Annotated in this window: 57 protein-coding genes and 1 tRNA gene (1 of these 58 running past the window's edge); 22 read left to right on the top strand and 36 right to left on the bottom strand. The window is 67.2% G+C overall.

Going from position 1 to position 56957, the window contains the following annotated elements:
* Nucleotides 1–81 precede the first annotated feature (81 nt).
* Nucleotides 82–630, bottom strand: a complete 549-nt coding sequence (locus ACSVDM_RS25075) for a carboxymuconolactone decarboxylase family protein (RefSeq protein WP_439268341.1) — start codon at nt 628–630, stop codon at nt 82–84.
* A 1578-nt stretch (nt 631–2208) separates the two neighbouring features.
* Between ACSVDM_RS25075 and ACSVDM_RS25080 the strand changes: the two genes are divergently transcribed.
* Entirely contained in the window at nt 2209–3372 is a 1164-nt protein-coding gene (locus ACSVDM_RS25080) for a hypothetical protein (protein WP_439268342.1), read from the top strand.
* Between the two features lie 2306 nt (nt 3373–5678).
* Nucleotides 5679–6617 carry a pentapeptide repeat-containing protein gene (locus tag ACSVDM_RS25085; RefSeq protein ID WP_439268343.1) on the top strand — a complete coding sequence of 313 codons (939 nt, stop codon included), beginning with the start codon at nt 5679–5681 and terminating at the stop codon, nt 6615–6617.
* Between the two features lie 248 nt (nt 6618–6865).
* Here ACSVDM_RS25085 and ACSVDM_RS25090 read toward each other — a convergent pair whose 3' ends face one another.
* From ACSVDM_RS25090 to ACSVDM_RS25105, 4 genes are all read right to left on the bottom strand, one after another.
* A complete protein-coding gene (locus ACSVDM_RS25090) occupies nt 6866–7513 on the bottom strand; it encodes a hypothetical protein (protein WP_439268344.1) in 648 nt (215 codons plus the stop codon).
* 378 nt (nt 7514–7891) lie between these two features.
* A tRNA-Leu gene (locus ACSVDM_RS25095) sits at nt 7892–7968 on the bottom strand.
* A gap of 117 nt (nt 7969–8085) precedes the next feature.
* A complete protein-coding gene (locus ACSVDM_RS25100) occupies nt 8086–9543 on the bottom strand; it encodes an amino acid permease (protein ID WP_357148589.1) in 1458 nt (485 codons plus the stop codon).
* Between the two features lie 89 nt (nt 9544–9632).
* Nucleotides 9633–11120 (bottom strand): peptide MFS transporter, encoded by a 1488-nt coding sequence (locus ACSVDM_RS25105; protein WP_245655281.1) that lies wholly within the window; start codon nt 11118–11120, stop codon nt 9633–9635.
* Nucleotides 11121–11244: 124 nt separating this feature from the next.
* Between ACSVDM_RS25105 and ACSVDM_RS25110 the strand changes: the two genes are divergently transcribed.
* Complete coding sequence (locus tag ACSVDM_RS25110) at nt 11245–11685, top strand: SRPBCC family protein (RefSeq protein WP_067638018.1); 441 nt, start codon at nt 11245–11247, stop codon at nt 11683–11685.
* A gap of 18 nt (nt 11686–11703) precedes the next feature.
* Here the strand turns inward: ACSVDM_RS25110 and ACSVDM_RS25115 are convergent, their stop codons facing one another.
* The 9 genes from ACSVDM_RS25115 to ACSVDM_RS25155 form a co-directional block, all read right to left on the bottom strand.
* A complete protein-coding gene (locus ACSVDM_RS25115; protein WP_067485590.1) occupies nt 11704–11913 on the bottom strand; it encodes a hypothetical protein in 210 nt (69 codons plus the stop codon).
* Between the two features lie 29 nt (nt 11914–11942).
* The gene (locus ACSVDM_RS25120) at nt 11943–12098 is read right to left on the bottom strand and encodes a DUF6131 family protein (protein ID WP_166655728.1); all 156 of its coding nucleotides are present in this window, start codon (nt 12096–12098) and stop codon (nt 11943–11945) included.
* Between the two features lie 175 nt (nt 12099–12273).
* The gene (locus ACSVDM_RS25125; RefSeq protein WP_439268345.1) at nt 12274–12546 is read right to left on the bottom strand and encodes a hypothetical protein; all 273 of its coding nucleotides are present in this window, start codon (nt 12544–12546) and stop codon (nt 12274–12276) included.
* 61 nt (nt 12547–12607) lie between these two features.
* A complete protein-coding gene (locus ACSVDM_RS25130; RefSeq protein WP_067637869.1) occupies nt 12608–13333 on the bottom strand; it encodes a GntR family transcriptional regulator in 726 nt (241 codons plus the stop codon).
* Nucleotides 13334–13403: 70 nt separating this feature from the next.
* Nucleotides 13404–14687, bottom strand: coding sequence for a serine hydrolase domain-containing protein (locus tag ACSVDM_RS25135; RefSeq protein ID WP_439268346.1), 1284 nt, complete (start codon nt 14685–14687; stop codon nt 13404–13406).
* A 108-nt stretch (nt 14688–14795) separates the two neighbouring features.
* Nucleotides 14796–15311, bottom strand: coding sequence for a hypothetical protein (locus ACSVDM_RS25140; RefSeq protein ID WP_439268347.1), 516 nt, complete (start codon nt 15309–15311; stop codon nt 14796–14798).
* Nucleotides 15312–15430: 119 nt separating this feature from the next.
* Nucleotides 15431–16027 (bottom strand): DUF305 domain-containing protein, encoded by a 597-nt coding sequence (locus ACSVDM_RS25145; protein ID WP_439268348.1) that lies wholly within the window; start codon nt 16025–16027, stop codon nt 15431–15433.
* Between the two features lie 61 nt (nt 16028–16088).
* Nucleotides 16089–16511 (bottom strand): DUF6153 family protein, encoded by a 423-nt coding sequence (locus ACSVDM_RS25150; RefSeq protein ID WP_439268349.1) that lies wholly within the window; start codon nt 16509–16511, stop codon nt 16089–16091.
* Nucleotides 16512–16573: 62 nt separating this feature from the next.
* Nucleotides 16574–17152, bottom strand: a complete 579-nt coding sequence (locus ACSVDM_RS25155) for an AMIN-like domain-containing (lipo)protein (RefSeq protein WP_439268350.1) — start codon at nt 17150–17152, stop codon at nt 16574–16576.
* 231 nt (nt 17153–17383) lie between these two features.
* Between ACSVDM_RS25155 and ACSVDM_RS25160 the strand changes: the two genes are divergently transcribed.
* Together ACSVDM_RS25160 and ACSVDM_RS25165 are read left to right on the top strand one after the other, a co-directional pair.
* Nucleotides 17384–18532, top strand: a complete 1149-nt coding sequence (locus ACSVDM_RS25160; protein WP_439268351.1) for a class I SAM-dependent methyltransferase — start codon at nt 17384–17386, stop codon at nt 18530–18532.
* A 148-nt stretch (nt 18533–18680) separates the two neighbouring features.
* Nucleotides 18681–19535: a Bax inhibitor-1/YccA family protein gene (locus tag ACSVDM_RS25165; protein WP_067485966.1), complete on the top strand. Its 855-nt coding sequence runs from the start codon at nt 18681–18683 to the stop codon at nt 19533–19535.
* 70 nt (nt 19536–19605) lie between these two features.
* Here the strand turns inward: ACSVDM_RS25165 and ACSVDM_RS25170 are convergent, their stop codons facing one another.
* A complete protein-coding gene (locus tag ACSVDM_RS25170; protein ID WP_067485604.1) occupies nt 19606–20826 on the bottom strand; it encodes an acetyl-CoA C-acetyltransferase in 1221 nt (406 codons plus the stop codon).
* 49 nt (nt 20827–20875) lie between these two features.
* Nucleotides 20876–21757: an SGNH/GDSL hydrolase family protein gene (locus ACSVDM_RS25175; protein WP_357397510.1), complete on the bottom strand. Its 882-nt coding sequence runs from the start codon at nt 21755–21757 to the stop codon at nt 20876–20878.
* Between the two features lie 34 nt (nt 21758–21791).
* Between ACSVDM_RS25175 and ACSVDM_RS25180 the strand changes: the two genes are divergently transcribed.
* Nucleotides 21792–23195: an MFS transporter gene (locus tag ACSVDM_RS25180; RefSeq protein WP_439268352.1), complete on the top strand. Its 1404-nt coding sequence runs from the start codon at nt 21792–21794 to the stop codon at nt 23193–23195.
* A 73-nt stretch (nt 23196–23268) separates the two neighbouring features.
* Nucleotides 23269–24651: a cystathionine beta-synthase gene (locus ACSVDM_RS25185; RefSeq protein WP_067485967.1), complete on the top strand. Its 1383-nt coding sequence runs from the start codon at nt 23269–23271 to the stop codon at nt 24649–24651.
* Between the two features lie 181 nt (nt 24652–24832).
* On the opposite strand, the gene erm is transcribed toward ACSVDM_RS25185, so the two are convergent.
* The 3 genes from erm to ACSVDM_RS25200 form a co-directional block, all read right to left on the bottom strand.
* Nucleotides 24833–25555, bottom strand: coding sequence for a 23S ribosomal RNA methyltransferase Erm (gene erm, locus ACSVDM_RS25190; protein WP_439268394.1), 723 nt, complete (start codon nt 25553–25555; stop codon nt 24833–24835).
* 285 nt (nt 25556–25840) lie between these two features.
* A complete protein-coding gene (locus ACSVDM_RS25195) occupies nt 25841–27010 on the bottom strand; it encodes an FAD-dependent oxidoreductase (RefSeq protein WP_439268353.1) in 1170 nt (389 codons plus the stop codon).
* Complete coding sequence (locus ACSVDM_RS25200; protein ID WP_439268354.1) at nt 27007–27648, bottom strand: TetR/AcrR family transcriptional regulator; 642 nt, start codon at nt 27646–27648, stop codon at nt 27007–27009. The genes ACSVDM_RS25195 and ACSVDM_RS25200 overlap by 4 nt, the downstream gene beginning before the upstream one ends.
* A 200-nt stretch (nt 27649–27848) precedes the next feature.
* Here ACSVDM_RS25200 and ACSVDM_RS25205 point away from each other — a divergent pair, with 200 nt between their 5' ends.
* Nucleotides 27849–28718 (top strand): mechanosensitive ion channel family protein, encoded by an 870-nt coding sequence (locus tag ACSVDM_RS25205; RefSeq protein ID WP_439268355.1) that lies wholly within the window; start codon nt 27849–27851, stop codon nt 28716–28718.
* A gap of 58 nt (nt 28719–28776) precedes the next feature.
* Here the strand turns inward: ACSVDM_RS25205 and ACSVDM_RS25210 are convergent, their stop codons facing one another.
* A complete protein-coding gene (locus tag ACSVDM_RS25210; protein WP_067485976.1) occupies nt 28777–29124 on the bottom strand; it encodes a DUF6401 family natural product biosynthesis protein in 348 nt (115 codons plus the stop codon).
* Nucleotides 29125–29285: 161 nt separating this feature from the next.
* Between ACSVDM_RS25210 and ACSVDM_RS25215 the strand changes: the two genes are divergently transcribed.
* Entirely contained in the window at nt 29286–29594 is a 309-nt protein-coding gene (locus ACSVDM_RS25215; protein WP_067637840.1) for a hypothetical protein, read from the top strand.
* Nucleotides 29595–29616: 22 nt separating this feature from the next.
* Here the strand turns inward: ACSVDM_RS25215 and ACSVDM_RS25220 are convergent, their stop codons facing one another.
* The gene (locus ACSVDM_RS25220) at nt 29617–30798 is read right to left on the bottom strand and encodes an acyl-CoA dehydrogenase family protein (protein WP_439268356.1); all 1182 of its coding nucleotides are present in this window, start codon (nt 30796–30798) and stop codon (nt 29617–29619) included.
* Between the two features lie 99 nt (nt 30799–30897).
* Here ACSVDM_RS25220 and ACSVDM_RS25225 point away from each other — a divergent pair, with 99 nt between their 5' ends.
* Nucleotides 30898–32040 carry a cystathionine gamma-synthase gene (locus ACSVDM_RS25225; RefSeq protein ID WP_067637836.1) on the top strand — a complete coding sequence of 381 codons (1143 nt, stop codon included), beginning with the start codon at nt 30898–30900 and terminating at the stop codon, nt 32038–32040.
* A 95-nt stretch (nt 32041–32135) separates the two neighbouring features.
* Here the strand turns inward: ACSVDM_RS25225 and greA are convergent, their stop codons facing one another.
* A complete protein-coding gene (gene greA, locus ACSVDM_RS25230; protein ID WP_067485978.1) occupies nt 32136–32627 on the bottom strand; it encodes a transcription elongation factor GreA in 492 nt (163 codons plus the stop codon).
* Nucleotides 32628–32867: 240 nt separating this feature from the next.
* Nucleotides 32868–33242, bottom strand: a complete 375-nt coding sequence (locus ACSVDM_RS25235) for a DUF4307 domain-containing protein (protein WP_439268357.1) — start codon at nt 33240–33242, stop codon at nt 32868–32870.
* Between the two features lie 204 nt (nt 33243–33446).
* Here ACSVDM_RS25235 and mca point away from each other — a divergent pair, with 204 nt between their 5' ends.
* Nucleotides 33447–34313 carry a mycothiol conjugate amidase Mca gene (gene mca / locus ACSVDM_RS25240; RefSeq protein WP_133733926.1) on the top strand — a complete coding sequence of 289 codons (867 nt, stop codon included), beginning with the start codon at nt 33447–33449 and terminating at the stop codon, nt 34311–34313.
* Nucleotides 34310–34579 carry a hypothetical protein gene (locus ACSVDM_RS25245; RefSeq protein ID WP_067485627.1) on the top strand — a complete coding sequence of 90 codons (270 nt, stop codon included), beginning with the start codon at nt 34310–34312 and terminating at the stop codon, nt 34577–34579. Before mca ends, ACSVDM_RS25245 begins: the two co-directional genes overlap by 4 nt.
* On the opposite strand, the gene ACSVDM_RS25250 is transcribed toward ACSVDM_RS25245, so the two are convergent.
* The 8 genes from ACSVDM_RS25250 to ACSVDM_RS25285 form a co-directional block, all read right to left on the bottom strand.
* The gene (locus ACSVDM_RS25250; RefSeq protein WP_067485629.1) at nt 34576–34767 is read right to left on the bottom strand and encodes a hypothetical protein; all 192 of its coding nucleotides are present in this window, start codon (nt 34765–34767) and stop codon (nt 34576–34578) included. The genes ACSVDM_RS25245 and ACSVDM_RS25250 overlap by 4 nt on opposite strands.
* Nucleotides 34768–34836: 69 nt before the next feature.
* Nucleotides 34837–35235, bottom strand: a complete 399-nt coding sequence (locus ACSVDM_RS25255) for an NUDIX hydrolase (protein WP_067485630.1) — start codon at nt 35233–35235, stop codon at nt 34837–34839.
* Between the two features lie 44 nt (nt 35236–35279).
* Nucleotides 35280–36131 carry an ethanolamine ammonia-lyase subunit EutC gene (gene eutC / locus ACSVDM_RS25260; RefSeq protein WP_439268358.1) on the bottom strand — a complete coding sequence of 284 codons (852 nt, stop codon included), beginning with the start codon at nt 36129–36131 and terminating at the stop codon, nt 35280–35282.
* Nucleotides 36128–37540, bottom strand: coding sequence for an ethanolamine ammonia-lyase subunit EutB (locus tag ACSVDM_RS25265; RefSeq protein WP_439268359.1), 1413 nt, complete (start codon nt 37538–37540; stop codon nt 36128–36130). Before ACSVDM_RS25265 ends, eutC begins: the two co-directional genes overlap by 4 nt.
* A 93-nt stretch (nt 37541–37633) precedes the next feature.
* The gene (gene eat, locus ACSVDM_RS25270; protein WP_439268360.1) at nt 37634–39061 is read right to left on the bottom strand and encodes an ethanolamine permease; all 1428 of its coding nucleotides are present in this window, start codon (nt 39059–39061) and stop codon (nt 37634–37636) included.
* 163 nt (nt 39062–39224) lie between these two features.
* The gene (locus ACSVDM_RS25275) at nt 39225–39620 is read right to left on the bottom strand and encodes a DUF779 domain-containing protein (RefSeq protein ID WP_067637832.1); all 396 of its coding nucleotides are present in this window, start codon (nt 39618–39620) and stop codon (nt 39225–39227) included.
* A 13-nt stretch (nt 39621–39633) separates the two neighbouring features.
* Nucleotides 39634–41151 carry an aldehyde dehydrogenase gene (adh, locus tag ACSVDM_RS25280; protein ID WP_067485636.1) on the bottom strand — a complete coding sequence of 506 codons (1518 nt, stop codon included), beginning with the start codon at nt 41149–41151 and terminating at the stop codon, nt 39634–39636.
* A 143-nt stretch (nt 41152–41294) separates the two neighbouring features.
* Nucleotides 41295–42506 (bottom strand): transcriptional regulator, encoded by a 1212-nt coding sequence (locus tag ACSVDM_RS25285; protein ID WP_439268361.1) that lies wholly within the window; start codon nt 42504–42506, stop codon nt 41295–41297.
* A 185-nt stretch (nt 42507–42691) separates the two neighbouring features.
* On the opposite strand from ACSVDM_RS25285, the gene ACSVDM_RS25290 reads away from it, so the two are divergent.
* The 4 genes from ACSVDM_RS25290 (at nt 42692) to ACSVDM_RS25305 (ending at nt 46354) form a co-directional block, all read left to right on the top strand.
* Nucleotides 42692–42964, top strand: a complete 273-nt coding sequence (locus tag ACSVDM_RS25290; RefSeq protein WP_181696607.1) for a type II toxin-antitoxin system Phd/YefM family antitoxin — start codon at nt 42692–42694, stop codon at nt 42962–42964.
* Entirely contained in the window at nt 42961–43365 is a 405-nt protein-coding gene (locus ACSVDM_RS25295; RefSeq protein ID WP_439268362.1) for a type II toxin-antitoxin system VapC family toxin, read from the top strand. The genes ACSVDM_RS25290 and ACSVDM_RS25295 overlap by 4 nt, the downstream gene beginning before the upstream one ends.
* 253 nt (nt 43366–43618) lie before the next feature.
* Nucleotides 43619–44260 carry a CPBP family intramembrane glutamic endopeptidase gene (locus ACSVDM_RS25300; protein WP_439268363.1) on the top strand — a complete coding sequence of 214 codons (642 nt, stop codon included), beginning with the start codon at nt 43619–43621 and terminating at the stop codon, nt 44258–44260.
* A 42-nt stretch (nt 44261–44302) separates the two neighbouring features.
* Nucleotides 44303–46354 carry a thioredoxin domain-containing protein gene (locus ACSVDM_RS25305; protein WP_439268364.1) on the top strand — a complete coding sequence of 684 codons (2052 nt, stop codon included), beginning with the start codon at nt 44303–44305 and terminating at the stop codon, nt 46352–46354.
* A 90-nt stretch (nt 46355–46444) separates the two neighbouring features.
* Here the strand turns inward: ACSVDM_RS25305 and ACSVDM_RS25310 are convergent, their stop codons facing one another.
* The 3 genes from ACSVDM_RS25310 to ACSVDM_RS25320 form a co-directional block, all read right to left on the bottom strand.
* On the bottom strand, nt 46445–47926 hold the full coding sequence (locus tag ACSVDM_RS25310) for an adenylate/guanylate cyclase domain-containing protein (protein WP_439268365.1): 1482 nt from the start codon (nt 47924–47926) through the stop codon (nt 46445–46447).
* Nucleotides 47927–48044: 118 nt separating this feature from the next.
* Nucleotides 48045–48719 carry a PAQR family membrane homeostasis protein TrhA gene (trhA, locus tag ACSVDM_RS25315; RefSeq protein WP_439268366.1) on the bottom strand — a complete coding sequence of 225 codons (675 nt, stop codon included), beginning with the start codon at nt 48717–48719 and terminating at the stop codon, nt 48045–48047.
* Between the two features lie 157 nt (nt 48720–48876).
* Nucleotides 48877–49266, bottom strand: a complete 390-nt coding sequence (locus tag ACSVDM_RS25320; RefSeq protein WP_439268367.1) for a Dabb family protein — start codon at nt 49264–49266, stop codon at nt 48877–48879.
* 112 nt (nt 49267–49378) lie between these two features.
* On the opposite strand from ACSVDM_RS25320, the gene ACSVDM_RS25325 reads away from it, so the two are divergent.
* The 4 genes from ACSVDM_RS25325 to ACSVDM_RS25340 all read left to right on the top strand — a co-directional run bounded on the left by ACSVDM_RS25325 (nt 49379) and on the right by ACSVDM_RS25340 (nt 52696).
* Nucleotides 49379–50020 carry a TetR/AcrR family transcriptional regulator gene (locus ACSVDM_RS25325; protein ID WP_439268368.1) on the top strand — a complete coding sequence of 214 codons (642 nt, stop codon included), beginning with the start codon at nt 49379–49381 and terminating at the stop codon, nt 50018–50020.
* A 136-nt stretch (nt 50021–50156) separates the two neighbouring features.
* The gene (locus ACSVDM_RS25330; protein WP_067485647.1) at nt 50157–50936 is read left to right on the top strand and encodes an isoprenyl transferase; all 780 of its coding nucleotides are present in this window, start codon (nt 50157–50159) and stop codon (nt 50934–50936) included.
* 29 nt (nt 50937–50965) lie between these two features.
* On the top strand, nt 50966–51532 hold the full coding sequence (locus tag ACSVDM_RS25335; RefSeq protein WP_067637819.1) for a hypothetical protein: 567 nt from the start codon (nt 50966–50968) through the stop codon (nt 51530–51532).
* A 78-nt stretch (nt 51533–51610) separates the two neighbouring features.
* Nucleotides 51611–52696: a hypothetical protein gene (locus ACSVDM_RS25340; RefSeq protein WP_439268369.1), complete on the top strand. Its 1086-nt coding sequence runs from the start codon at nt 51611–51613 to the stop codon at nt 52694–52696.
* On the opposite strand, the gene coaA is transcribed toward ACSVDM_RS25340, so the two are convergent.
* Nucleotides 52693–53625 carry a type I pantothenate kinase gene (gene coaA / locus ACSVDM_RS25345; RefSeq protein WP_067485654.1) on the bottom strand — a complete coding sequence of 311 codons (933 nt, stop codon included), beginning with the start codon at nt 53623–53625 and terminating at the stop codon, nt 52693–52695. The two genes, ACSVDM_RS25340 and coaA, sit on opposite strands and share 4 nt — an antisense overlap.
* Nucleotides 53626–53824: 199 nt before the next feature.
* Between coaA and ACSVDM_RS25350 the strand changes: the two genes are divergently transcribed.
* Together ACSVDM_RS25350 and glyA are read left to right on the top strand one after the other, a co-directional pair.
* Entirely contained in the window at nt 53825–55054 is a 1230-nt protein-coding gene (locus ACSVDM_RS25350; protein ID WP_439268370.1) for a DUF885 domain-containing protein, read from the top strand.
* A gap of 366 nt (nt 55055–55420) precedes the next feature.
* Nucleotides 55421–56716, top strand: a complete 1296-nt coding sequence (gene glyA, locus ACSVDM_RS25355; RefSeq protein ID WP_067485658.1) for a serine hydroxymethyltransferase — start codon at nt 55421–55423, stop codon at nt 56714–56716.
* A 187-nt stretch (nt 56717–56903) separates the two neighbouring features.
* Here glyA and ACSVDM_RS25360 read toward each other — a convergent pair whose 3' ends face one another.
* Nucleotides 56904–56957, bottom strand: the 3' end of a protein-coding gene (locus tag ACSVDM_RS25360; protein ID WP_439268371.1) for an RDD family protein. 789 nt of this gene lie beyond the right edge of the window; 54 of the gene's 843 nt are visible here — the last part of the coding sequence; its start codon lies off the right edge, out of view — the gene reads right to left on this strand; its stop codon occupies nt 56904–56906.

The following is a 56957-nucleotide window of genomic DNA, read 5'->3' on the forward strand; positions in this document are numbered from 1 at the left end:
GGTTGTCGGCGGAGACACGAGCGCGGGCTCGGTGCCGTGCCACAGTGGTGGTAACCAAGATCGTCAGGAGTGCCCGTGCGATCACGAAGAGTGCGGACGCTCCGGCATCGCGCATGCCAGGCCGTCTGCCATCCCGGTGGGCTGCACCCCGAGCCCTTGGTTGAGGCGGGCTCGCTGGTTCTCCCAGGCGATGGTCGCGGCGAGTTCGGTCAGTTGCGCTTTCGTGAGATGGGTGAGCAGGCCGGCCCGTAATTCGTCGATGTCCACCGCGGGCGTCACCGTCATCGCCTCGGCGAACGCGATCACCAATTTCTCCAACTCGCTGTAGGCGTCACTCGTGCGATAGCGAGGCAGATCGGTGATCTGCCGCTCGCTCAACCCACTCGTATGCGCCAGCGCCGATCCGATATCGAGACAGAACTGACAGGCCACCAGCCCCGCCGTCTTCAGCTCGGCGAGCTCTTTGAGCCGAGGATCGAGCTTGTTGCTGAACAACAACGCCGTCTCGTACCCCGCGGTCGCCACCCCGATCTGCGGCCGCCGCCCCAGCCACCCCACCAGATCCCCCCGATGCCGGCGAGCCCGCCGAACCACCGTGGCATATCCCCGAATCCGCCCGATCACCCGCATCGTCAACACCCCTTCGTGCCCGCGATTCGCCTACGCACGAAGCTACGCCGCGGACCCACCGAAACCCAGCGTGATCCCCAGCACGCCCGCCCTCACCTAGCGCGGTACCGACGGATTGCTTCCTGGACTGCGCCAGCCGACGCAAGCCGGCTCTGAACCAGCACCGAAGTGCCCCCACTGGGACTCGAACCCAGACTCGACGGGTGTTGGTTCGGGGTAAAACGGTGTGCATTGTCGATCCCGGTGGATCACGCATACCGATCTACCTGCGGCAATGTCCAGAGGTGATGCACGTCCGGTCGCGGACAATCATGGCCAATCACTCTGAATCTTTGGTGTACCTTTGGTGTGGGTCAAATCGGTTGCCGCCGTGGTGGTCTGGCTATTCGCGGCACGTGCCGCGTGCGCTTGGGGGCATCTCCAGTCGGGACTAGAGCAATCTGCCTGCGACAACCTACGGTCCATCTGTGGGCCTTCTCGAATCCCGCTGGGGCAGCGGCAGTTACTGCGAAGTTCATGAGCGTGGCCAACGCACCGACACACTCCTGGCAACGGCACGGATGCACGCAATGCTCAGGGGCGAGTGATGAAAATTCTCGCGCGGTGGGCGTGTTGGTTGTTGACGCTCCTGGTGTGCCTATCGGAGACTTGGCGTCGGCGCACAGGCGCCACGCCGACTCCATCCCGGACATGGGGCCGCTCAAGGCGAAAACGGCTGTTGCCTTCCTGTCACCTTCCAGCGTCGAGTGCGATTTGTCGCCCGATCCTGAGCGCGAGTCCGGGTACGTGCTGAGGGAGCCGTTGTGACAGGTAATTTGAGGCGTCTCGCGAAAATTCGTATTGAGCGGTACACCGGCGAGAAGTACTGTCAGGCTCTGACCGACATACGGTCGCTCGGCTCTCGGCGCGCCGTACCCGCCATACCCGCTGCTTCGCTTGAGCAGGCGAGACTGGAAGCTGCGCTTCTCTGGGCTGTCGGCTACGGGTCTACGCCACAAGTTCCTGACACAGGTGCGAGCCAGCCCTTCGGAATCGCCGCCGCATCCCCGAAAGGGAGGGGCCTGCAACTCCAGATGGGGACAGAGCTCGGATCGTTCCTGCTTCGAGTAGTCCCACGGATAGAAGACAACTCGGCCCTGCACGGCATCCCGGGACTGAGAGTCGAGTTCACCGGGGCTGGAGCGCTGCTTACCCAGGTCGACTCCCGAGCTGCCGTACTCTTGCGTGGTATCGACGCCGCGACTTGGCATTGCGCACTCGACTCCCAGATCGACGGAGATCCGCAGCCAGTGCACCGAAGTATCTTGTGTCGCAACAAGGACCTGCACTCGGCCGAAGCAGGCGAACTCGCAGAGATTCGGCGTTCGCGGACCGAATCCTCTGATCTTTCCGACGCGATGATGAGCGGACTACTGCGACGTCCCCAGATATTCAAAGGGAATCCGCTCATGAGATTTGTCGACCTCTGGCGAGACGTCCGCGAGCACGATTCGCTCATCCAGGTCGAATGGGCTGGACACCTGACCCACGGTCAAGTGATCGAAAAGCTGCGACAGAAGGTTCGGTTTGCCTTTCGAGATGATCGATCACGAATGCTACTGCGACCATTGCTCAGCAGGCATTTACAGCTATACCCTGCGCGACACCATCTCTGGCAGTGTTCGTCTCAATCTGCGACGTAGCACGCTCTACGATGACGAACTCAAGCCTTCGCCGCACCCAAGTAGCCGAGCGGATGTTCAGGACTGCTCGCTGACCAGGTTCACCGAGCTCGGTACCTACCGCCGCTACACGGGTGAGTCCATGCAATACGCGAAGCAGACGATGAATATCAATCAAGAGCCACCGATCCCCGCCGCGGAAGGGGCTCAAGCCCGCCTGGAATCATGGCTGTTCACAGCCATGTCGTTTGGCTCGCTGTGGGCGGCGCATCCTTTCGCGATATCGCGGGCAAGGCCTACCGCCGAGGGAACGTTGATGGTCTTCCTCGACAGAAAAGTCATCGGATTCAGCGAGCCGTGGGATGCAGCCCAGACGGTGCTGCAGTGCTTGGCGCCGGTGGCCGATTCCGAGGGTGGATTCGTCACAGGGATTCCAGGGTTGCGCGTGTGTCACCGCACGAGATCAGATCTCGAGGTGACGCTGTCCGGGACGTCCTCCAGTGTGGTGCTTCGCGCTGCTTCGGGTGTTTCCTGGCGAGATGCCATCGAGGCCGTCGAGGAAGACTTCGATGGTGCGAATCAGCGACTGACATGGCATGACGATGGCCTGACAGACGCCGAGACATCTTGTATCGACCGCAGGATCAGAACTCAGGGCCATATCGAATGGCTCTGTTCAGGTCTGCTGCGACGGATCGGGCTCCTACATTTCGGCACGAGTGCCTATATGTTCTCTGGGTGGACGTCGGGTCCGATGGTGAAAATGGAACTCACATCGTCGTCGATGACCAGCTCTTACCACGACAATTTCATCGGCTCCCTGACCGATCCGATCTGGGGTCTGCCGCTAGCTGTTCGAAAGGTCGAGTGTCACTGTACGGAAGAAGGTCAACAGTCGCTCTCCTGCTGGATCGAACTGGCTTCGGTCGGGAGCTACACCGACAGGGGGAACATCTTGCAGCTTCGTTTCCACTGTGACTCAACCGACGATCGGAGACCGTTGATCGCGAAATTGCTCGAAGTAGGAGCTGATCCGAGTTGGCTGCCGCAGGTACTGCCTCTCGCGGAGCGAAGTAGGTAAGAAGCGGACAGATCGCACGCGAGGTTTGTCGCGAGGTCTGTCCCTCCAAGCTTTATCTCTAGATCTGCGGATTGAGGTTGCTCTGCACTCCGGAGAGCAGAGCAACCAGATATGACATCACTACATCGAGGCCTGCAGTGTTGGCCACCCCGGGATCGGCGGGATGTTCCCACGACCGGTGAACTGCGCGATAGCTTCCTCCTGGCCGCATGTATTGCATATCTTCAGACACATGTCGGAGATGGCACGTGACGTATCCGGCCATTCCGACTGTTTGGCTCCGCAGCGGGGCAGCGTCCTTCTCGCTCGAGTGTCTCGAGAATATTTATGCGTTTGTCGGTCTCGGGCGCCGTCAGGCCGTTACCGTAGAGCGCTGTCCGTAGGCAGTGTGTATGCATGAACGATATTTACGGGCCAGTTCTCCCAGAAGCGAGTCAACACGCCGGTTCAGAGAGTGCTCGGCTAACACTTCGGGCGAAGCAGAGCGCAGTTTGCCGTCCGAGCTGCCCGCAAGAGGTGCCCGAGCGGCAACTGCGACTGATCCGAATAGCCGCAATCGGTTAGGAAGGTCGCGAACAGGCGTTGTAGCGCAGCTTCCTTAGTTGAGGTTCTTTTGAATATCGGCAGCCGCCTTGATGCTTTTGCTGGTCTTGTGGAAGATTCCGCGGCGCCGGTGTGGGCCTGGGTGAGCATCATGTCGAAGATGAGGTTGCGCTGCTGGTAGGTCGCAGGTTCGATTCCTCGGCGGGGCACATCGAAGATGGGAACAAGGCCGACCTGCGTTTTCGCACGGTCAGTTCAGAATCGAAGCCGACTACGGGCTGTAGGCGGGTGCGGTGGTGATCACCTTGGGCGATCGGAGTTTCTGGACTACCTTGAATAGCCAGGTGTGACGTAGACATCTGGTATATGTTCGAGGTAGTCGCAATCTGTCAGGGCTGCCTCGTGGGACGCCTAGATGGCGTTTCCCGGGCGTCGTGCATAATCATCCGAGAGCGACTACAGTCCCCACAGGTTGGGCTTGATAATGAGAGTCGGAGTGAACAATCAAGGCTCCCACCGGGACTATTTCATGGATAGACCGCTAAGCCGGGGGCGGGGAAGACGGCCGTCCTCCTGGGTCGGTCCCGGACAATCCGCGCCCCTAGGGCTGATAGCGCCGAGAGGCTGCGGGCCTCCGAGTCGCATCTATGCGAGCTGGAAGCTCGACATGTCGTGAATTGGTCTGGCGTCCGTGTCACGATCGACCAAGGGCAGCTGTCGGCGCGAGCATGGGCTCGAATGGTGGAGCCGCCCTGTAGTCGTCACAGCATAGTGACGCGTGACCGTCACCGAAGCTGCAGCGGTCACGCGTCAAGATCCACTGGTGCGATGCTGACGGCGAGGTCGTGGACATTCGCCGTGGTCCGGTATGGGCGGCCTCGCGCTATGTAATAGCTCTGGGTCATCGGGACATCGACGTGGCCGAGGACATCGGCGGTGCCACATGCGGACAGGACTGCCTCATCGAGGATTGTGGCCACCGCGTGCCGGAAGCTGTGTGGGCGATGTCCTCGGCGAAGCCCAGTGATTCTCTGACTCTCTGCCACGCGTAACCGACATTCTGGGGGTCGCGCAGTGTTCCACACCGGCGAGGAACACCAGGTCCATGTCTTCGACCTCGGGCTTTGGTGGCGAGGTCTTGTGTCTGGCCACAACTCGTCCTCGCGCCGTTTGAGCACGAACTCGGGCAGGATCATGATCCTGGTGTGGTTTGGGCCATCATCGTCGGAGGCCGGGACGAGTTCCTGCCTGCGGTCGGACGATTCTGCCGCCCGGGTGCAAGTGTCTCTGCGTTGGCGTCGATGCCGGACTAGGCCAACCCGAACGTCTCGGAGCCGTAGTCCGGTCGCGGCGAAGATGGTGATGACGTCGGCCAAGTCGGCGCCTGCGCAGTAGGCGGCGGTGACCATGGGTGATTACGCTGGACACGAAATTCGTTTAAGGAGAAGACGATGCAGTCGGGGGAAGAATCGCCGGAAGGACCGGCACCGAGTGAAGCTGCGCCAGCTGATCCATCCAATGGAGATTCTGAGTCCACTTTATCGGCGAACGAAGCGTCGTCTGCCGCAGCGGCAACGGCAGCTTCGCCCGCATCGTCCACTCCCGCAACGGGTGCCCATCAGCTACCGGCTACACAGACTGCTGGGGAACCGGTGTCAGAATCCTCTGTACCGACAACAGCTGACCCTGAACCTCCATCGGCTGAACCTGACGCAGATCGACGATGGACTGCTTGGCAAGCCACCGGTTCGGTAGCCACAGCCGTGGCCACATTCGTCGGCGCAGCTGCAGCCGTCGGTGCCTTGTGGTTCACGAACCAGACTCTTCGAGCGACCAATGACCAAATGGCGCTGACGCGACAGACAGCGATTACGGATCGCATGCAGAAGGCCACCGAGCAGTTGGCCTCGGAAAAGATCAACGCCCGCTTGGCTGGTGTCTACCTCCTAGAACGGCTTGCGAAGGACGCCCCGAGCGACGCCCCCATCGTCTACGAGCTTCTCGAGGCGTTTGTCCGACAACGTGACGAAGCGAGGTGCGAGCCTACCGATCGGAGCGTCTTGATTGGCAAGGGCGACGTGCAGGTAGGGAACAGACAAAGAGGTCCTCTGGATCTTCAAACAGCGATGAATATCCTTCTCCGGCACTACAAGTCCATACCCGAACATGAGTGGCCCGAAGAGGGGCCGGACTTCCGCGGCGCGTGCCTGGCCGCTTTCGACCTCACCGATGCTAGATTCATCCGATCAAATTTTGTCCAAGCAGATCTGCGCGAGGCCGAATTCGGGAAGGCCGACTTGACCGGCAGCTCATTCAGCCTGGCTGACCTATCCGAGCAAGACTTCTATGATGTGCAGTTGACGGATGCATGGTTTCGGGCCGCCAGCGCTCCCCGCATCGATATGTCGTATGTCCGTGCCGTCAATGCCGAGTTCTACGCCACGGATCTCACCGAAGCTACACTATTCTTTTCGGACTTCTCCGAAGCTAGCTTCGCTCACGCGCGACTATCGGGTGCAATTCTCGTGGGCTTGAACCTTACCAACGCGAACCTACAGAGTGCGGACCTGAGCTACGCTCAGTTTCAAGATGTCGATTTCACTGGCGCAGACTTCTCTGGAATCGACCTAACTGGGATCGTCTACGACGAGTACACGGTGTGGCCAGCAGGGTTCACTCCGCCACCTTCAGCGCCACGGTAGGCGCATCTGCTGGTTCAAAACTCGGTGTCCATTGAGCCGATGAAGATCCGTGATCGGCATGGGCATGGCAGGGTTTGGTGATCGACTGACCCGGTGCCTGCTCGTCGCGTTCGTCTTGCCCTCCGCGCCATGTCGCTGATCATATCTCGGCCTGGTTGAGTTGGTGTCGTCACCAGTACCAAGCCTGCCTATGGCACTGCCGAGCGGCGACGACACCCACTCACCTGACCCAGGGTGCCGTTGCAGTATCAGCCGACGAGGATGTCGGACTCACGGCCCGGCGGAACGTCGATCCAGATTCCCGATCCCACGGCTTCTCGTACCTTGGGTGACGCCATCTTCGTGTGGAAGTAGCGGCGCGAGGTACCCGCAACATGCTCCCAGCGGACGACCTCTCGCACGTGTTCGGGATGCACGTAGCCCTTCGCCGTGGCCAACAGATTTCCCCTCTCGGCGACTAGCCGATTCGCGTTGTGCAAACTGAGCTTCCAGACCCCCTCGACACCGCCGAGCAGGGCGGGGTTCGCGTAGTCGACCCCGGCGTGCGTGCGCAGTACGTTGTTGTGCAGGTCGTGACAGACGCTATCCCGGTATTTGATTACGCTCACACGGAAGATCAGATCGGCAATTTCTTCCGGGTCAGGCACGTAGCGGGTCGCATTCGCCACCGCGACGACCTCGTCACGATCGACGCGCACCTGCTTTCCGGGTCCGATGTCGGTGAAGAGGCCCGTGTCGACGAGCGTAAGGACCTTCGCTCCGGTGATGCTTGGTTGCCTGTCATTCGTAGCGAGAAGCCCTGTCAGCTCCTCGGCGACCTGACCGGTGGTCAATGCAATGCCCATGATGAAACCGCCCTTCAATCGGTTGGTGCGACGACGGCCTCGGATGACCATCTGCTCGCTCAGCCAAAAGTAACATACCTACGTCGCCAAAGCGATAGGTATGAAACTCGCTCGGCGGTCGCTCCGGGAACGAGCCGAAATGCGCGGTAGCGCGCACCAACTCGAGACACGCCGACGATCGAAGTCCTCTGCGCAGACGCCGAAATCTGCAGATCAATCGTGCGGGTGGCCTCGAACATTCACAGTCGCCGCCAGGCCGGGCCCAGGCGTTCGGTGAACTGTCAACTTTGCGGACAGCTCTGCATCCCGCTAATGAAGCCAGCCGCGCTGGCAGGTGACAGGAACATCATCCCGGAACTTTGGCATATTCTTGGCCCCAGCCCATGACGTGCAAGATTTCAGCACCAGTTAGGTCTTGACCTGGCCTTTTGGTGCCCCCACTGGGACTCGAACCCAGACTCGACGGATTTTAAGTCCGCTGCCTCTGCCAATTGGGCTATAGGGGCGTCCGCCGACAGCCTAGCGACTCGTACGGGTGTACCGGAATTTTGACGGTAGACCCGGTCGGATCGGCGTGTCGCGGGGGAGCGCGCCGATCCGGGCCGGGGAGCTATCGTCGCTGGTCAGTCTTTGGCCAACGCCTCCTTCTTGCCGAGCAGGGAGTGGTGACGGCTGTAGGCGAAGTAGATCACGAAGCCGAGCAGCATCCAGACCAGGAAGCGCAGCCAGGTTTCCACCGACAGGTTCACCATCAGCCACAGGCAGGCCGCGACGGCCAGGATCGGGATGAGGGGGACGAGCGGGACGCGGAAGCCGCGGGGCAGGTCGGGGCGGGTGCGGCGCAGGATGAGGACGCCGACCGACACCAGCACGAAGGCGAACAGGGTGCCGATGTTGACCATTTCCTCGAGCGTGCCGAATTCGACGAAACCGGCGAGCACACAGCAGACGATGCCGACGATCACGGTCAGGCGCACGGGGGTGCCGCGCTTGCCGGTGTGGGCCAGCCAGCGGGGCAGCAGGCCGTCGCGGGCCATGGCGAACAGCACGCGGGTCTGGCCGAGGAACAGCACCATCACCACGGTGGTGAGGCCGGCCAGGGCGCCGATGGAGATGACGGTCTTGGCCCAGTCGACCCCGTGGATGGCGAATGCCGTTGCCAGCGTGGCGTTCTCACCCGCGAGCTCGGTGTAGGGCACCATGCCGGTGAGCACGAGGGTGACGGCCACGTAGAGCACGGTGACGATGAGCAGCGAACCGAGGATGCCGCGCGGCACCGCCTTCTGCGGGTTCTTGGTCTCCTCGGCGGCGGTCGCGACGACGTCGAAACCGATGAACGCGAAGAACACCAGGCTGGCCGCGGCGAGCAGGCCGTACCAGCCGAAGCTGCTGTCACCGGCGCCGGTGACGAACGAGAACAGCGACTGGTGCAGACCGCTCGCGCCGTCGTCGGCGGGCTGTGACGGCGGGATGTAGGGGCTCAGGTTCGAGGCCTTGAAGTAGGTGATGCCGAGGACGAGAACCAGGGCGATCACACCGAGCTTGATGGCCACCGCGATCGCCGACACCCGCGAGGACACCTTGGTGCCGACCGCGAGCAGCACGCCGAGCACGATCAGCAGCGTCACCGCACCCCAGTCGAAGGTGATCGACCCCAATTTCACTGTGGCCGACTCGAATCCGAAGACAGTGCCGAGGTATTGCGACCAACCCTTGGCCACCACCGACGCGGCGAGCGCGAATTCGAGAATCAGGTCCCAGCCGATGATCCAGGCGACCAGTTCACCGAAGGTGGCATAGGAATAGGTGTAGGCGCTGCCGGCCACCGGAACGGTCGAGGCGAACTCGGCGTAGCAGACCGCGGTGAGACCGCAGGCGATGGCGGCGAACACGAACGCCAGCGACACCGACGGCCCGGCGACATTGCCCGCGGTGCGGGCGGTGAGGGTGAAGATGCCCGCGCCGACGACGACGGCGACACCGAAGATCGTGAGATCCCAGGCCGTCAGGTCTTTGCGGAGTTTGGAGTCGGGTTCATCGGTGTCGAGAATCGACTGCTCGACCGATTTGGTGCGGAACATGCCGCCCCATCGGCTGGGTGTTTCTGCCGGTGTCGGCACGTTGTTCTCCTTCTGCATGCGAACGTTGTGAGAAGAGTTACCCCGGCGGGTCAGTGCACACCCTGCATGTGCCGTTTGATCCACGGCGCGCAGGCCGCGACGACGAGTCCGGCCGCGATGGCGGCCGCACCGCTGACGCCGAAGTACACGCCTTCGCTGTCGGGGCTGTAATAGCGGGCCAGCGTGCCCGCCATCGACGTGCCGATGCCGACCGAGAAGAAGTACAGCGCCATCATCTGGGAGCGGAACGCGGCGGGCGCGAGGTGCGTTGTCACCGCGAGGCCGATCGGGGACAGCAGCAGTTCCGAGACCGCGAAACCGCCGAGGATGGCGAACACGGCGAGCACCGGAACGGTTTTGCCCTCGAAGCCGGACAGCAGCGCGAACAACCAGAACGCGATACCCATGCCGATGACACCGAGCGCGAACTTGATCGGTGTACTCGGCGCCCGGTTGCCGAGTTTGGTCCACAGCAGCGCGAACAGCGGCGAGAGCGCGATGATCCACACCGGTTCCACCGAGCCGATCCAGCTGGCCGGAGCCTCCCAGCCGAAGATGCGCCAGTCGACGCGCTCGTCGGAGTACACCGCGAGCATGGTGAACATCTGCTGGAACAGCGACCAGAACACCGCGTTGGCCAGGAACAGCGGGATGAACGCCACCACCCGGGTGCGTTCGACCGGCTCCACCTTCGCGCTCGTGAGCATCACCGTGAAATAGGCGATGGACGCGACAACGATGACGCCGGTGGTGACATCGGAGAGGTTGTCGAGGGTGATCCACCCGGCCCAGATCGCCAGGCCCGCTGCCACGGCGGCGACGGCCACGCCGGTCAGCACCGGCCGCAGTTCGGCACGGGTCACCGGGTTTGGGACCTCACGCCCGTGCGTGCCGAGGTTGCGCCGGAAGACCACGTACTGGGTCAGGCCGAGCGCCATACCGACCGCGGCCGCGCCGAAGCCGACGTGGAATCCCCATTCGCGCTGCAGCAGACCCGTCAGCAGCGGACCGGTGAAGGCGCCGATGTTGATGCCGAGATAGAAGAGGGTGAAGCCGCCGTCCACGCGCGCGTCCGAGGGCGCGTAGAGGGTGCCGAGCAGCGAGGAGGCGTTGGCCTTCAACGCGCCGCTGCCGAGTGCCACGAGCACCAAACCCACACCGACACCGGCTAATCCGGGCAACACGGCCAGCGCGAGATGGCCCGCCATCACCACGACACCGCCGTAGAACACGGTGCGTTCCATGCCCAGCACCCGGTCGGCAATCCACCCGCCGAGGACCGTGGAGAGGTATACCAATCCGCCGTAGGCGCCGACGATGCCGAGCGCGGTGCTCTGCGCGATCCCCAGTCCGCCGTCCGCGGCGGTGTAGTACAGGTAGTAGCCGAGGATCGTCAGCATGCCGTAGAAGGAGAAACGCTCCCACAGCTCGACGCCGAACAGATTCGTCAGCCCGATCGGATGCCCGAACAGGGTGTGTTCGAGCGCCGGATCGGCGGGCCCTGGCTGGTCGCCGAGCCGGGTGTGTTGCGTGGACATAAGGGAACGATCCCACGTCGAAACGATGTACAGCAATTTTCCCGCATCTGTCATCGTTCGGCGTGCCGCCGGCCGGGGCCCGCGTTGCCGCGCCGACGGGGCGGACGGGAATTACGCTGGTCTGGTGCTGACTGCCGAGGTGACCGTGCCGGTGGCGTGCGAGGTCGCGTTCGCGACGCTGTCCGACGGCTGGCTCTACGCCAGCTGGGTGGTCGGTGCCTCGCACATCCGCGAAGTCGACCCCGAATGGCCCGCCGTCGGCAGCCGTATCCACTACCGCTTCGGTTTGTGGCCGGTGCTGATCGGCGACACCACCGAGGTGCGCACGGTCGAACCGCCGCACCGGCTGGAATTGGAGGCGCGGCTGTGGTCGATCGGGTCGGCCTGGATCCGGATCACCCTCGCCGAGGCCGAGCCGGGGCACACGACGATCCGGATGACCGAACGTGCCGCGCGCGGCCCGGCCAGCCTGATCCCGGGACTCGCCCAGGACGTGGCCTTCGCCGCGCGCAATCAGGAATCTCTGGAACGGTTGGCAGCCCTGATCCGCGCGCGAGCCAGGTAGCTCGCGCGCGGATTCCGGCTAGCTGGGTTGCGGGAGTTCGCAGTCGTCGACCTTCGGGTTGACGCCCATGTAGTTGAGCGGGCCCGCGATCATGGTGACCGCGATGGTGCCCAACGAAGCGCAATTCTGGTCGCGCTCGGTGTAGTAGCCGCGTTGACCTGCGGCAAGGACACCGATCAGTAACCAGACCAGCACAACGATCGAAACGATGCGCGGTGTATTCGTCATGACGTGTCCTTTCCGGTGGCAGGCCCGGCTCAGTAGTAGTGCCTGCGACCGGCGACCGGACGCCCGATGCTGCCCGCGATGAGTAGCGCGAGGCCGATGACGAGCACGATCACACCAACGGTGTTGAGAATCGGGATGCCGAAGACGAGGCCGGCGATGAGAAGAATTGCACCGAGAAGAATCATGTGAAGCTCACCTGTTCGGGTAACGATCAGACGCACCGGGTGGCGCGTCTCGTGGGGCGTATGCCCGGTTCGGTGAAGAGGAAACAGCTTCGGTTGCGCCGGAACGGATTCGCGGCTCGATCGGTGCCGTTCCGAGTGCGGCGCGTCACCTTTCCGCGATGACGCGCCACGCGAATCAGCTTGCGGAGCCCGGCATTACGGCCGAGCCCGAGGGCGGCGGCGGGGTGGGTGCGCTCGAGCCGAAGTCGGCGTCGACCGAACCGGTCGGCAGCCCGATGTCGACCGAGCCCGCGCTGCCGGTGGGCGGGCCGATCACCACCGAGCCGGACGGGAGCAGATCCCAATCGGCGCTGCCGACGGCGTTGGCGGTGCCGCCCGCGGTGAGCAAGGCGGTGGCGGCCAGCGCGGTCAGAACGCCCGCGCGGGTGAGGGTGGGGGACAGGGACACGGTGATACCTCCGAGCACTTCACTGTGATGGCGCCCATACGGTATCTGAAATACGAGTGTTTCAGGTGCTTCTTCCGACTTCCATCTGCACGCGGTACCGATCGGAGCGGTACCAGCTGTGGGTGTGCTCGATCGGCACGTCGGCGCTGAACGACACCCGGTCGAAATGCAGAACGGGTGCGCCCTTGCGGACGCCGAGCAGCGCCGCGATCCCCGTGTCGGCGGCTTGGGCGTCGACCGTCTGCTCGGCGCGTTCGATCGGCCTGCCGTAGCGGTCGGCGGCGAGGCGGTACAGCGAGCCGGTGAGATCGTGGGCGATGAGGTCGGGGACGAGTTCGGGGTTGAACCACGCGTCGTCGACGCTCACCGCGTCGTCGTCGGCCAGGCGCAAGCGGCGCACGTGATAGGCGCGCGCGCCCTGCGGCAGCCGCAGCGCGCGGGCCGTCGGCTCGGGCGCGGTGGCCTCCTCGGCGACCAGCACCAGGGTGCTCGGCTGATGGCCGAGGGCGCGCATCTCCTCGGTGAAGGAGGCCAGATGCAACCGCGACTGCACCGGCCGGTGAGCGACGAAGGTGCCCTTACCGCGCACCCGGACCAGATAGCCTTCGTTCACCAGCTGACCGACCGCCTCGCGCACGGTGATCCGGCTGACGCCGTAGTCCTGCATCAGGTTTCGCTCGCTGGTGAGCAGATCGCCGGGTTGGAGTTCGCGCGTGCATTTCTGCAGCAGAATCGCGCGCAACTGTTCATGCTTGGGCACTGCGCTGTCTCGCAGCGGTGCTGGCATGGGGCTGGCTCCTCTCGGCGAACCGGTCCCTACTGGTCCTGTCCGGTCGTTGTCGAGGATACGCCAGCCGTCAGCGGATGCCGGGAGTGCGCGGGTCGGGGCCGATACAGCCGAGTACCACGCAGCCGGGAGGGGTGTCGGCGAACGGGGCTTTCGGTGTCTCGCCGAGACATTCGACGAAACCGCAGCCCGGATAGGCGTAGGGGCCGAGGCCGAAGGTCCCGAACACCGGGTCGGGCCGGGCGATCATCGGATCGGTGACGCTCACGTCCGGCTTCTCCCGATACGGTCCCGGATCCGGCACCGCCACATCGCGGAACGACGAGACCAGCTTGCGCATCACGTCATGGGTGTAGGTCGTCGAGATGCCGGGGGTGGCGACGCCGGTCCAGTTCAGCACCAGCCCGAGGCTGGGCACGATGTAGCTGTCGTTGCGCAGCATTCCCGACATCTTCACGGCATCGTCGGGCAGGCCGGGGAATTCGAGGCGGCAGGGCGCGCCGTTGATCACGAACAGGAAGCCGTAACAGGGCATGGCCCGCGACGGCGACAACGCCTCGCGCAGGTAGGCGTCCGAGATCACCTGCTGCTCGTTCCATCGGCCCCGATTGCCCACGAGGAGACCGAGTTTCGCGAAGTCGTCCGGCGGGAGCAGCAGATGCGCGTGGCCGTAGGTGTTTCCGGCGCGATCGCGGGCCCAGTAGTAATCGGTGCGTTCGATGCCCAACGGGTCGAACAGCTTTCGCTGGGCGAAGTCCTGGAAGTCTTCGCCGACGGCCTGCGCGATGACGTAGACGAGCAGGTCGACCGCGCGCTGGCTGTAGCGGAACTGGGTGCCCTGCGGGCGTTCGATCGGCATCGCGAGCGCCTGGGCGACGACGTTCGGGTCCAGCTGGGCCAGCCCCGTCGCGCCCTCGGCGGCGATGGCCACCTCCATCCCGGAGGATTCGGTGAGCAGGTTGCGCACGGTGATCGCCCGGTGGCCCTCGTCGCCGAGCCCCTCGGGCAGGTAGCGGCCGATCGGCGCGTCGACGTCGAGGCGGCCCTCGTCGACCGCCGCGCCCGCGATCAGCGCGACGACACTCTTGGTCCCGCTCCACAGATTCCACGGCACCCCACCGGATTCGGTGTTGCGTGGGCCCGCCGCCACCAGGCAGTTGTTGCGGTAGAGCTGGATGTTGAAGCGGGTGGGGTCGACGGCCAGGCGCATGGCCTCGGCGACCCGATCGGGATCGAGGGCGACCTCGGCGGGAGAGGCCGCCTGCGGTGTGCGTCCGGAGCTGACCTCGCAGTGCCGTGCGATCGGCGGGTCGGCCGCCGCGACGGGCAGCAGTGCCGCCGAGGTCAGCGACAATGCGGTAACCGCAATCGCCGCACCATATTTCAGGAACCCACGCACGCAACCCCTCCGATGACTTGTCTCGGAGTGGCAATCGCGAACGGTGATGTTCCTGTTACGTGGCTAGCGGCCGTAGGGTTTGCAGACCTCGATCGCCGCGTCCTTGGACGCGTTGAACTGATCGATCACACCGTTGAGTTCGTCGGTGGGCGCACGGCGCTCGAGGGTGTCGGCGAGCAGGTTGGTCTTGTCACGGTAGGAGCGCAGCGGGTCGGCCAGCTCGGCGATGACATCCGTGGTGACCTTGCGATCGACGTCCTTGGCATTGTTGCGCAGCACCGGAACCGCCTCGTTGGCCTTGGTGTCGGTGTCGGGGGCGCGGTTGTTGCTCGCCTCGATATAGGCGTTGAACGAGGCGACCGAGCTCTTGTTGGCCGCGCGCAGTCCGTCGCAGGCCGAGTCGTTGGCCGCCTTCACCTTCGCGGTCGAGGAGGCCGCGACCTCGGAGGTGTAGGAGGCGAGGTCGGTGAGGTTGGCCTCGGCGGTACCGGGCACCTGATTGGTGCAGGCGGCCAGCGTGAGCGCGCCCGCTACGACAACCAGCGCGGTGCCGAGCCCCATTCGTTCCCGTACCAGCATCTGTCTCTCCTCCCTCGCCGGAGCGTCGGTCACCGTCGCGGTGGCCGAACACATCGACCGTACTGGCTTCGCGACGATCAGGTGGCGCCACGCCGGTCCGGCGCGGCGCCACCCCCGGGTCAGCTCTGGCCGAGCATGCCGCGCATGGTCGCGATCTCACCCTCCTGATCGGCGACGATCTTGGTGGCGAGCTGCTTCGCCTCCGGGTTGGTTCCCTCCGCCAGCTCGGTCTGGGCCATGGCGACCGCGCCCTGGTGGTGCTCGATCATCATCTGCAGCCACTGCCGGTCGAACTCGGCGCCGTTCGCCGCTGCCAGCGCGCTCATCTGTTCCTCGGTCATCATGCCCGGCATGCCGTGGCCGCCGTGGCCCTCGGCGCTCGGTGCGGGCTTGCCGAAGCCGGTCAGCAGGTCGGTGATCTGGCGCATCTCCGGTGCCTGTGCCTGCTCGATCTGGGCGGCCAGCGCGATGAGCTGCTGGTTCTGGGTTCGGCTCGGCACCATCTTCGACATCTCGACCGCCTGCGCGTGATGCGGGTACATCATCTGCAGGAAGGTCACGTCAGCGTCGTTGAAGTCGGTGCGGGCCGTGGCGCTCGTCGTGCTCGCCGTGGTCGTCGAGGAGTGCTCGGTGGTGTGCGTGGTCGAGTCGTCGCCGCACCCGGCGGCGACCACCGCGACAGCGGCGAGGGCGAGAACGGTACGGGTGATGGACATGGGTGATCCTCCTGGGGATTCGGGTGTGGGGTGTCGGACAGGGGCCGCGTGGGCCGACCTGTCAGATCCGCAGAATCGCCAGTTGGGAAAGGGAAAGGACGGTCCAGGGAGGTGGCCGTTCGCGTCTGCCGCGCCAAGTTCTGCCGGCCCGGCGGATGGCGTCGGCGTCCTCGGTGAGCCTGGTCAGCAGCATCCAGCCGAGCACGACGGCCAAGGCGACGAGGATGAACACGCAACCGTGGACGGCCGCGTGTTCGGTGCATCCGCCGCTGCCGCAGCCGTGGTCCTCCGTCGAGTCGTTCTGCGCCGGTACCGCTTCAACAGCCGGACCGACGGCTGTGTGGGCGGCGTTGCTGTGCGCGTGAGCGGAGGTGTCGTGTGCGGAGGTGACGAATACCGCCGAGTGCATGGCGACGATTCCGGCCAGCAGCAGCACGACGGCGAAGGCCCTCACGAGGCGCGCGTACGACGGCTGGACGGTCACGGCGACGAGTCTAACCAGTGCTCAGGGGCTCACCGCAATACCCGCACGTGGTAGGGGTAGAACTAGTCGTTCGCGATGTCGACGACGAGGCGCGGTGGGTCGGCGAGGGTGCTCACGGTGAAACCGGGACGGTCGGCGTCGAGCCCGATGAACGACTGGGTGACGCCTTCGTAGACCACCGACTTGTAGACGCCGGTGATGCGCGGCGTACTGGGATCGGTGACCGGATCGGGCCCCGCGAACGGGGGAACGGGTGAGTCGAACGGGTAGGCCGAACCGAGGATGCGCACCTCCAGGATCGAGCTGCCGGCCACGTCCACGGCCTTGCCGCTGGCGTCCTGCACGGCATTGTCGGTGTAGGCCACCTGCCAGCCGGGGGTGCCGGTGCCGCCGAGGGTGTAGACGACCCGGTCGTAGCCGGGGTGGTGGCCGAGGCGGACATCGGTGACGGTGAGGGCGGCGCCGTCGCTCGCCTCGCCCGACTTCGCGTCGTTGTCGCGCGGACCGGTGGCGTCGGCGAACGTGCTCGCGGTGCTCGTTGTCGTCGTCGAGGGAGTCGCGGCGGGCGCGTCGTCGGAACCGCAGCTCGGCAGGACCAGAGCCGCGGCGGCGATCAGCACGAACACGGGGGCGTTGCGCATGTGACCGATGGTACTCAGGTGAACTCGAGGGTTGCGGGAATCAGCCGGGCGCGTGTCCAGGCTGTGAGTTTGCTGGGCGCGTGTACCGCGGGATCAGCGCGGTCGGCACGCATCGCTGTAACCCGTTCGCCGTCAGTCTTTTCCATGCTCGGTGCGCATATGTGGGCGCCGGTTCCGATGTGCGGCAGGGGTGGATGTGACGATGGGGCAACGATCTAGCACACTTGTCGCGTGGACAGTGTCGAGGACGTATTCACCCGGCTGCGCCGGTATCCGGACGTGGAGGCGCCGAACCTCTATGCCGTCGACGCCGCGGATCGGTTGATTCTCGATACCGCCGCCGACGCGCTCGCGGGCGCGGGCAGCGGCGAGGTGGCGGTGATCGGCGACGCCTACGGCGCGCTGACCCTCGGGGTAGCGGTACGGCACGGACACAGCGGCATCCGGGTGCACCAGGACCTGCTCACCGGCGAACTCGCCCTGGCGGGCAACGCCAAGAACCTCGGTCTCGCCGACCGCTTCACCGTGCACGGGCTCGACGCGGACCTGCTCACCGGCGCCCGCGTGGTCGTGATGCGGTTGCCGAAAATGCTCGCCGGGCTCGCCGAGATCGCCGAGGCCATCGCCCGCTACGCCGCCGACGATGTGGTCGTCTACGCCGGTGGCCGCGACAAATACCTCACCCCGACCATGAACGAGGTGTTCGGCGAAACGTTCCGCCAGGTGCGGGCGGGCCGGGGCAGGCAGAAGTCACGGGTGCTCGTCGTCAGCGAACCGCTACCCGTCGGCGAACCACGATTCCCGGTGCGCGAGAACATCATCGAGATCGACGGTGACGTGGTCGCCTACGGTGCCGCGTTCTCCGGCCCACGCCTCGACATCGGCACCCGGTTCCTGCTCGAACATCTGGATCGGATGAAGCCCGACGCCCGCGAGGCCATCGACCTCGGTTGCGGCACCGGCATTCTCGCGGTGGCCCTGGCCAAATCGCGTCCGCGTATCCGGGTGGTCGGCACCGATCAGTCCTGTGCCGCCGTCGCCTCGGCCCGGGCGACCGCCGCCGCCAACGGTGTCGACGACCGCGTCACGGTGGTGCGCGACGACGCCATGTCCTCGGCCGCCGACAACAGCGCCGACCTGGTGCTGTGCAATCCGCCGTTCCATGTGGGCGCGGCCGTGCACACCGGTTCGGCCATCAAGATGTTCGCCGAGACCGGCCGGGTGCTCCGCCCCGGCGGCGAACTGTGGACGGTGTACAACTCGCACCTGAACTATCGGGGTGTGGTGGAACGGATGGTCGGGCGGACCGACGTGATCGACCGGAACCAGAAATTCACGGTGACGCGGTCTGTCCGTGGCCTGCGCGACGTACAACGATAGGGGCGCTCCGACGGGGTAGAGTCCGATTTGTCCGAACGGACGGTGATGCGGTCAATGATCGCGCCGCCGGGAACTTTGTTCGTTCGCGACACGTTGAACAGGGCAGTTGGAGCTGTACGACGTTTCATCACTCCAGGAAAGGCGCACGGTGCGTACCTCATCGAATCCGGTGTTCAAGAACTTACCTCGCCAAGAGGGAGTCGGCGGTTACGCGAACTTCGGTTCGGGCGTGACCGGCGCAGGCCAGCTGGGCAACCAGTACGGCGAATACGGCCAGCAGTACGGGCAGCAGTACCAGCAGGCGCCCGCCACCCGTGCCATGACCATCGACGACGTGGTCACCAAGACCGGCATCACCCTCGCGGTGCTCACCGTCTCGGCGATCGTCTCCTTCGCGCTGTCGTCGGCGAACCCGTCGCTGGCGCCGCTGTTCGTCATCGGCGGCGGCCTGATCGGCTTCGTGCTGGTCATGATCGCCAGCTTCGGCAACAAGATGGACAACCCCGCGCTCGTACTGTCGTACGCGGCGTTCGAGGGTCTGTTCCTCGGCGCGCTGTCGCTGATGTTCACCGATGTCACCTTCGGCGGTGTGGGCGGTAGCGCCCTGATCGGCCAGGCGGTGCTCGGCACGTTCGGCGTGTTCTTCGGCATGCTCGTGGTCTACAAGACCGGCGCGATCCGGGTCACCCCGCGATTCACCCGCATGCTGCTCGGCGCCATGGTCGGTGTGCTGGTCCTGATGCTCGGCAACCTGATCGCCAGCTTCTTCACCGACGGCGGCTTCGGCCTGCGCGACGGCGGCCCGCTCGCCATCGTGTTCAGCCTGGTCTGCATCGCCATCGCCGCGTTCAGCTTCCTGCTGGACTTCGACTCCGCCGACCAGCTGATCCGCGCCCAGGCCCCCGAGAAGGCCGCCTGGGGCGTCGCCCTCGGCCTGACCGTCACCCTGGTCTGGCTCTACGTCGAGATCCTCCGCCTGCTGAGCTACTTCCAGCGGGACTGAGACAAGCGATAGACCCAACAGCGGCTCCCCACCGATCCGGTGGGGAGCCGCTGTGCTATCCAGACGCTTCTCAGCTGAGGCGTTCGATGACCATGGCCATGCCCTGGCCGCCGCCGACGCACATCGTCTCCACGCCGAACTGCTTGTCGTAGGTCTGCAGGTTGTTCAGCAGGGTGGCGGTGATGCGGGCACCGGTCATGCCGAACGGGTGGCCGAGGGCGATGGCGCCGCCGGAGACGTTGAGCTTGTCCTCGTCGATCTTCAGCTCACGCGCCGAGCCGAGCACCTGCACGGCGAAGGCCTCGTTTATCTCGAACAGGTCGATGTCGGCGACCGACTTGCCCGCCAGGGCGAGCGCCTTCTTGACGGCCTCGATCGGGCCGAGGCCCATGATCTCCGGGGACAGGCCCGAGACACCGGTGGACACGATGCGCGCCAGCGGGGTGAGACCGAGTTCCTTGGCCTTGGTGTCGCTCATGATCACCAGCGCCGCGGCGCCGTCGTTGAGCGGACAACAGTTGCCCGCGGTGACGGTGCCGTCGGGACGGAACACCGGCTTGAGCTGGCTGACGGCCTCGTAGGTGACGCCGGCGCGCGGGCCGTCGTCCTTGCTGACGACGGTGCCGTCGGGCAGGGTCACCGGGGTGATCTCCCGCTCGAAGAAGCCGTTCTTGATGGCTTCCTCGGCCCGGTTCTGCGAGCGCACGCCCCAGTGGTCCTGGTCCTCGCGGCTGATGCCGGTGAGCGAGGCGACGTTCTCGGCGGTCTGCCCCATCGCGATGTAGGCGTCGGGCAGCAGGCCGTCCTCGCGCGGGTCGTGCCACGCGCCCGCGCCGCCCTCGGCGGTCTTGGCGGTGCGGGCCTCGGCCTCGGCGAACTCGGGGTTCTTGGTGTCGGGCGAGCTGTCGGCCGAACCCTTGGCGTAGCGGGAAACGGTCTCCACACCGGCGGAGATGAACACGTCGCCCTCGCCGGCCTTGATCGCGTGGAAGGCCATCCGGGTGGTCTGCAGCGACGAGGCGCAGTAGCGGTGCACGGTGGTGCCGGGGACCACGTCGAGGCCGAGCTTCACCGCGACGATGCGCCCCTGGTTGAAGCCACCCTCACCGGCGGGGGAGCCGGTGCCGAGGATGATGTCGTCGACCTGGGTGGGGTCGAGGGCAGGGACCTTGGCCAGCGCGGCCTGGACCATCTGCGCGGTCAGGTCGTCCGGGCGCATCCCGGCCAGGGACCCCTTGACGGCACGGCCGATCGGGGAGCGGGCGATGGAAACGATGACGGCCTCGGGCATGAGGACTCCTTTTCGGAAGGCTGGCGCGAACGGCTGTTGTACATACCGCTCATTCGTGAATGTACGTCTCGCTCTGCGCGACAGGAAGACCAGGGCGGCCACGCACCGCGGAGACGAGCACCGGCAACAACTGGGCGGCCGCGAGTTCGTAACCGGCTGCCGAAGGATGGAAGCCGTCGGTCGCGAAGAGGATCTCGGGAGCCGCCCGGAACTCCGAGGCCACCAGCGGCGAGCCCATCGGCACCGCGATTCCCCCGGCCAGCGTGGTCGCCACCGTCTGCGCCTTGCCGAGCCGCACACTCCAGTTCGCCACCACCGTGCGCAACGGTTGCGGGATGGCGGTGACGGTGCCGAGGTTGGGACACGTGCCGACGACGACCAGCGCGTCGGCCTCGCGCAACCGCGATACCGCCTGCGCGAGCCTGCGGGCCGAGGCACGGATCGAATGCTTCTTGGTGATGTCGTTGGCGCCGACCAGGATCACCGCCGCGTCCGGCGGCGGGCCCGCGATGAACATCGCGTCGACCTGTCCGGCCAGGCCCTTGGAGGTGGCGCCGGAGATCGCCTTGGTACTCAACCGGATCCGCATGCCGGTGGCCTCGGCCAGGCCGCGGGCCAGGCGCACACCCGGCACGTCGGCGGCGCCGAGGCAGCCGAGACCGGCCGCGGTGGAGTCGCCGAAGATCATCAGGTGCAGGTCGAACGGGACGTTCTTGCGCCATGGCTCGGGCAGGGTCGCACCGGGGGCGTACACGCCGTCGGCCTCGGGCGGCTTGGAGGTGTCACGACCGATCACCGCGCGTGCGGCGCCTGCCTGGGTCATCAGCAACCGGTAGGTCGCCCAGGAGACGGTGCCCGCGCCCGACCCGGCGAGGACGGTCGTGGCGCCGGTGACCGCGGCCGTGCGCCAGCTGATTCGAGGTGCGCTCACATCCGAAAATTCTACGGCGGACTATGGTGCGGGAGTGGGTAAGGCGCCCGAGCTGTTGCGACTCGGCGAACCGGCCGGGCGACGGCTGCTCGCCGCCACCGTGCTCGGCTCGGGGATGGGGTTTCTCGACGGCACCATCGTCAACGTCGCGCTTCCCCGGATCGGCTCCGAACTGCACGCCGACCTGGCCGCGCTGCAATGGGTGATCAACGGCTACACCCTCGCACTCGCCTCACTGATCCTGGTCGGTGGCGCGCTCGGCGACCGGTTCGGCCGCAAACGGATGTTCGCCTGGGGTGTCGCCGCGTTCGCTGTCACCTCCGCGCTGTGCGCGCTCGCGCCGACGATCGAAACCTTGATCGCGGCACGGCTGTTGCAGGGCGTCGCCGCCGCCCTGCTGACCCCGGGCAGTCTGGCGCTGGTCGAGTCGTCGTTCGTTCATCACGACCGGATGCGGGCCATCGGCGCCTGGACCGGCATGCTCGGCGTCGCCACCGCGGGTGGCCCGGTGCTCGGTGGCTGGCTGGTCGGGCTGTCGTGGCGGTGGGCGTTCGCGATCAATCTCCCGCTGGCCGTGCTCACCCTGCTGCTGTTGCGCGGCGCGCCCGAGTCACGCGACGAACGCGCGGACGGCAAGCACTTCGACCTGCCCGGCATCGTGCTCGCGCCGGTGGCGCTGGCCGCGGTCACCTGGGCGCTGACCGAATGGCCCGACACCGGCGCCACGCCCGCGACGGTCGGCGCCGCGGCGACGGGTGTGGCTGCCGCCGTGGCGTTCGTCGTCGTCGAACGGCGGGCGCGGTATCCGATGGTGCCGCCCGAGATGTTCGCCGACCGGGTCTTCACCCTCATCAACGTGGTGACGCTGCTCGTCTACGCCGCGCTGTCCGGATCGATGGTGTTCATCGCCCTGTTCCTCCAGATCGGCGCCGGCTGGTCGCCGTTGGCGGCCGGGGCGGCGAGCGTGCCGATCAGTGTGCTGATGTTCCTGCTCGCGGCGCGATTCGGCGCCGTCGCCACCCGGTTCGGGCCACGCAGGCCGATGGTGATCGGCGCGTTGGTCCTGGCCGGTGGGCTGGCGCTGCTCGCGGGTGCGCCGCGCGACCCCGGCTTCGTGACCGACATCCTGCCCGGGATGCTGGCCATGGGCCTCGGCCTCTCGATGCTCGTCGCCCCGCTGACCGGTACCGTCCTCGCCGCCGCACCGGCGGGTCGGGCGGGGGTCGCCAGCGGCATCAACAACGCGGTCTCGCGCACGGCCGGGTTGCTCGCCGTCGCCGCGTTGCCGCTGCTGGTCGGGCTTTCCGGGCACGCCTACGCCGACGCCGATGCCGTCACCGCGGCCTATCGCGGCGCCTTGTGGTGGTGCGTGGGGCTGGTGCTCGCCGGGGCAGTCGTCACCGCTGTCGGCCTGTCGGGGCGTCGCGCCGCCGGGTGATGGACCGGTGCGTTGGCACATACTGTCGGACCAGGTCGCGACCTGCGCGCGAGGTTCTGCAACTATGGAGCTCATGCGCATCGCGGATCATGTCGTCGACCTCATCGGCAACACCCCACTGGTTCGGCTGAACTCGGTGGTCGGCCCGAACGCGGGCCTGGTCGCCGCGAAGATCGAATACCTCAACCCGGGCGGCAGCTCCAAGGACCGCATCGCGGTCAAGATGATCGATGCCGCCGAGGAAGAGGGCCTGCTGAAGCCGGGCGGCACGATCGTCGAGCCCACCTCGGGCAACACCGGTGTGGGCCTGGCCCTGGTCGCCCAGCAGCGCGGGTACAAGTGCGTGTTCGTCTGCCCCGACAAGGTGAGCGAGGACAAGCGCAACGTGCTGCGTGCCTACGGCGCCGAGGTCGTGGTCTGCCCGACCGCCGTGCCGCCGGAGCACCCCGACAGCTACTACAACGTCTCCGATCGCCTGGTCCGCGAGATCGACGGCGCCTGGAAGCCCAACCAGTACTCCAACCCGGGCGGCCCGGAAAGCCATTACGAGACCACCGGCCCCGAGATCTGGGCCGACACCGAAGGCAAGGTCACCCACTTCGTCGCGGGTGTCGGCACCGGCGGCACCATCACCGGCACCGGCCGCTACCTCAAAGAGGTCTCGGGCGGGAAGGTGAAGATCATCGGCGCCGACCCCGAGGGCTCGGTGTACTCCGGCGGCACCGGCCGCCCCTACCTCGTCGAGGGTGTCGGTGAGGACTTCTGGCCCACCGCCTACGACCCGGCCGTGCCCGACGAGATCATCGCCGTCTCCGACGCCGACTCCTTCGAGATGACCCGTCGCCTGGCCCGGGAAGAGGGCCTGCTCGTCGGCGGCTCGTGCGGCATGGCCGTGGTCGCCGCGATCGAGGTGGCCCGGCGCGACCCCGACGCCGTCGTCGTGGTGTTGCTGCCCGACGGTGGCCGCGGCTACCTGTCGAAGATCTTCAACGACAAGTGGATGAGCTCCTACGGCTTCCTCACCACTCCGCTCGAGTCGGGCCCGGAACCGCTGGTCGGTGACGTGCTGCGCGGCAAGTCGGGCGAGCTGCCCGACCTGGTGCACACCCACCCGTCGGAGACCCTGCGCGACGCCATCGAGATCCTGCGCGAATACGGTGTCTCGCAGATGCCGGTCGTCGGCGCGGAACCGCCGGTGATGGCGGGCGAGGTGGCGGGCAGCGTCACCGAACGCGACCTGCTCTCGGCCGTCTTCGAGGGCCGCGCTCAGCTCACCGACTCGGTGGCCCAGCACATGAGCCCGTCCTTCCCCCTGATCGGCTCGGGCGAACCTCTCTCGACCGCCACCAAGGCCCTGTCCGACACCGACGCGCTGATGGTCGTCGAAGACGGCAAGCCCGTCGGCGTCATCACCCGCCACGACCTGCTCGGCTTCCTCAGCACCGGCTCGATCTGAGATCAGACCGACGCGAAGGCCGCCCGTGAGCTGAGGAGCTGACGGGAGTGGACGCCGAGCACGCTCGGCGTCGTGCTGCGCAACATCGTCTGGGGTGAGCAGGCAGCGAAACGGCGGCGCGATCAGAGTGACGATGAAGTCCCGCAGGGCGGTCGCTGTGGACCGCCCTGCGGGACGTCGGTCAACCCAACGCGGAGTGTAGGTTCACCCACTGCTCCGGGTGGACATAGGCGACCACCGTGTCGTGGGCGATGCCTGCGCTGTGCAGGGCCGTGTCCACTCCCTGGTAGCGCCTTCGCAGCGCGGTACCGACCGAGCCGCCGATTCCGGAGTATGCGGTGCGTACCAGTTCGGTGTAGGAGTCGCGATGGGAGACAAGGGGTGTCGGTCGGCGGTCGAGTCGCAGGATGGCGGCGTCGACTGCCGGGATCGGGCGGAAACTCGTGCGGGGGATGTGGCCGCGTAGTTGCCAGTCGAACCACGGCCAGGTCAGGGCGGTTGTCAGGCTCCATCTTCCGTAGTCGCCGGTGTGTTTGCGGGCGTACTCGCGTTGGGTGAGCAGGGTCGCCGAGGTGAGGGCCGGTGCGCTCAGGCACCAGTCCACGATCCGTGCGGTGGCCGAGAACGGGATGTTGCCGACCACCGCGAACTCGGTGCGTGGCGCCTTGGCGTTGGTGAAATCGCCTCGGACCACCTGGATTCCGTGCTCGCCCCTGGTCTGGGCCGAGAGCTTGGCCGCGAGCAGTGGATCGATTTCGTAGGCGGTGACCTCGGCCCCGCGCCGGGCGAGTGCCCGGGTGAGCACGCCCTCGCCCGCACCGGGTTCGAGCACGGTACCGGCTGAATCTGCGACGGTCATCAGTAGTTCGACCGCATGTGGATCCACCAGGAAGTTCTGTGACAGCGTTCTTCTGTTCGGGTCACGCGACGTACGGCGGCCCCCACGCGCGGTGACCTTGCGCTGGGTGTGTGAATAGTTCTTGTGTGAATGGTCCTGCGCCACGGCAGTTGCCCCTTCGGGTCATCGAGTCGGAAGAGTCTCGATGGGCCCTGGGCGCGCCGGTGGACGCGAGAGTGCAGATCCGCGTCCGCTAGCGGGCCAGAGCCCGGGCGTGGCGGATGCGGATGAATACGGGGCACGACATGCGGATCACGCTAGAACCCGGTCTATTCGGTTCGCAACCGAATTTCACGCCCCGCTGACTGTTCGTGTGCGCAGGGTGGCCACCGCCGACTCGGCGGCGATCAACGCGCTGTTGATGGAGATCTCCCCGCGCATGCCGGGCGCGGCGACCATGTCACCGGCCAGGTACACCCCGTTGCCCCGGTCGACGGCCGGACGGTCGCGCCAGGTGGTGCCCGGGAGGTCGAGGGCGCCGGTGCGGTTCTTCGCGGTGGCTTTGCGGTGGAAGGTCTTGCGGGAGCGCCAGTCCGGGATGGTGGCGTCGGCGAAGGCTTCGAGGCGGTGGTGGGCGGCATCGCGGGATTCGCCCGGGCGGACGGGCATCTGGAGCTGGTAGAGGGATTCGCCCGCGGGAGCGATGGAGTCGTCCTGCATGGTGTAGGACTCGTGGAAGCCGCCTTCGTCCAGGTCGAAGACGATGCTGCGGTCGCGCCGGTCCCGGGTGACGGCGATATCGAGGAGGGCGGCGAAACCGCCGGTGGCATGGAGGCTTTCGTCACCGAGCAGCCGTCGCGCCGCTTCGAGTTCGGTAGCGACGATGACGGGGCCGTCGGTGGGCAATGTGTCCACGCGCGAACCGGTTTCGATGGCCACACCGAGTTCGCCCGCGCGCGCGACCATCCGGTCGACGGTGCGCTGCCAGCCGCCACGCACCCACCGCACAGCCGGAACCTTGGGTCCGAGTGCGCGCTGGAAGAGTTCCCAGACGAAGGCGGCGGACAGGCGGCCGGTGTCGGCGTCGTAGGTGAGCACGCTGATCGCGTTGGCCAGTTGGGTGGCGGTGTGCTCGCCCCAGCGCTGCGCGGCCCAGGTGTGGAAGTCGACGTCGACCGGTGCCTTCAGCCACTTGCGTGACTGCGCCCGCAGCATCCCTATCGGTGGCACCCGGCGCAGTCTGCCGTCCGCACGGAAGCCGAGCTTCGCGGCGTCCACCGGTGAGGGCCAACCGAGCCCGGTGACGAAGCCGCGCTTCTTCAGCCAGGCGTAGTGCGGTCCGTCGGCATAGAAGACGTGCGCACCGTCGTGTGCGACATACGGTCCGGTGATGGCGCGGGCCCGGCCGCCGAGCGTGGCATGTGCCTCGTAGAGGCGAACGGTCGCTCCTGCTTCGGCGGCGGCGATCGCCGCGGTGAGTCCGGCGAGTCCGCCGCCGATGACTGTGATGGGTGTGTTCATCCTCGGTCCTGTTCCTCGTGGTCCGCGCGGTCGAGCCGGGCGGCGATCATCTCTGCGGTTGCTCTCAGGTAGCGTTCGGCGTCGACATCGGCGGGGTGGGCGCCGTCGAAGATGTCGCGGATGAGCCAGTAGTGGGCGACTGCCCCGGCGACCACGGCGGCCGTGGCCTCCCAATCCTGTTCGCGCCGTGTGGAGCCGGCCAGTTCGGTGAGTACGCCGGTGATCACCCGCATCACCGTCGCGTACTCCTGCTGCCGGAACACTTCGAGCAAACCTTCGGGAATCGAGTTGTCCCGCATCAGGATCCGGCTCACGTCACGGTCGTGGTCCATTCGCGCCAAGCCGATCCGGCACAGCGCTGTCAGCTTGTCGACGGTGCTGCCCGACGGCGCGAGCGCCGCCGCGATCGAGGTGTTCGGCGCGAGCAGCGGTTCCCACGCGCCGCGTTCGGACAGCCGCGACGACACCGCCTCGACCAGCAGCTCGTCCTTGGACCGGAAGTGCCGGTAGAGCCCGCCGGCACCGCTGGACAACCCCGCCGCCCGCTCGATCTGAGCCACCGAGGTTTTGGCGAACCCCTGCTCACCGAACAACCGCAGCGCCTCGGTCATGATCCGCTCGCGCGTCGACGGCGTCACCGGCACCTCCTGCTGTAAGTAACCACTTACTTACAGACTGGGCCGCGATGGCTCCGAGCGCAAGAGCGGATCGTGTGGCTCATCCCACGTGCGAGAAAGTAGGCAACTTTCTCGCAACCGGCTGGTTCGGACCGATTCATGGGGGTAAGCCTCCGATGACACTCTCGGCAAATCGGGCGGGAAGAGCGAAAGGAAGTGCTGTGGACAACTCCGTCGTCGCGATCGACTTCCAGCAAGGCTTCAATGACGCTTGGAGTTCGGTAGCGCAATTCGTGCCGAAATTGGTTGCCTTCATCGCCATCCTGCTGATCGGCTGGATCATCGCGAAAGTAGTGGCGAAGGTGGTGAACGCGGTGCTCGAGCGGGTCGGTTTCGACCGGCTGGTCGAGCGCGGCCAGATCAAGAAGATGATGGCCAAGAGCAAGTACGACGCCTCTGATCTGCTGGCCAAGCTGGCCTACTACGCGATCCTGCTGATCGCGCTGCAGATCGGTTTCGGTGTGTTCGGCCCCAACCCGGTCAGTGACCTGCTCACCGGCATCGTGGCCTGGCTGCCGAAGGCGGCGGTGGCGATCGTGATCGTGGTGATCGCGGGTGCGGTCGCGCACGCGGTCGGCGAACTGGTCACCAACGCGCTCGGCGGCCTGTCCTACGGTTCGCTGCTCGGCAAGATCGCCTCGGTCTTCATCTGGGCGATCGGCATCATCGCGGCCCTGAACCAGATCGGTGTCGCCACCACGGTGACCACCCCGATCCTGATCGCGGTGCTCGCCACGATCGGCGGCATCCTCGTCGTCGGCGTGGGCGGCGGCCTGGTCCGGCCCATGGAGCAGCGCTGGAGCAGCTGGCTCGGCAACCTGGAATCGGAGATGCCCGCGCTCAAGGGTGAGGCCCAGGCCTACCAGCGCGGTCGTGAGGACGTGACGCGCGAGGGTCAGCGGGTGCCGGGTTCGCACACCCAGCAGACCCAGCAGGAATGGGCGACTCCCGGCGCGGGCGGCAGCCCGCAGGCCGGTGGCTACCCGCAGACGGGCCAGCAGCCCGGCTGGGGCGGGGAAACCGCGAGGTAGGAACCAACCGGCGCCGGCGTTCCGTCACCGCTTCGGTGGCGGAGCGCCGATTCCGGTTTCAGGCGCCGGCGTGGTGGCAGACGGCCGCGAGCCGGTACTGCAGCCAGTCGGCGTCGTGCCAGGTCTGCGGCGCCACCCCCGCGAACACACCCGCTCGCTCCGCGACCACCTGATCGAGCAGCCCGCGCACGTATCCGGCCAGCAGGATGGCGAGCGGAAGCCGCGCCGCCTCCTCGACCCCGTACTCGAGAATGTCGCGGACGGCGGCGGCGTGCTGGTCCAGCTGCGCCAGCACCCCTGGGTGCTGCGCCGCGGCGGCGGCCGCGGGGACGCCGTATTCGATGTTCAACTGTCGCAGATGTCGCCGTGCCGAAATTTCGAGCAGTGCGGGGCCGAGCGAAAACACCACCAGATGGTAGCGAATCCGTCATAGAGCGGCGAACGCGGCGCAACTTTACGATCCTGTGCACAGACTTGCGTGAAGTGCCGCACCGATGGATTCTGGGCGGGTATAACCGATTCGGGAGAACTTTCGGCAAACCAGCTCGGCGAGCGAAAGGATCTACGGTGCACGTCACCGATTCGGCGGTTCAGCTGCTGTGGGCGAACCCTGTCGTCGCCGCGGGCGCCGGTTACACGGCGCGCTCCGGTGTCACGGGGCTGCTGCGGCACCGGCCTTACGCGCGGGTGCTCGGCCGATTCGTCGCGGCTTTCCTCTGGGGTAGCGGCGGAGTCGCCGCGCTCACCGCCCTCGGGGTTCCCCTCGGCCTCACCCTCCCGCTCGCTCTCACGGTGCTCACCGTGGTCGCCCTCACGCTCACCCTCGTCTTCGCCGGCGGAATGATCCGCCCCGCGACCGCCGACTCGACGGACTGATCCGGCCGTCGAGTCGACCGGCCTAGCGGAAAGCGTTCGCGTCGGTGAGCGCCTTGCCCAGCACCAGTTGATGCACCTCGGCCGTGCCCTCGTAGGTCAGCACCGACTCCAGGTTGTTCGCGTGCCGCAGCACCGGGTAGTCGAGGGTGATCCCGTTGGCACCGAGAATCGTGCGGCATTCGCGGGCGATGCGGATCGCCTCACGCGTGCTGTTGAGCTTGCCGGCGCTGATCTGTTCGCTCGTGATCTCGTGTCGGTCCTTCAACCGGCCGAGGTGCAGGGCCAACAGCTGTCCCTTGCCGAGCTCGAGCGCCATGTCGGCCAGCTTGGCCTGGGTGAGCTGGTAGCCGGCCAGCGGCTTGTCGAACACCTCGCGGGTGCGGGCGTAGTCGACGGCGGCGGCGAGGCAGTCGCGGGCGGCACCCAGCGCACCGAAGACGATGCCGAACCGCGCCTCGCTCAAGCACGCCAGCGGCGAACTCAACCCGCGTGACTCGGGAAGTACCGCGTCGGCGGGCAGGCGTACGTCATCGAAATCCAGTGCGGCGGTGAGGGATGCGCGCAGCGACAATTTCCGGTGGATCTCCCGGGTAGTGAATCCGGGGGTGCCTGCCGGTACGAGGAACCCGCGCACCCGTGGCTTGTCGTCGCCGGGCTCCTCGGCATAGGCCCACACCACGGCGATATCGGCGACGGAGCCGTTGGTGATCCACATCTTCGACCCGTTGAGCACCCAGTCGTCACCGTCGCGGCGCGCGCGGGTGCGCATGCCGCCGGGGTTGGAGCCGTAGTCGGGTTCGGTGAGCCCGAAGCAGCCGATCAGCTCACCGGCCGCCATGGCGGGCAGGTACTGCTGCTTCTGCTCCTCGGACCCGAAGAAGTGGATGGCCGTCATGGCGAGTGAGCCCTGCACCGACACCATGCTGCGCACACCGGAGTCCACGGCCTCGAGTTCCTGACAGGCCAGGCCGTAGGCGGTGGCCGACGCGCCCGCGCAGCCGTACCCCTCGAGGTGCATGCCGAGCAGTCCGAGCTTGCCGAGCTCGGGTGCGATGTCGCGGGCGGGGAAGGTGCCCGCCTCGAACCACTCCGCGATGTGCGGGCGAAGTCGTTTCTCGCCGAATCGGGCGACGGTATCCCGGATCTCACGCTCCTCCGGGGACAGCAACGCATCGATCGCGAACAACTCTTCCACGGTCACCATGGCGTCAGCTTAACCGTGGCACCGTCACCGAATCGGGCACTTCGTGCAGGCGTGATACCCGTGCGCGACCGGCCGGATCCGGGCATCTAGTCTGAGTCCATGAGTGAGCTGGGATTCTCGACCAGGGCCGTGCACGCCGGATATGAACCCGATCCTCAGACCGGTGCGGTGAACGTCCCCATCTACGCGAGCTCCACCTTCGCCCAGGACGGCGTCGGCGGCATGCGTGGAGGCTACGAGTACGCGCGCACCGGCAACCCGACCCGCACGGCACTGGAAGCCAACCTCGCCGCCCTCGAATCGGGCAGCTACGGTCGCGCCTTCGCCTCGGGTATGGCCGCGACCGACTGTGCGCTGCGCGCGGTGCTGCGCCCCGGCGACCACATCGTCATCCCCGACGACGCCTACGGCGGCACCTTCCGGCTCATCGACAAGGTGTTCAGCCAGTGGGGCATCGAGCACTCGCCCGCCCACATCGCCAACCTCGACGAGGTCCGCGCGGCCATCCGCCCCAACACCAAACTGGTGTGGATCGAGACGCCGACCAACCCGCTGCTGAGCATCGGTGACATCCCCGCCCTGGCCGACATCGCCCACGCGGCGGGCGCCAAGCTCGTCGTCGACAACACCTTCGCCACCCCGTACCTGCAGCAGCCGCTGCTGCTCGGCGCCGACATCGTCGTGCACTCGACCACCAAGTACCTCGGCGGTCACTCCGATGTCGTCGGCGGCGCGCTCATCACCAACGACGAGGAACTCGACAAGGCCTTCGCGTTCCTGCAGAACGGCGCGGGCGCGGTGCCCGGCCCGTTCGACGCCTTCCTCACCCTGCGCGGCATCAAGACCCTCGCCGTGCGCATGGAGAAGCACTGCGACAACGCCGAGGTGATCGCGGAGTTCCTCTCGAACCACCCCGCTATCTCGAAGGTGATCTACCCGGGCATGCCCACGCACCCCGGCTACGAGATCGCGCAGAAGCAGATGCGCCGCAGCGGCGGCATGATCTCGGTTCGCCTGGCCGGTGGCCGGGAGGCGGCACTGAAGTTCTGCTCGCGCACCACGATCTTCACCCTCGCCGAATCGCTGGGCGGCATCGAGTCGCTCATCGAGCACCCGGGCGCCATGACCCACGCCAGCACCGAGGGCTCGGCCCTGGAGGTGCCAGCGGACCTGGTGCGGCTCTCGGTGGGTATCGAGGACATCAGCGACCTGCTCGCCGACATCGAACAAGCGCTGAGCTGAGCGGGGACCAGAGAATGACGAAGCGGCCGCATCCGGTATCCGGGTGCGGCCGCTTGCGTTCGGGTTCTATTTCACGGGGCTCGAGGCGGCCGTGTTCAGCCGTGGTAGGGCTCCGCGCTGACCAGGGTCACCTTCATGGTGTTGCCGTTGGGCAGCGTGTATTCGCGGGTCTCGCCCACCTTGGCGTCGATCAGCGCGCCGCCGAGCGGGGAGTTCGGCGAGTAGGTCTCGAGATCGGTGGCGCCGAGGCCCTCTTCGCGGGTGGCGATCAGGAAGGTCTCGGTGTCGCTCTCGTCGCCGTCGTAGTAGACGGTGACGACCGAACCGGGCAGTGCCACACCGGACTTGGTGGGTGCCACGCCGACCTTGGCGTTGTTGAGCAGCTCCTGCAGCTGGCGGATGCGCGCCTCCTGCTGACCCTGCTCCTCACGCGCGGCGTGGTAGCCACCGTTCTCCTTGAGGTCGCCTTCTTCGCGACGCTCGTTGATCTCGGCGGCAATGACCGGACGATTGGCAATGAGCGAGTCCAGCTCACTCTTGAGCCTGTCGTGCGACTCCTGGGTAAGCCAGGTCACATTCTCGGTCATCTCGATCACTCCCTAGTAGTTGTTCCCGGCGCACCGGGATTCCCTGAAACCGGCGCCACGCCCCCGGTAGGAGGGCATGCACCAGCCCGACGGCTGGAGCGATCCTGGGGGTGAACCCGTAACCCGGAAACAGCATCGCTGGCCGCCAATGCAGCAAACACGGCTCCGAGCCCCGGAACCGTGTATCCAGCTATTTTAGCATGTCTCACAAAGATGCAGGTCAGGGCCGATCGCGCGGTGTCAGCGCAGCCGCAGATAGCTGGGCACGTCCTCGGTGCAGCCGTAGATGTCGCCCGCCGAGGGGCGGCTCGATGCCTTGACCGTGGTGCTCACCTGCACGCTGGTCGCCTCCGAGCCGGGCACGAGGATCTCGCGCCTGCCCACTTCGGCACCGTCACGGTCCATCGCCCGTACGAAGCACACCACGGCGTTGCCCGGCTCGTCGCGAGTCACCTTCACCCGCATCTCCAGCGTGGAGTCGTCGACGACCACGTAACCGAGCTGCTCGGTCTCGATCGCCTTCGGGCCGTATTTCTGGAAACCGAGATAGGCGACCACGAAGCCGGCGACCACCACGCCGACACCGAGCAAAGCGAGCACCCAGGGGCGACGCACCGGTGGTTTTGTGCCATACCGTTCGGCGTGTCGCGCTGCTGAGGCGGCCGAGCTCGCGGCGGAGTGCGGTGCGGGCTCGGTCATCGGTTCTCGCTCCCGGGGGTGGTCGGAACAAAAGTGGGGTCGGATGGAACTATAGGGACTGTAGTTCTGACACCCGCGAGCGAGAGCGATGGTGAACGAGACGTGAGTGGCCTTCGCCTCATGGCGGTGCACGCCCACCCCGACGACGAATCGAGCAAGGGCGCCGCGACCACGGCCAGGTACGCGGCCGAGGGCGTCGACGTCCTTGTCGTCACCCTGACCGGTGGCGAACGCGGCAGCATCCTGAACCCGGCCATGGACACCCCGGGTGTTCTCGACCGGATCGAGGAGATCCGGCGCGAGGAGATGGCCGCGGCCGCCCACGCGCTCGGTGTGCGCCAGCAGTGGCTCGGTTTCGTCGACTCCGGTCTGCCCGAGGGCGACCCGCTGCCGCCGCTGCCCGAGGGTTGCTTCGCCCTGGTCCCGCTCGAGGAGGCCACCGAGGCATTGGTGAAGGTGGTGCGCGAGTTCAAACCGCACGTGATCACCACCTACGACGAGACCGGCGGTTACCCGCACCCCGACCACATCCGCTGCCACGAAGTGTCGGTGGCCGCGTTCGACGCGGCGGGCGACCCGGAGGCGTTCCCCGACGCGGGCGAACCGTGGACCCCGCTGAAGCTGTACTACGACCACGGCTTCAGCCAGAAGCGCCTGGAAACCTTCGCCGCCGAGTTCGAGCGTGAGGGCAAGCCGTTCCCGCTGCAGGAATGGCTGGACCGGATGCGTCAGTACGCGGCGGCGCGCGGCGACATCATGGCCCGGGTCACCACGCAGATCGAGTGCTCGAAATACTTCCCCCAGCGTGACGACGCCCTGCGCGCGCACGCGACCCAGATCGATCCCAACGGCGCGTTCTTCGCGATCCCGTTGGAGATGCAGCAGCGGCTGTGGCCGACCGAGGAGTTCGAATTGGCCAAGACCAGAGTATCCACCGCCATCCCGGAGACCGACCTGTTCGCCGGTATCGAGGACGCCGACCGGTGATTCTGGCTCTCCTCGCACAAGACCCCGGCACCCCGACCGGCCCGGAGTTCGGCAAGGCCTCCCCGCTCGGCCTGCTGATCGTGTTGATCCTGCTGGCCGGCACCGTCCTGCTGGTTCGTTCGATGAACAAACACCTCAAGGGCCTGCCGGAGACATTCGAACCCGAACATCCCGAACCGGACCAGAAGGCCGACGAAGGCACCGACCCGGGCGCGATCCCGGACACCGGCGACGGCACCGAACCGCCGAAACCGGCGGCGACCTAACGGGCCAGATCGGCCACCAGTTCACCGATCAGATCGCGAGCGGCCTCGGCATGTTCGGCGATCTGTCGTGGCGCGCCGCTGGCACTGAGCTCGATGGTCTTGTTGATCAAGCCGAACGCGATGATCAGCTGCCGCAGAGCAGCCCGGCGCTCGGACGGTGTCATGTCGGAAGCCGTCGGCTGGGTCATCGTCACAGCTAAGGGATCGCCGCAGGTGGCGGGTTCGTTTCGCCCGAGACGCAATCGTTGCCGCCGCGATCACCAGTCGATGAGGTCGAGTTCGTGCAGGCGGCGGAATACCATCATCGAACCCGGCGCCACCTGGGTCATGCCCGCGTATTCGCTCACCGTGAAGTACCGGAATTCGGCGATTTCCCCGGTGGCCTGCGGTTCGCCGGTGAGGTCGGCGAGGAAACACGTCATGTGCAGCGGGGTGTTGCGGCCGTGGCCGAACGCCTCGGCCTCGAAGATGCCGAGCTCGGACACACCGTCCAGACCCACGCCGAGCTCCTCCTCGATCTCGCGATGCAGAGCTTGTAAAGGGGTCTCGCCGGGATCGATCTTGCCGCCCGCCATGTAGAAGACATCCTTGCCTTCCGGGCGCGTCTGGATCAGCCTGCGGTCGCGAACATGGGCGAGGGCGGCGGTGCGGATCATGGGTTCACTCTATTGAGCGAACGGCTTGGAATCATGTCGAACGGTCAGGTGTCTGGGTCACCGACCGTGAGACTGGTCTCGTCCGATCCGGTGAGGGCACGTGAGGTGTCCTTGAGGTCGACTCCGGAGCGGCCGAGTGCACGGGCGCCCGCGACGAGCCCGGCAACCACCCGTGCCGCATCGGCATAGGCCAGACCGTCCGGTGGGTGGATATTGGACACACAGTTGCGTTCGGCATCGGCACGGCCGGGGCGTGGCGCGTGGGTGAGATAGATGCCGAGGCTGTCGGCCACGGACAGACCGGGCCGTTCCCCGATCACGACGAGCAGGGTCCGCACGCCCATGGCCTCGGCGATGTGGTCGCCCAGCGCCACCCGCGCCTGGGTGGCGATCACGGGTGGGGCGATGGTGTAGCCGCCGAGTTCGCCTGCCAGCGCGGACAGCAGGCCCGCGCCGTGGTCGGTGAGTGCGCGGGGAGACAGGCCGTCGGCGAGGACGATGCCGATATCGAAGTCGCCGTGGGTGATCGGTGACAGGTCGGCGGGGAGCCTGCCGAGATCGGGGCGGCGCAGGTACTCCGAGCGGGAGGCGGCCTTACTCGTCACCGTCACCGGCTCGCCGAGCCCGAGTTCGGCTATGCGGGTGGCGAATTCGTCGACAGCCAGCGGTTCGTGCACGGCGTCCCTGGCGGCGGCGTGGGCTGCGCGCAGGGCGAGCACCTCGCTGGTCGGCAGGGCGTTGCCGGTGCGGCCGAGTCCGATCCTGGACTGGGTGGTGCTGCGCAACTGAGCCCAGAAGTCTTGGGAAACATCAGTTTCGGAACTATTGCTCGTCTCCGGCACGGCCGCCGTATCTCGCACGATCTCGGCTTCGCGCGGCGAGTTCGAGCCGCTCATCGGGTGCCCGCCAGTGCGCGCAGGGGAGAGGACAGCGGTTCCACTTGGCGCAGTCTGCCTTTCGCGTCGAGCATGCCGAGTCCCGACAACCACGCCTCGAATTCCGGTGCGGGGCGCAGGTCGAGGACCTTGCGGACATAGAGGGCGTCGTGGAAGCTCAGACTCTGGTAGCCGAGCATCACGTCGTCGGCACCGGGCACCGCGATGACGAACGCGCAGCCCGCCGCGCCGAGCAGGGTGAGCAGGGTGTCCATGTCGTCGGCGTCGGCTTCGGCGTGGTTGGTGTAGCAGACATCGACGCCCATCGGCAGGCCGAGCAACTTCCCGCAGAAGTGGTCCTCGAGCCCAGCGCGGATGATCTGCTTGCCGTCGTAGAGGTACTCGGGCCCGATGAAGCCGACCACCGTGTTGACCAGCAGCGGCTCGAGATCGCGGGCCACGGCGTAGGCGCGCGCTTCCAGCGTCTGCTGGTCGACCGGCCGATTCCCCACGCCCAGATGGGCATTCGCGCTCAGCGCCGAACCCTGCCCGGTCTCGAGGTACATCACGTTGTCGCCGACCGTGCCGCGCCGCAGCGATCGACCCGCCTCGTTCCCCTCGCGCAACAGCGAGATGTTCACGCCGAACCCGGAATTGGCGCCCTCGGTGCCCGCGATGGACTGGAAGACCAGGTCCACCGGAGCACCCGCCTCGACCAGGCCGATGGTGGTGGTGACGTGGGAGAGCACGCACGACTGGGTGGGGATGTCGAATCGCAGGCGCACCTCGTCGAGCAGGTGCAGCAGGTCGGCGGTGGCCTGGGGTGAATCGGTTGCCGGGTTGATGCCGATCACCGCGTCACCGCAACCGAGCAGCAGGCCGTCGAGGGTGGCGGCGGCGATCCCGCGCGGGTCGTCGGTGGGGTGGTTGGGTTGCAGGCGGGTGCTCAACCGGCCGGGCAGGCCGATCGTCGTGCGGAACGCCGACGTCACCGTGGCGGCCCTGGCCACCGCGATCAGGTCCTGGTTGCGCATGATCTTGCTGACCGCGGCAACCATTTCCGGGGTGAGACCGGGCGAGACGGCGGTCAGGGTCGCCGCCGCGTCGTCGGTCGCGGCGACGGCGAGCAACCAGTCGCGCAGCCCACCGACGGTGAGATGCGCGATCGGCGCGAAGGCCGCGCGATCGTGGCTGTCGATGATCAGGCGGGTGACCTCGTCGGACTCGTAGGGCACGACCACCTCGGTGAGGAAGGTCCGCAGCGGCACTTCCGCCAGCGCCCACTGCGCGGCCGCGCGCTCGGCGTCCGTGTCGGCCGCACAGCCGGCGAGCTGGTCCCCGCTGCGCAGCGGGGTGGCCTTGGCCAGCAGGTCGACCAGTCCGTCGAAGGTGTAGGTGGTGACGTCGATGGTGCTGCGGTACTTCGTCATCGAAGTGCGGCGCCGGTCGGCGCCGTCCTCCTCTCGCGAGTGCGTGGTTGACGCTCGGCAGACACGGCCGAGCGGGGGACAACGGTCAGCGGATCACTCGAGTTCCTCTTCGGCTTTCGCCAGCGCGGCGAATTCCTCGTCGGGCGACTTGGCGACCAGGTGGTGGCGACTGTAGAGGCCGAAGTACGCCATGAAGGCGCAGAACACGCCGAGGGTGAACAGCGCCGCCTTCGGGTCGACCAGGAAGGTCGCCGCCACCGAGGCGGCCGCGATCACCAGCGCGAACGAGGTGGTGGCGATGCCGCCGGGGGTCCGGTAAGGGCGGGGCATGTTCGGTTCACGGACGCGAAGCACGATGTGGCTCACCATCATCAGCACGTAGCTCACCGCCGCGCCGAACACGGCCATGTTGAGCAGCATGGCTCCCTCGCCGGTGAGCGAGAGGGCGAAGCCGATGATGCCGGGCACGACGAGCGCGAGCATCGGCGCCTTGCGGGAGTTGGTCACCGACAGGCTGGTCGGCAGGTACCCGGCGCGGGAGAGCGCGAAAGTCTGGCGCGAGTAGGCGTAGACGATGGAGAAGAAGCTGGCAACGAGTCCGGCCAGGCCGATGTAGTTGACGACCTTGGCCGCCGGGCTGTCGCCGAGCGCCTCGACCAGCGGGTTGCCCGAGGCGGAGGCGTCCTGGGCGCCGAGCGCACCGGTCACCAGGAACAGCACCACCGCGCCGGTGACCATTAGCATCAGCATCGCCACGATGATGCCCTTGGGCACGTTCTTCTCCGGTTCACGGGCTTCCTCTGCGGCCAGCGGCACGCCTTCGACGGCGAGGAAGAACCAGATGGCGAACGGGATCGCCGCCCAGATGCCCAGGTAGCCGAACGGGAGGAACGCCGAGGAGCCGGTGGCCGCCGCGTCGGGCGCGATGTTCGTCAGGTTGGCGGCATCGAACCGGCCGACCGCCGCGATCGCGAACACGACCAGGCCGACCAGTGCGATCGCGGTGATCACGAACATCGCCTTGAGCGCCTCACCCGCGCCACCGAGATGGATGCCGATGAACAGCGCGTACACCGCCAGGTACACCCACCAGCCGTCGGTTATCCCGAACAAGTTCAGCGATTCCACATAGGCGCCGATGAAGGTGGCGATGGCGGCGGGCGCGATCGCGTATTCGATGAGAACCGCTGTGCCAGTAGCGAACCCACCCCAGGGCCCGAGTGCGCGCCGGGCGAAGGTGTAGCCACCGCCCGCGGCGGGCAGCGCCGAGGACAGTTCGGCCATGCCGAGGACCATGGCCAGATACATGCCGGCGATGATCACCGAGGCGATCAGCAGGCCACCGAATCCGCCTTCGGCCAGGCCGAAATTCCAGCCGGAATAGTCGCCGGAGATCACGTAGCTCACGCCGAGACCCGCCAGCAGCACCCAGCCGGCGGTGCCGGACCGCAGAGTACGTTTGGCGAGATAGTCGTCGGCGGGTGGGTCGGCGGTGGGGGCGGGAACGGCGTCGGTACTCACAGGTAAAGCTCCTCATCAACAAACAAGCGCGTAGCGACGGCAACGGTGATCGTCGAGGGTTGAAGAATGGTTGACGACTGTTACGGCCGTGGATCCCGCAGATCAGCGGCGCGTATCAAGCGCCGCCGACCTGCGGAAACAGTGTGATAGTTGGTGTTTCACATCACGGTGAAACGGTGTCACCGGTGGGTGGCGGCGGCTGGGAATCCAGCTCCGCCACCTCCTCGTCGGTGAGCAGGCGTGAACGGATCAGGAACCGCACGCCCTCGGGGGCTTCCAGCGAGAAACCGCTGCCCCGGCCCGGCACCACGTCGACGGTGAGATGGGTGTGCTTCCAGTATTCGAACTGGTCCGCACTCATCCAGAACGGGATGTCACCGGGCAGATATCCCAGCAGCACGTCCGAGCGACCCACGCGGAATTCACCGCGTGGGTAGCACATGGGGGAGCTGCCGTCGCAGCAGCCGCCGGACTGGTGGAACATGACCGGGCCGTGCAGCCCGGTCAGGTCACGGAGCAGCGTCGCCGCCTTGTCGGTGAGGTCTACTCGTCGGACCATCAGCGGCGCGCCATCAGAAGAAGCCGAGCTTCTGCGGCGAGTAGCTGACCAGCAGATTCTTGGTCTGCTGGTAATGCTCGAGCATCATCTTGTGGTTCTCGCGGCCGATGCCGGACTTCTTGTAGCCGCCGAACGCCGCGTGCGCCGGGTAGGCGTGGTAGCAGTTCGTCCACACCCGGCCCGCCTTGATGCCGCGGCCGAGGCGGTAGGCGGTGTTCATGTCCCGCGTCCATACGCCCGCGCCGAGACCGTAGAGGGTGTCGTTGGCGATCTTCAGTGCCTCGTCGGTGGAGTCGAAGGTGGTCACCGCGACGACCGGGCCGAAGATCTCCTCCTGGAACACGCGCATGTCGTTGCTGCCCTTGAAGATCGTCGGCTCGATGTAGAAGCCGCCGTCCAGGCCGTCGACAGCGCGGACCGCGCCGCCGGTGAGTACCTCGGCGCCTTCCTTCTTGCCGATGTCGATGTAGGACAGGATCTTCTCGAACTGGTCGTTGCTGGCCTGCGCGCCGATCATGGTCGCCTCGTCGAGCGGGTTGCCGCTGACGATGGCCTTGGTGCGCTGCACGCAGCGTTCCATGAACTCGTCGTAGATCGACGACGCGATCAGCGCCCGCGACGGACACGTGCACACCTCGCCCTGGTTCAGCGCGAACATCACGAAACCCTCGACGGCCTTGTCGAGGTAGTCGTCGTCGGCGGCCATCACATCGGGCAGGAAGATGTTGGGGCTCTTGCCGCCCAGCTCCAGGGTGACCGGGATGATGTTCTCGCTGGCGTACTGCATGATGAGCCGGCCGGTGGTGGTCTCACCGGTGAAGGCGACCTTGGCCACGCGCGGGCTGGACGCGAGCGGCTTGCCCGCCTCCACCCCGAAACCGTTGACCACGTTGAGAACTCCCGGCGGCAGCAGATCCGCGATCAGCTCCACGACCTTCATGATCGAGGCCGGTGTCTGCTCGGCGGGCTTGAGCACCACCGCGTTACCGGCGGCCAGCGCGGGCGCCAGCTTCCAGGTGGCCATCAGGATCGGGAAGTTCCACGGAATGATCTGGGCGACAACGCCGAGCGGCTCGTGGAAGTGGTAGGCGATGGTGTCGCCGTCGACCTCGCTGATCCCGCCCTCCTGCGCGCGCAGCGCACCGGCGAAGTAGCGGAAGTGGTCCACCGCCAACGGCAGGTCGGCGGCGAGGGTTTCGCGAACCGGTTTGCCGTTGTCCCAGGTCTCGGCGACAGCCAGGGCCTCGAGATTCGACTCGATGCGGTCGGCGATCTTGTTGAGGATATTGGCGCGCTCGGCGGCGGAGGCGGCGCCCCAGGCGTCGGCGGCGCGGTGCGCGGCATCGAGGGCCAGCTCGATGTCGGCGGCGGTGGAACGGGCGATCTCGCAGAACGGCTGACCGTCCACCGGCGAGGTGTTCTCGAAGTACCGGCCTTCGACCGGCGGAACCCACTTGCCGTCGATGAAGTTGTCATACCTGGGGGCGTAGCTGACGATGCTGCCCTCGGCGCCCGGCTTGGCGTAGATCATGTGCGGAAACTCCTCGCTGGTTCCGGTAATGCGTGACGCCCATCACTATCCACCCCGAGGGTTGATGAAACGTTGAGAGCGGATCTCGTGGCGCCCGATGCCGGTGATCACGGCCCGGAAAACGGCTCTTGCGCTGCGGCGGCCTATGCCCTCTGCGCGCTGTGCAGGCGGGCGGTGGCTACAGCTCGGCGGGGGTCGCGGACCGGGAGCAGCAGGAGGGCGTGTTCGTGGACGGCAATGTCGTCGGGGGCGGCTTCGCCGTAGGTGAGGGCGTGGTGGGGGTCGGGGCTGGCCAGGACCGCGTTGCGCATGGCGACGGCGAGGTAGCCGCGCCATTCGGTGATGCCGGGTGTTTCCGAATCCGGAAGCAGCGGACCGTGATACAGCCGGACGGCGGTGTCGAGGTCGCCGGATTCCAGGGCGCGCAGCACGTCGAGCGCGTCGCAGGACAGGGGAGTGGTGAAGCGGTAGACGCGGTTGGTGATGTCGCCACCGGTGGCGCGGCGCAGGTACGACATCTCCGATTTCAGGGTGCTCGCGCCGACCGCGCGGTCACCGTAGACGGCGTAGTGCAGGCGTTCGTGGCTGTAGCCGTCGTCGCTCAGCGCGAGCAGGGTGAGGATCTCGAGCTGACGTGGGCGCAACCGGATCGGGGTGCCGTCGCGCATCAACCGGCCGGTGCCGAGGCAGGTCAGCCGCATGCCCGCCGGTGCGGGTGTGGCCGCGTGCAGTTTGGCTTCGATGGCACTGGTCATGGTGCGCACGGTGGCCATGGCCAGCGGGTGGGAGCGTTTCCAGGTGGTCGACAGGTCGAGCACACCGAGCAGTGTGCCGTCAGCCGCGCGGATCGGCGCGCAGTAGCAGACCCAGCCGTGCAGGGCGGCGACGAGATGTTCGGCCGAGAACACGGTGTGCGGCCGATCGGTGCGCAACGCCAGCGATAGCGCGTTCGTCCCCATATGCGCCTCGTCCCACCGCCCACCCGGCGCGAAGTTCACCTGCTCGGCCCGCCGCCGCATGACCGGCCCGCCGTAGGTCCACAGAATCGTCCCCGAAGCATCGGTCACCGCCGCCACATACCCCGCGTCGTCGGCCACGCTGTGCAACTGGTCCTTCAACTCGCTCACCGGCCCACGCAGCGGCGACTCGGCCCACTTCGGCCCGATATCCGTCTCGCTCTCGGGCGCGCAATCGCGCCCAGGATCCACCGTCCGCAACGACCGCAACCACGACTGCGCCACCTCGGCCCGCACCCCGGAACTCCGCCCGAGCGCCGATTCCCCCGCAGGCACCCACTGCGCCCACTCCCGCTCCAGCGCAGCCCGCTGCGCGGAGAGCGTCAGCTGCGGTGCCATGGGGTTCCTGTCCGGTCGCTATCAGGGCCTTCGCCCCCAATAATGCCCCACCTACGCCCCGCCCAACAGCCGTTTCGGTGGTGGTCCCGGTGAGCGGCGCACCGGTGCTCCGGAAAAAGTTCGCTACCCCCTCACTGCGAGCCAAGGGTGTAGCCCGGTGTAGCACGCAGGGCTACACTTGACCTATGAGGCAGATCAGTCAGCGCGAGCTGCGGAACAATTCCGCGGCGATCATGGATGCCGTGGAGGCGGGCGAGACCATCCTGGTCACCCGAAACGGTGTCGAGATCGCCGAGGTGCGGCCGGTCAGCCGGCGTCGGCGCCGCAGCGCGGAAGAACTGGTCGCACGGCATCGTGGTCTGCCCCGGGTGGACTATGCCGCGATGCGTCGGGAAGCCGACGAATTCTTCGGCACCGAGGACAGGATCGGCGACGACGACCCCTGGAGCGGCCGGTGAGCGTCAGGCATCCGGCGGGGGTTCTCGATACGTGCGCCTACCTCGACCTCGGATCGCTCGACCCGAGCGATCTTCCGGAGACTCCGGAGATCACCGCCATCACCCTGGCTGAACTCAATCAAGGCATCGCGATGGCCAAGGATCCGGTGAGCCGGGCCGAGCGTTCGGAGCAACTCGGCGCCGCGATCGTCGAATTCGACCCGCTGCCGTTCGACGAAGCCGCGGCGACTCGGTACGGAACTTTGGTCGCGCTCACCATCGCCGCGAACCGGGACCCACGTCCTCGGCGGATGGACCTGCTCATCGCGGCGATCGCGTCGGCGAACTCGCTTCCGCTCTACACACGCAACGCCTCCGATTTCAAGGGGCTGGAGAGCATGCTCGAGGTTGTCGCGCTCTGAGGTGCTGGGGCGGAGCAGGAACTTGTCAATAGCGCTGCGGTACAACAACTGAATCGGACTGCGGTGTGATGTGTGGCTGGGTGGGGACAGTCAAGGTGGTCACGTGCGTATCGCCGACACCTCCCCGAGTCATGCCGACATGAAGCGAACGGCAGGTGGGGTGAAGGTTGCGATCGGTGTTTACGTTGCGACCACCCTTGCCGCTTCGGTGTTCTTCCTTGCGGTGCAACCGCTTTCGGGGATAGATCGGGCCGTGCTTTCGCTGGTTCAGTTCGCCCCGGCAGTCGGTGCGCTGGTCACCTGGCTGGTGTTCCGGAAGACCGTCGCTGCGGTGCTCCCGGCTGCGGTTTCCGGCCGGCGGGTGGCGGGGAATGTCGCGGCGATGGTCGCGGTGTGTGTCGGGTACTGGTCGATGCTGATGGTGGCGGCGGTTGTGTCGGGGACGGCCACCGTGGGGGCTGCGGCTGTCGGGAGTGTGCCGTTCGTCGTGTTTCTCGTGGTGCAGTTGCTGGGTGCCGGTGGGGAGGAAATCGGCTGGCGCGGGCTGATGCAGCCGATGCTCGAATCGCGGATGGCCAGGTTGGGGGCGGTGTCGGTGACCGGGGCGGTGTGGGCGTTGTGGCATATCCAGGCCTTCACGGCCGGGCCGGTGGTCGCGGGGTGCTTCTTCGTGGCGACGATGGCGTTCGCGATGGTGCTCGGCTATCTGGGCACGGGGAGTTTCGGTCAACGTGTGCTGGTCGCCTCGGTTGGGCACTGGTTGATCAATATCGCGGGATATCTGCTGGCCGGGGATGCGACGACGGACCGGCCGCAGATCGTTTTCGTCGCGGTAGCCGCCGTGCTGGTCGCCGTCGCCACCATGACGGTTCGCGCGGTGGAAACCCGCCGCTGATGGTTGTCGGCACTGTCTCCGCGTGTGTGGCACGCTGGCAGCGTGAACCGGTTGGGTAGCGCGACTTCGCCGTATCTGCGTCAGCACGCCGACAACCCGGTGCATTGGCGGGAGTGGGATGCCGATGCACTGGCCGAGGCGGCCGAGCGGGATGTGCCGATCCTGCTCTCGGTCGGGTACGCGTCGTGTCACTGGTGCCATGTGATGGCGCACGAGTCGTTCGAGGACGCGGCGACCGCCGAGCAGATGAACGCCGACTTCGTGTGCGTGAAGGTCGACCGGGAGGAACGCCCCGACCTCGACGCGGTGTACATGACCGCGACCGTCGCCATGACCGGGCAGGGCGGGTGGCCGATGACCTGCTTCCTCACCCCCGACGGTGCGCCGTTCTACTGCGGCACCTACTACCCCAAGCAACCGCGCGGCGGGATGCCCTCGTTCACCCAGTTGCTCACAGCCATCACCGAGACGTGGCGCAACCGCCGCGACGAGGTGGACAAGGCCGCCGACCAGGTCACCGAGGCATTGCGTGCGCAGGCGACCGGCCTGCCGGACGGCGAGATCGCCCTCACCACCGAACTTCTCGACAAAGCGGTCCTCGCCGTCGCCGCCGACGAGGACCGGGTACACGGCGGATTCGGTGGGGCACCGAAGTTCCCGCCGTCGGCGATGCTCGAGGGCCTGCTGCGGCATTGGGAACGCACCGGTGACCAGGCCGTGTTCGACCTGGTGGAGCGCGCGGCCGAGGCGATGGCGCGCGGCGGTATCTACGACCAGTTGCGCGGCGGGTTCGCCAGATACGCGGTCGACGCGAATTGGCTTGTGCCGCACTTCGAGAAGATGCTCTACGACAACGCCCTGCTGTTGCGCGCCTACGCTCACCTGGCCAGACGCGCACCGGCGACCCCCTTGGAATCGTTGCCGCACAGGGTTTCCCGCGAGACGGTCGAATTCCTGCTCGCCGACCTCGGCACCGCCGAGGGCGGATTCGCCTCCGCGCTCGACGCCGACACCCACCTCGAGCCGGGCGGTCCGGGTGTAGAGGGCGCCACCTATGTGTGGACGCCCGCCGAGCTGGTCGGCGAACTCGGCCCGCTCGACGGCATGTGGGCCGCCGACGCGTTCGGTGTCACCACGGCGGGCAACTTCGAACAGGGCACCTCCGTGCTCACCCGCCACAGCGACCCGGTCGACGCCGAACAGTCGGCCCGGTTCGATCGGTTGCGCGCCGAGCTGTTCCGGATCCGCGCCGAGCGCCCGCAACCGGCGCGCGACGACAAAGTGGTCACCGCCTGGAACGGGATGGCCATCACCGCGCTCGCGGAAGCCGGTGCGGCGCTGGAGGAACCGTCCTGGGTGGCGGCGGCCGTGCGGTGCGCGCGTTTCCTGCTCGACGTGCACCTCGTCGACGGACGCCTGCGCCGCGCCTCCCTCGACGGTGTCGCGGGCGTCCCACCCGCTGTGCTCGAGGACTACGCCTGGCTCACCACCGGTCTGCTCGCTCTGTACCAGGCCACCGGCGAACCCGATTGGCTCGCCGCCGCCCAGGTGATCCTCGACGCGGCGATCGAGCATTTCGCCGACCCCGACCGTCCCGGCAGCTGGTTCGACACCGCCGACGACGCCGAAACCCTGGTGACCCGCCCCCGCGACCCCATCGACGGCGCCACCCCCTCGGGCACCTCGGCCCTCGCCGAGGCTCTGCTCACCGCCTCGGCCGTCGCCGATCCCGACCGCGCCGTCCACTACCGCGAACTGGCCGACCACACCCTCGCCCGCGGCGCGCTCCTGCTCGACCGCGCGCCACGCACCGCGGGCCATTGGCTCGCCGTCGCCGAAGCCGCCGTCCGCGGCCCGTTCCAGGTGGCCATCGCCGCAACCGAAAAGACCTCGGCCACCATGGAACTCCTGGCAGCCGCCCGCACGGCCGCACCGGGCGGCTCGATCGTGCTGGCCGCACCCCCGGACGCCGCGCCACTGCTCACCGACCGCCCCCTCGTCGACGGCCACCCCGCCGCCTACGTCTGCCGAGGCTCGATCTGCGACCTCCCCGTCACCGACCCCGCCGACCTGACTCTGGCGCTGCGCACCTGACAGAGGGTCTCGGCCTGGTCTTGTCGGCAATTAGGCGCGACCTACGGCCTTGTGGGGCAAGCGATTCGGCTGGTCGGCAGGTGCCGCCGATCAGCGGTTCGGTGGGATATCGGTCCAGGTCCGGGTGCGCCCGGGGATGCCGCGCAGCCGAATGTCCTTGTGCCGCTTCCATTTGGCGCGTTCAGCGGGTGCGGACGCCTGCACCACGTCATCGCTGACCAGCACCCGCCGCGTCACTTCCTTGGCGACGGTGGTGAGCCGGGCCGCCTCGTTGACGGCGTCACCGATGACGGTGAACTCGAGGCGGGTGTCGGAGCCGACGTCACCCGCGAACACCTTGCCCCGTGCCACGCCGATACCGATGTCGAGCTCTCCGGTGGCCACCACTTCGTCGCGGATGCGGCGGGCGGCACGCAGGGCCGGGGTGGCGTTGTCGCGCAGCGCCGAGGGCGCGCCGAAGATGCACAGGGCGGCGTCGCCCTGGAATTTGTTGACCAGGCCGCCGTTGTCCTCGGTGGCCGCGACCACGGTGGCCAGCAACCGGTTCAGCTTGTGCACGAACTCCACCGGCTCCATCTCGGCCGACAGCCGCACCGAACCGGTGACGTCGATGAACAGCGCCGACACCGTGCGCACATCACCGGTGAGGTCGGCGCTGCCTGCCAACGCGCGCTCGGCGACCGTCGAGCCGACGTGCTTGCCGAACATGTCCTCCATGTGCGCCTGTTCGCGCAGGGTGGTGGCCAGTTCGTTGACGGAGTGTTCGAGCCGCCCGATCTCACTCGCGCTGCCGACGGGCACCCGCACATCGAGTTCCCCGCGGGTGATCCGGTCCAGCGCCCGGTACATGGCCCGCATCGGGGTCGCGACCGAGCGCGCGAGCAGCGCGGTGGCCAGCATCCCGACGGCGAGGGCGACGATCGAGAACATCCAGGCCGCGCGCACCCGGTCGCTGGCGGGCGTGGTGCGGTCGCTGAGCACCACGATGACGATGAGCCCCGGCAGCGCACCGGACACCGCCCACGTGACGAGCACGCGCACCAGCACCGTGGCACTCGGATGCACGGTCGGTCCGAGGACAGCGGCGACGATGGGGACGGTCGGGCGGATCAGCCGGTCCAGGATCAGGTAGATCACGCCCGCCGATTCGAGGGCGCCGAGGATGAACCCCGCCCCGATCACGGTGGTGTTGTGGTAGTCGGTGAACCGGTCGACCAGCCACACGGTGAGGATGATGCCGGGCAGCCAGATCAGCACGGCGCGCACGGTGATCGCGGCGGGCAGCCGGATCAGCTGGCGAGCTTCGTCCGGTGTCGGTTTGCGTCCTTCGTCCAGCCAGCGCAGGTGTTTTCGGCGGTCGTAGATCGCGAGGCCGATGCCGAGGGCGAATCCGAAGGCCGGGTAGATGGCGATGAGCCAGGCCGCGTCGTGCCAGTCGTCGCCGACCCGGCTGAACACGCCACCGGCCCAGGAGATGAGGAAGATGGCGCCGACGCCGACGAAGTTGGCGGTGATGACCACGAGGGCGAGCCCCCAGTGCGACCGCAGCAGCCAGCGGACCAGCCGGTTCACCGCGCACACCCGTCTACCGCACCCCGTGACGGGGCCGGGGCGGGGCGAGCCGCGCGAATGATCGACACAACTGTCCAGCATAGAAGGCGCGGCCGAGGACACCGCGCACGCACGCCGCTCAGCCGAGCACGACGAGCCAGATCGCGATGTAGTGGCACAGCGCCGCGACGACGGTCGCCGCGTGGAAGAACTCGTGGTGCCCGAAGTCCGGCCACGGATTGGGCCACTTCGTCGCGTACAGCACGGCTCCCACGCTGTAGATCACCCCGCCGATGGCGAGCAACACCAGCGGCCACACCCCCACGTTGTGCAGGAGGGTCGGCGCGACCGGCACCACGGCCCACCCGAGCAGCAGATACAACGGCACGCCGACCCATCTGGGCGCGGTCGGCCACAGCACCTTGAGGGCGACTCCCGCGAGCGCTCCCACCCACACCACGATCAGCAAGGTCCGCCCGGTGCTGTCGGGGAGGCCGAGCACCGCGAACGGGGTGTAACTGCCCGCGATGAACACGAAGATCATCGAGTGGTCCAGCCGCTTCATCCGCACCCGGGTCCGCACGCTCGCCCAGGTCACCCGGTGATACACCGCGCTCACGCCGAACAGCCCGCACACCGCGACCCCGTAGACCACGGTCGCCCACCCGGCCGTGGCCGAGCGCGCGAACCCGGCCACCGCGAGCGCCGCCACCGCGACCACGGCCACACCGAACGCCCACGTATGAATCCACCCGCGAAACCGCGGCTTCACCAGCGCGACAGGCACACCCGAATCGCTACCGACCGCCTCCACGACACCTCCCAGTCAAACCTACGGAACCGTAAGTTACGCCCCCAACGGTACGGCAGGCCCCCGCCAACCACCGTCGAAGGTGCCGACAACCACACAAACAGAATCCACCCGCCGGGCCCAGCGGTGAGGCGGTCGGTTAGTCCGCGAAGGGGCGTGATCAGGCGAAGCGGACCTCGGGAATGGTGGCCATCAATTCGGCCCACTCGGGGTACATGGCGGCTTTGCGCTCATGCATGGCCATGATCTCGGCGCCGAGTTCGGGGTTCATGTCGTCGGACAAGTCGGGGCCGATGACGAGTTCGGCGAAGTGCGGCGCGATGAGCGGATCCCCGGCCAGGTGGACCGGATCGTGCATGTAGCGCTCCAGGGCGTCGAGGTCTTCGATGCCGACGCAATAGCCATGGGTGAGGCCTGCGGCGGGATTGCCGAGGTTCTGGCCGACGGTCGCGAAGCTCACCGAATCGATGGCAGCGGTGCGGCGCATGGTGGCGAGCACTTCGGCGCGTTGCTCCTCGGTGGTCTCGTCGCGGAACCGGAATCGAAGCATGTGGACAAGCATGAATCCTCCTGAATTGAACTGGCTGGTTCAATTTAAAGGACTGATCAGTTAGGCCGCAAGACTGAACCGGGGAGTCAATCGGTGGCGGTAGGCTTGACGAGTGGCAGCACCGGCGCGAGGTCGTATCGACAAGCGGCAGCAGATTCTGGCGGCCGCGTTCGCGGTCTTCGCGCGGCGCGGGTACGCCCAGACCTGTGTGCAGGAGATCGCCGACGAGGCCGGTGTCGCGAAACCGACCGTGTACAACCACCTCACCGACAAGGGCACCCTGTTCCGGGAAGCGCTGCTGACGGCTGCCGATGTGGTGAGCGCGGAAACCCTTGCGGCCGTGGACAGCCTGCGCGACGTCGGTGACGATCCGCGGCAGGCGTTCCTCGACTCGGCGTACCGGCTGCTGCAGGTGTGCGCGAGCGAGCGCGGCCGGTCCCTGCACCGGCTGGCCTACGCGCAGGTCGAGGACTTCGCCGACCTGGCCCTCCAAGTGCAGCAGCGCACCTCGGTCCGGTTGCGCGAAGCACTGGCCGACCGACTGGCCCGCCTGGCGCTGGCAGGCCGATTGCGTGCCTGCGACCCGGACACGGCCGCCGAGCAGTACCTGGCCCTGCTCACCGGCCCCCTCGAGGCACGCTCACACATGGGCGCACGCAAGATCCCGCCCACCGAACTACGCGCCGTCGCCGAAGCCGCGACCGACACCTTCCTACGCGCCTACCTCACAGATCCCGAGAAAGCCGCCCCCTGATCTCGCAAGAACATGGGTAACTCCCCAGCCACCCCAAAACCGGAGCACCTCCTCACCGCCGGCCCGGCACGCCTCTCACCCCGCACCCACGACCGGCAAAAGTCACGGGGAGGCGGCCCAGGCGTAGGGTGCGGGCGTGGAGTTTTTCGGTCGGGTGCGAGGGTTGCCGTACCGCGTCTATGAAGCCAGGCTGTCCAAGCAGCTGGCCGACAAGCAGCACCCCCGCCACGTGGCGGTGATGTGCGACGGGAATCGACGCTGGGCGCGTGAGAACGGGTTCACCGATGTCAGCCACGGTCATCGGGTCGGTGCGCTGAAGATCGCCGAGCTGGTCGGCTGGTGTGCCGCCGAGGGCATCGAGATGGTGACCGTCTACCTGCTGTCGACGGAGAACCTGCGCCGCGATCCCGAGGAGCTCGAGACGCTGTTCGAGGTGATCACCGATGTGGTCGAGGAGTTGTCGGCGCCGGAGCAGAACTGGAGTGTGCGGATCGTCGGTTCGCTCGCCGGTTTCCCCGAGTTGATCGCCAAGCGGCTGCGGGTGGCGGCCGAGCGCACGAGCGGGCGCGACGGTGTGCACGTGAATGTGGCTGTGGGGTACGGGGGTCGGCAGGAGATCACCGACGCGGTGCGCTCGCTGGTGCGTCAGGAGATCGCGGCGGGGGAGTCGGGTGAGGATCTGGTGCAGTCGATCACGGTCGACGCGATCGGCCAGCATCTGTACACCTCGGGCCAGCCCGACCCGGATCTGGTGATCAGAACCTCTGGGGAGCAGCGGCTTTCGGGTTTCCTGTTGTGGCAGAGCGCGTATTCGGAGATCTGGTTCACCGAGGCGTACTGGCCGGAGTTCCGGCGGGTCGATTTTCTTCGCGCGCTGCGGGATTACGCGGCGCGGCACCGTCGCTTCGGGGTGTGATGTCGTAGTCCTCGCGTACTGTCGCGTTCGTGGAACCTGATGAGGCGTCTTACATCAGCTATGAGGAGTTCGGCAGGCGTTTCCTCGAGTACGCCGTGTCCGAGCAGCGCATCGCGGACGCGTTTGGTGAGCTCACCGGTGCCGCTTTCGATTTCGGCCCGATCGGGGTGGGGCCGGGCCGGTTGGCGAAGGTCACCGCGCAGGTGGAGCTCGGTCAGCCGCGCATTCTGCGTTTCGTCGACGCCTTCATCTCCTTCGAGCTGACGATCCCGTTGCATGTGGATCTGGTGGTCGATCTCGCGGTCGACAGGTCGCGGTTCCGGGTGGACGGCACCGTGCACCTGCATCTGACGGCACGCACGGCCGACCCGCTGCGGGTGGTCATCGACATCGCCGAGCCGCGTCCGGGTGATGTGCGGGTGAACGTGGCCAGTTCCACCAAGCGCGGGCAGTTGCTGCGGGTGCTCGCCAGTGTCGATCACGAGATCCGCCGGTTCGTGGCCCGGTACATGTCCGAGGAGATCCGCAAGCCCGAGATCGCCGCGGTGCGCAATATCGATGTGGCGACCAGGTTGGACGCGGCCTGGAAGTTGTGACGAGTCGCCCCGGTTCCGGTGGTGCGCGGGCTAGGCTGCTGCCCGGAACGGACCCGTCGACACAGGTAGGGGACAGCGGTGGGAGTTGCGCGTGCAGGTGCGTGGATCGCGGCGCTCGGTGCGGTCGGCCTGGTAGCCGGGTGTGGGGTCGAGGGCACGCCCGCGCCGGTGATCACCCCGAATCAGCAGCCGGATCGTTCCGGGGTGTTCGCGTATCGAACCGAAGGTGAGCTGGTTGTCGTCCGCGGCGCCGAAACACTGCGTGCGTCGGGCAATTTCGGTTATTCGGCGGCGCCGGTGAATTTCACCCGCGACGGTGCGTTCGCGTTCGCGGTGGAGACGGCGTCCAAGACGCTCGTCGCGCTGAGCGTGGACAACGGTTCCGTGACGCGCACCGAATGCGACTGCACCGACGCGGTCGCCCTGCGCGACGCGGTGGTCGGCTGGTGGCGTGAGCCCGGCCAGATCATGAGCCAGGACCTCGCGGGTACCACTCCCGCCGAGCCCGAACGCGACATCGTGCTCCCGGATTCGCCGAGCCCGCTCTCGGGTGGCAACTGGGACGGCGCCCGCCTGGTCGCGGCCACCGACGAGTACGTGCTGCTGGCACGGTCGGAGTCACGTGGGCTGTGGTGGGAGAAGAACCACCTCTACGCGATCGGCTCGGACGCCATCCTGCCGCTGGGCCGGGTACCCGGCATCGACTCCGAGCTCTCGGCCGCCGCCGGACCCGACGGGCACACCTTCGTGCTCGCGGGCACCACCGCGCGCAGTTCCTCCTGCGGCATCGGTTTCGTCGCGACCATCGACGTGCGAAGCAACGCCGTCTCGGACCTGCCCTCGGTCCCCGGCGAGTGCTCGACGGTCTACAACCCGCGCTGGAGCGGCGACAATGTCATCAGCGTCGCGGTGCGCAAGTGGGCCGACGTGGCCGGGGCCACCAGCACGGTCGACCGCTTGCGTTCGGCCGCCCAGGGCTGGGCGCCGGTCGCCGAGCAACCGGTGATCGACATGCTCGCCCGCTCCGAGCAGACCGTCATCCAGGTGGTCGGCGGTGAGCCGCTCGCGGCGCGGGACACCCCGCAGGGCGTGCTCGTCGTCGAAAAGGGCGGTGCGCGTTCGGAACTGGCGACCGAGGTGGTGTCGCTCGGGTCACCGATCTAGAGCTTGCGCAGACGCAGCCGGTTGATGGTGTGGTCGGAGTCCTTGCGCAACACCAGGGTCGCGCGGGGACGGGTCGGCAGGATGTTGTCGACGAGGTTGGGCCGGTTGGTGGAGTTCCAGATGTCGCGCGCGGCCGCGGTGGCCTGTTCGTCGCTGAAGCCGGCGTAGTGGTGGAAGTGGGCGTTCGGGTCGGCGAAGCCGGTCTTGCGCAGGGCCAGAAAGCGCTGCACGTACCAGTTCTCGATGTCCTCGATCCGCGCGTCGACGTAGATGGAGAAGTCGAACAGGTCCGAGACCATCAGGCGCGGGCCGGTCTGCAGCACGTTGAGGCCCTCGACGATGAGGATGTCGGGCTGGCGCACGCAGTGCTTCTCGTCGGGCACGATGTCGTAGGAGATGTGCGAGTACACCGGCGCGCACACCTCTTCGGCGCCCGATTTCACCTCGGTGACGAAGCGCAGCAGTTTGCGCCGGTCGTAGCTCTCCGGGAAACCCTTGCGGTGCATGATGCCGCGGCGGGTGAGTTCGGCTGTGGGATAGAGGAATCCGTCGGTGGTCACCAGGTCGACGCGCGGGTGGTGATCCCAGCGCGACAGCAGCGCCTGCAGCACGCGCGCGGTGGTCGACTTGCCGACCGCCACGCTGCCGGCGACCCCGATCACGAACGGCACCTGCTTGTCGGGGTGCTTCTCGCCGAGGAACGTGGCGGTCGCGGCGAACAGTCGCTGACGTGCGGCGACCTGCAGGTGGATCAGACGGGCGAGCGGCAGGTACACCTCGGCGACTTCCTCGAGGTCGATCTGCTCGCCGAGGCCGCGTAGTCCGGTCAATTCCTCCTCGGTCAAGACCAGGGGAGTCGACTTGCGCAGGGTGCGCCACTGCTTCCGGTCGAACTCCACGTACGGGCTCGGCTCGCTCATCCGTGCCACTTACCCGACGCTCCGTTCGGGCAAACACGCACAGCTGGGCTGCCCGTTCGGTGAGATCCGGGATAACTCTGACCGCATGCGGCGATTGTGCTCCGTGTCGGTCGTCCGTGCGCAACGGGGGGTTTGGCTACCCGTCGGTAACTAGTAACAACCGCGAGGTAGGGCCCGCTTTTCGAATTCACCACGTAAGGTCGGGCGCATGGGGTCTCATCCGTTCGTCACCGAATACCTGCGGCTCGGACTGGCTTTCGATCGGCTCGAATCCGGCTTCGTCGACGCCTACACCGGCGATCCAGCGCTGCGCCGCGAGATCGACAACGCCGCCGCGCCCGTACCCGCCGACCTGGTCCGGCGCGCCGCCGACCTGCGCGCGGCCCTGCCCGATGCCGGGCTCTCCCCCCAGCGCACCGAGTTCCTCGACGCCCACCTGGTGGCGATGGAATGTTCGGCGCGCAAGTTCGCGGGTGAGGAGATCGGTTTCGTCGACGAGGTCCGCGCGTACTTCGACGTCGACATCACACCGGGCGACCCCGACGACTACCGCGAGGCGCACCGGCAGATGGACGAGGTGCTCGGCGGCGACGGACCGCTGGCCGAGCGGGTCGCCGCCTACCGGCGCGGCGACGAGATCCCGCCCGAACGGCTGCCCGAATGCGTGGAAGCGTTCTCCAGCGCCCTGCGCGAACGGGTCCGCGCGCGGTATCCGCTGCCCGACCACGAACACGTCACCTACGAGGTGGTCGGCGACAAACCGTGGTCCGGTTTCAACTACTACCTCGGCAACTACCGCTCGACGGTGGCCATCAACTCCGACCTCAAACAGCACATGGCGCACCTGCCCGCGCTCATCGCCCACGAGTCCTACCCCGGGCATCACACCGAGCACTGCCGCAAAGAGGCCGGGCTGGTCGCGGCGGGCGAGGACGAGCAGACGCTGTTCCTGGTCAACACCCCGCAGTGCCTGATGGCCGAGGGCCTGGCCGACCTCGCGCTGCAGTCGATCGTCGGGCCCGGCTGGGGTGTGTGGGCGCAGGAGATCTACGCCGACCTGGGACTGCGTTTCGACGGCGAACGCGCCGAACGGTTCTCGGCCGCGTCGGCGAAACTGCTCAGCGTGCGCCAGGACGCGGCGCTACTGCTGCACGACAAGCACCGCAGCCACGACGAGGTGGCGCAGTTCCTGCAGCGGTGGAGTCTGGCGACGCCCGAGCGGGCCCGTCAGTCGTTGCGGTTCCTGTCCTCGCCGCTGTGGCGCGCCTACATCAGCACCTATGTGGAGGGCTACCGCCTGCTCGGCGGCTGGCTCGACGGTGCGGTCGACGCCCAGGACCGCATCGAACGGTTCGGTCGCCTGCTGGACGAACCACTCACACCGGGGGCGATCCGGCGCCTACTGGATGACGGCGCAACCGCCGGGATTCGTCAGTGAACAGATGAGGTAGCCCAGGTACAACAGGAGGGCCTCGACCGGGTTCGACGGCGCGACGGCCGGGGTGACGGGCAGAGTGTTCATGGCTGGCCTCTCTAGGTGTAGATCACACAGTTCGTGCCGCCGGTCAGGGTGCAGACCAGCTGGTGAACCGCGAGCAGCAGTGCCTCGATCGGGCCTACAGGTGCGAAGTTCATACCTGTGTCATCGGTCACCCGAACCGCGTGCGTTACGGCGGAAAAGCCTGTTCGACGGCTATCGAACCTGGTCAGCGCGGTGTGAGCCGCGTCTCCCGGGTGGCGGGCGCGGCGCCGTTGCGCTATCCCCGTGCCGGGGCGTGCGCACCCGGCCCATAGACTGAGGGTCGTGACGCAGACGACCGCTTCGGTGAATACCCAGTCTCTCGGTGAGCTCGATCCCGAGTTGGCCGCCGCGATGGCGGGCGAGCTCGCCCGCGAACGCGACACCCTCGAGATGATCGCCTCGGAGAACTTCGTGCCGCGCGCGGTCCTGCAGGCGCAGGGTTCCGTGCTCACCAACAAGTACGCCGAGGGCTACCCGGGCCGCCGCTACTACGGTGGCTGTGAGGCCGTCGACGTGGTGGAGACCCTGGCCCGCGACCGTGCCAAGGAACTCTTCGGCGCCGAGTTCGCCAACGTACAGCCGCATTCCGGCGCCCAGGCCAACGCCGCGGTGCTGATGGCGCTGATGAACCCCGGCGAGACCCTGCTCGGCCTCGACCTCGCGCACGGCGGTCACCTCACCCACGGCATGCGCCTGAACTTCTCGGGCAAGCTCTACGACGTCCACTCCTACGGTGTGTCCAAGGAAGATCACCGTATCGACATGGACGAGGTCCGCGACATCGCCAAGGCCGCCAAGCCGAAGGTGATCGTGGCCGGTTGGTCGGCCTACCCGCGTCACCAGGACTTCGCGAAGTTCCGCGAGATCGCCGACGAGGTCGGCGCCTACCTGTGGGTCGACATGGCGCACTTCGCCGGCCTGGTCGCCGCCGGTCTGCACCCCTCGCCGGTGCCGTACGCCGACGTGGTGTCCTCCACCGTGCACAAGACCCTCGGCGGCCCCCGCTCCGGCCTGATCCTGGCCAAGCAGGAGTTCGCCAAGAAGCTCAACTCCGCGGTGTTCCCCGGTCAGCAGGGCGGCCCGCTCATGCACGTGATCGCCGCCAAGGCCGCTGCCTTCAAGATCGCCGCGACCGAGGAGTTCAAGGACCGCCAGGTCCGCACCCTCTCGGGTGCCCGCATCCTCGCCGAGCGCCTCACCGGCGCCGACGTCAAGGACAAGGGCGTCTCGGTCCTCACCGGCGGCACCGACGTGCACCTGGTCCTGGTCGACCTGCGCAACTCCGAACTCGACGGCCAGCAGGCCGAGGACCTCCTGCACGAGGTCGGCATCACCGTCAACCGCAACGCGGTCCCCTTCGACCCGCGCCCCCCGATGGTCACCTCCGGCCTGCGCATCGGCACCGCCGCCCTGGCCACCCGCGGCTTCGGCGACACCGAGTTCACCGAGGTTGCCGACATCATCGCCGCCGCCCTCGCAGGCACCTCCGACACCGAGACCCTGCGTGGTCGCGTCTCCAAGCTCGCCCAGAGCGTCCCGCTCTACCAGGGCCTGGAAGACTGGCGCCTCCTCGGCTGATCCCCGGACACCTCGAACGCCCTCGCAGACCACCCGGTCGGCGAGGGCGTTTTCCGGTCACAACGTCAATGTGATTCCCGGATCCAGGATCCCCACGGTGGGGTGTTGAACCTTCCAACGAGACGTTGATATGTCGTCATCGAGGAGAATCGTGACCGAGCGTCCTGTTCTCGGCCTCGGCGGTGCCCTACATGTCCTTTCGCCGGACCGCGGGAAGTAGATACCGCGCGGGCTTCTCAGG

The sequence above is a fragment of the Nocardia sp. JW2 genome (assembly GCF_051843015.1).
GTDB classification, from domain to species: Bacteria; Actinomycetota; Actinomycetes; order Mycobacteriales; family Mycobacteriaceae; genus Nocardia; species Nocardia coubleae.

Coding starts and splice junctions, on each gene's coding strand:
- ACSVDM_RS25350 (WP_439268370.1), top strand. CDS start 53,825: ATGGGGTCTCATCCGTTCGTCACCGAATACCTGCGGCTCGGACTGGCT.
- eutC (WP_439268358.1), bottom strand. CDS start 36,131: ATGAGCGGCTCGAACTCGCCGCGCGAAGCCGAGATCGTGCGAGATACG.
- mca (WP_133733926.1), top strand. CDS start 33,447: ATGGCGGTGCACGCCCACCCCGACGACGAATCGAGCAAGGGCGCCGCG.
- ACSVDM_RS25120 (WP_166655728.1), bottom strand. CDS start 12,098: ATGATTCTTCTCGGTGCAATTCTTCTCATCGCCGGCCTCGTCTTCGGC.
- ACSVDM_RS25145 (WP_439268348.1), bottom strand. CDS start 16,027: ATGTCCATCACCCGTACCGTTCTCGCCCTCGCCGCTGTCGCGGTGGTC.
- ACSVDM_RS25185 (WP_067485967.1), top strand. CDS start 23,269: ATGCGCATCGCGGATCATGTCGTCGACCTCATCGGCAACACCCCACTG.
- ACSVDM_RS25075 (WP_439268341.1), bottom strand. CDS start 630: ATGCGGGTGATCGGGCGGATTCGGGGATATGCCACGGTGGTTCGGCGG.
- ACSVDM_RS25130 (WP_067637869.1), bottom strand. CDS start 13,333: ATGCCAGCACCGCTGCGAGACAGCGCAGTGCCCAAGCATGAACAGTTG.
- ACSVDM_RS25290 (WP_181696607.1), top strand. CDS start 42,692: ATGAGGCAGATCAGTCAGCGCGAGCTGCGGAACAATTCCGCGGCGATC.
- ACSVDM_RS25275 (WP_067637832.1), bottom strand. CDS start 39,620: ATGGTCCGACGAGTAGACCTCACCGACAAGGCGGCGACGCTGCTCCGT.
- ACSVDM_RS25250 (WP_067485629.1), bottom strand. CDS start 34,767: ATGACCCAGCCGACGGCTTCCGACATGACACCGTCCGAGCGCCGGGCT.
- ACSVDM_RS25320 (WP_439268367.1), bottom strand. CDS start 49,266: ATGCTTCGATTCCGGTTCCGCGACGAGACCACCGAGGAGCAACGCGCC.
- greA (WP_067485978.1), bottom strand. CDS start 32,627: ATGACCGAGAATGTGACCTGGCTTACCCAGGAGTCGCACGACAGGCTC.
- ACSVDM_RS25285 (WP_439268361.1), bottom strand. CDS start 42,506: ATGGCACCGCAGCTGACGCTCTCCGCGCAGCGGGCTGCGCTGGAGCGG.
- ACSVDM_RS25220 (WP_439268356.1), bottom strand. CDS start 30,798: ATGGTGACCGTGGAAGAGTTGTTCGCGATCGATGCGTTGCTGTCCCCG.
- adh (WP_067485636.1), bottom strand. CDS start 41,151: ATGATCTACGCCAAGCCGGGCGCCGAGGGCAGCATCGTCAGCTACGCC.
- ACSVDM_RS25265 (WP_439268359.1), bottom strand. CDS start 37,540: ATGACGAAGTACCGCAGCACCATCGACGTCACCACCTACACCTTCGAC.
- ACSVDM_RS25090 (WP_439268344.1), bottom strand. CDS start 7,513: ATGGTCATCCGAGGCCGTCGTCGCACCAACCGATTGAAGGGCGGTTTC.
- ACSVDM_RS25225 (WP_067637836.1), top strand. CDS start 30,898: ATGAGTGAGCTGGGATTCTCGACCAGGGCCGTGCACGCCGGATATGAA.
- ACSVDM_RS25170 (WP_067485604.1), bottom strand. CDS start 20,826: ATGCCCGAGGCCGTCATCGTTTCCATCGCCCGCTCCCCGATCGGCCGT.
- ACSVDM_RS25140 (WP_439268347.1), bottom strand. CDS start 15,311: ATGCTGGTACGGGAACGAATGGGGCTCGGCACCGCGCTGGTTGTCGTA.
- ACSVDM_RS25155 (WP_439268350.1), bottom strand. CDS start 17,152: ATGCGCAACGCCCCCGTGTTCGTGCTGATCGCCGCCGCGGCTCTGGTC.
- ACSVDM_RS25255 (WP_067485630.1), bottom strand. CDS start 35,235: ATGATCCGCACCGCCGCCCTCGCCCATGTTCGCGACCGCAGGCTGATC.
- ACSVDM_RS25100 (WP_357148589.1), bottom strand. CDS start 9,543: ATGTTCCGCACCAAATCGGTCGAGCAGTCGATTCTCGACACCGATGAA.
- ACSVDM_RS25105 (WP_245655281.1), bottom strand. CDS start 11,120: ATGTCCACGCAACACACCCGGCTCGGCGACCAGCCAGGGCCCGCCGAT.
- ACSVDM_RS25195 (WP_439268353.1), bottom strand. CDS start 27,010: ATGAACACACCCATCACAGTCATCGGCGGCGGACTCGCCGGACTCACC.
- ACSVDM_RS25080 (WP_439268342.1), top strand. CDS start 2,209: ATGATCGATCACGAATGCTACTGCGACCATTGCTCAGCAGGCATTTAC.
- ACSVDM_RS25115 (WP_067485590.1), bottom strand. CDS start 11,913: ATGACGAATACACCGCGCATCGTTTCGATCGTTGTGCTGGTCTGGTTA.